58 protein-coding genes, 1 other RNA gene and 1 pseudogene (2 of these 60 cut by a window edge) are annotated in these 56254 nt (G+C 54.7%); 28 read left to right on the forward strand and 32 right to left on the reverse strand.

Translation table 11 applies throughout. The features are described from left to right. The 9 genes from infB to mtr all read left to right on the forward strand — a co-directional run. Positions 1-1710 carry the 3' portion of a translation initiation factor IF-2 gene (gene infB / locus ABLU88_RS15070; protein WP_025108147.1) on the forward strand. Its footprint begins 981 nt before the window's first position, so 1710 of the gene's 2691 nt are visible here — the last part of the coding sequence; the start codon falls outside the window, past its left edge; it ends in the stop codon at positions 1708-1710. A gap of 91 nt (positions 1711-1801) precedes the next feature. Next, complete coding sequence (gene rbfA, locus ABLU88_RS15075; RefSeq protein WP_004106092.1) at positions 1802-2203, forward strand: 30S ribosome-binding factor RbfA; 402 nt, start codon at positions 1802-1804, stop codon at positions 2201-2203. Then, a complete protein-coding gene (gene truB / locus ABLU88_RS15080; protein WP_014839629.1) occupies positions 2203-3147 on the forward strand; it encodes a tRNA pseudouridine(55) synthase TruB in 945 nt (314 codons plus the stop codon). Before rbfA ends, truB begins: the two co-directional genes overlap by 1 nt. A 147-nt stretch (positions 3148-3294) precedes the next feature. After that, positions 3295-3564 carry a 30S ribosomal protein S15 gene (gene rpsO, locus ABLU88_RS15085; protein WP_002918244.1) on the forward strand — a complete coding sequence of 90 codons (270 nt, stop codon included), beginning with the start codon at positions 3295-3297 and terminating at the stop codon, positions 3562-3564. A 241-nt stretch (positions 3565-3805) separates the two neighbouring features. Further along, positions 3806-5944, forward strand: coding sequence for a polyribonucleotide nucleotidyltransferase (pnp, locus tag ABLU88_RS15090; RefSeq protein ID WP_009651902.1), 2139 nt, complete (start codon positions 3806-3808; stop codon positions 5942-5944). A gap of 107 nt (positions 5945-6051) precedes the next feature. Then, the gene (gene nlpI / locus ABLU88_RS15095) at positions 6052-6936 is read left to right on the forward strand and encodes a lipoprotein NlpI (protein ID WP_004854535.1); all 885 of its coding nucleotides are present in this window, start codon (positions 6052-6054) and stop codon (positions 6934-6936) included. Positions 6937-7036: 100 nt separating this feature from the next. Beyond that, the gene (yrbN, locus tag ABLU88_RS15100; RefSeq protein WP_085954934.1) at positions 7037-7117 is read left to right on the forward strand and encodes a protein YrbN; all 81 of its coding nucleotides are present in this window, start codon (positions 7037-7039) and stop codon (positions 7115-7117) included. Then, complete coding sequence (locus ABLU88_RS15105) at positions 7110-9071, forward strand: DEAD/DEAH family ATP-dependent RNA helicase (RefSeq protein ID WP_014839626.1); 1962 nt, start codon at positions 7110-7112, stop codon at positions 9069-9071. The genes yrbN and ABLU88_RS15105 overlap by 8 nt, the downstream gene beginning before the upstream one ends. Before the next feature lie 144 nt (positions 9072-9215). Continuing rightward, entirely contained in the window at positions 9216-10460 is a 1245-nt protein-coding gene (gene mtr, locus ABLU88_RS15110) for a tryptophan permease (protein WP_025108146.1), read from the forward strand. Positions 10461-10492: 32 nt separating this feature from the next. Here mtr and ABLU88_RS15115 read toward each other — a convergent pair whose 3' ends face one another. The 3 genes from ABLU88_RS15115 to ABLU88_RS15125 form a co-directional block, all read right to left on the reverse strand. Then, positions 10493-11500, reverse strand: coding sequence for an LLM class flavin-dependent oxidoreductase (locus ABLU88_RS15115; protein ID WP_064375033.1), 1008 nt, complete (start codon positions 11498-11500; stop codon positions 10493-10495). 143 nt (positions 11501-11643) lie between these two features. Then, entirely contained in the window at positions 11644-12522 is an 879-nt protein-coding gene (locus tag ABLU88_RS15120) for a U32 family peptidase (protein WP_070596329.1), read from the reverse strand. A gap of 8 nt (positions 12523-12530) precedes the next feature. Beyond that, a complete protein-coding gene (locus ABLU88_RS15125; protein WP_148851121.1) occupies positions 12531-13526 on the reverse strand; it encodes a peptidase U32 family protein in 996 nt (331 codons plus the stop codon). A gap of 221 nt (positions 13527-13747) precedes the next feature. Here ABLU88_RS15125 and ABLU88_RS15130 point away from each other — a divergent pair, with 221 nt between their 5' ends. Further along, a complete protein-coding gene (locus tag ABLU88_RS15130) occupies positions 13748-14272 on the forward strand; it encodes an SCP2 domain-containing protein (RefSeq protein ID WP_004854523.1) in 525 nt (174 codons plus the stop codon). Next, positions 14266-14769 carry an N-acetyltransferase gene (locus tag ABLU88_RS15135; protein WP_004125592.1) on the forward strand — a complete coding sequence of 168 codons (504 nt, stop codon included), beginning with the start codon at positions 14266-14268 and terminating at the stop codon, positions 14767-14769. The genes ABLU88_RS15130 and ABLU88_RS15135 overlap by 7 nt, the downstream gene beginning before the upstream one ends. On the opposite strand, the gene ABLU88_RS15140 is transcribed toward ABLU88_RS15135, so the two are convergent. Further along, positions 14756-15040, reverse strand: coding sequence for a GIY-YIG nuclease family protein (locus tag ABLU88_RS15140; RefSeq protein WP_025108143.1), 285 nt, complete (start codon positions 15038-15040; stop codon positions 14756-14758). The genes ABLU88_RS15135 and ABLU88_RS15140 overlap by 14 nt on opposite strands. A 55-nt stretch (positions 15041-15095) precedes the next feature. Between ABLU88_RS15140 and ABLU88_RS15145 the strand changes: the two genes are divergently transcribed. Further along, a complete protein-coding gene (locus tag ABLU88_RS15145) occupies positions 15096-15539 on the forward strand; it encodes a YhbP family protein (protein WP_032751462.1) in 444 nt (147 codons plus the stop codon). Here the strand turns inward: ABLU88_RS15145 and ABLU88_RS15150 are convergent. Then, positions 15519-16037: a type 1 glutamine amidotransferase domain-containing protein gene (locus ABLU88_RS15150; protein ID WP_004854517.1), complete on the reverse strand. Its 519-nt coding sequence runs from the start codon at positions 16035-16037 to the stop codon at positions 15519-15521. The genes ABLU88_RS15145 and ABLU88_RS15150 overlap by 21 nt on opposite strands. 128 nt (positions 16038-16165) lie before the next feature. On the opposite strand from ABLU88_RS15150, the gene ABLU88_RS15155 reads away from it, so the two are divergent. Both ABLU88_RS15155 and ABLU88_RS15160 read left to right on the forward strand, forming a co-directional pair. Further along, positions 16166-16816: an NAD(P)H-binding protein gene (locus ABLU88_RS15155; RefSeq protein WP_032751460.1), complete on the forward strand. Its 651-nt coding sequence runs from the start codon at positions 16166-16168 to the stop codon at positions 16814-16816. Positions 16817-16885: 69 nt separating this feature from the next. Continuing rightward, complete coding sequence (locus ABLU88_RS15160) at positions 16886-17926, forward strand: permease (RefSeq protein ID WP_064358307.1); 1041 nt, start codon at positions 16886-16888, stop codon at positions 17924-17926. 106 nt (positions 17927-18032) lie between these two features. Here the strand turns inward: ABLU88_RS15160 and dolP are convergent, their stop codons facing one another. From dolP to ABLU88_RS15180, 4 genes are read right to left on the reverse strand one after another with little or no spacing between them, the layout of a single operon-like run. Beyond that, positions 18033-18608 (reverse strand): division/outer membrane stress-associated lipid-binding lipoprotein, encoded by a 576-nt coding sequence (gene dolP / locus ABLU88_RS15165; RefSeq protein ID WP_004125578.1) that lies wholly within the window; start codon positions 18606-18608, stop codon positions 18033-18035. A 9-nt stretch (positions 18609-18617) separates the two neighbouring features. Beyond that, positions 18618-19208, reverse strand: a complete 591-nt coding sequence (diaA, locus tag ABLU88_RS15170; RefSeq protein WP_002918211.1) for a DnaA initiator-associating protein DiaA — start codon at positions 19206-19208, stop codon at positions 18618-18620. A gap of 22 nt (positions 19209-19230) precedes the next feature. Then, positions 19231-19617, reverse strand: coding sequence for a YraN family protein (locus ABLU88_RS15175; RefSeq protein ID WP_014226966.1), 387 nt, complete (start codon positions 19615-19617; stop codon positions 19231-19233). After that, positions 19575-21656, reverse strand: a complete 2082-nt coding sequence (locus ABLU88_RS15180) for a penicillin-binding protein activator (RefSeq protein WP_116280638.1) — start codon at positions 21654-21656, stop codon at positions 19575-19577. The genes ABLU88_RS15175 and ABLU88_RS15180 overlap by 43 nt, the downstream gene beginning before the upstream one ends. Before the next feature lie 63 nt (positions 21657-21719). On the opposite strand from ABLU88_RS15180, the gene rsmI reads away from it, so the two are divergent. After that, positions 21720-22580: a 16S rRNA (cytidine(1402)-2'-O)-methyltransferase gene (rsmI, locus tag ABLU88_RS15185; protein ID WP_064378039.1), complete on the forward strand. Its 861-nt coding sequence runs from the start codon at positions 21720-21722 to the stop codon at positions 22578-22580. Between the two features lie 34 nt (positions 22581-22614). Here rsmI and ABLU88_RS15190 read toward each other — a convergent pair whose 3' ends face one another. The 9 genes from ABLU88_RS15190 to kbaZ all read right to left on the reverse strand — a co-directional run bounded on the left by ABLU88_RS15190 (position 22615) and on the right by kbaZ (position 31975). Further along, complete coding sequence (locus ABLU88_RS15190; protein ID WP_032751456.1) at positions 22615-24504, reverse strand: enterotoxin; 1890 nt, start codon at positions 24502-24504, stop codon at positions 22615-22617. Positions 24505-24603: 99 nt separating this feature from the next. Then, positions 24604-25476 (reverse strand): tagatose-bisphosphate aldolase subunit KbaY, encoded by an 873-nt coding sequence (kbaY, locus tag ABLU88_RS15195; RefSeq protein ID WP_004125566.1) that lies wholly within the window; start codon positions 25474-25476, stop codon positions 24604-24606. A gap of 12 nt (positions 25477-25488) precedes the next feature. Then, positions 25489-26643 (reverse strand): SIS domain-containing protein, encoded by a 1155-nt coding sequence (locus tag ABLU88_RS15200; RefSeq protein ID WP_025108320.1) that lies wholly within the window; start codon positions 26641-26643, stop codon positions 25489-25491. 304 nt (positions 26644-26947) lie between these two features. Continuing rightward, positions 26948-28081, reverse strand: coding sequence for an N-acetylglucosamine-6-phosphate deacetylase (nagA, locus tag ABLU88_RS15205; protein ID WP_265801054.1), 1134 nt, complete (start codon positions 28079-28081; stop codon positions 26948-26950). Then, positions 28078-28512 carry a PTS galactosamine/N-acetylgalactosamine transporter subunit IIA gene (gene agaF, locus ABLU88_RS15210; RefSeq protein WP_004125557.1) on the reverse strand — a complete coding sequence of 145 codons (435 nt, stop codon included), beginning with the start codon at positions 28510-28512 and terminating at the stop codon, positions 28078-28080. The genes nagA and agaF overlap by 4 nt, the downstream gene beginning before the upstream one ends. A 17-nt stretch (positions 28513-28529) precedes the next feature. Then, entirely contained in the window at positions 28530-29408 is an 879-nt protein-coding gene (gene agaE, locus ABLU88_RS15215) for a PTS N-acetylgalactosamine transporter subunit IID (RefSeq protein WP_004125554.1), read from the reverse strand. Beyond that, entirely contained in the window at positions 29398-30177 is a 780-nt protein-coding gene (agaW, locus tag ABLU88_RS15220; protein WP_009651887.1) for a PTS N-acetylgalactosamine transporter subunit IIC, read from the reverse strand. The genes agaE and agaW overlap by 11 nt, the downstream gene beginning before the upstream one ends. A 10-nt stretch (positions 30178-30187) precedes the next feature. Next, complete coding sequence (gene agaV, locus ABLU88_RS15225) at positions 30188-30661, reverse strand: PTS N-acetylgalactosamine transporter subunit IIB (RefSeq protein ID WP_025108323.1); 474 nt, start codon at positions 30659-30661, stop codon at positions 30188-30190. Positions 30662-30673: 12 nt separating this feature from the next. Continuing rightward, complete coding sequence (kbaZ, locus tag ABLU88_RS15230) at positions 30674-31975, reverse strand: tagatose-bisphosphate aldolase subunit KbaZ (protein ID WP_025108324.1); 1302 nt, start codon at positions 31973-31975, stop codon at positions 30674-30676. A 250-nt stretch (positions 31976-32225) separates the two neighbouring features. Here kbaZ and ABLU88_RS15235 point away from each other — a divergent pair, with 250 nt between their 5' ends. Then, positions 32226-33035, forward strand: a complete 810-nt coding sequence (locus ABLU88_RS15235) for a DeoR family transcriptional regulator (RefSeq protein ID WP_064358301.1) — start codon at positions 32226-32228, stop codon at positions 33033-33035. Positions 33036-33095: 60 nt separating this feature from the next. Here the strand turns inward: ABLU88_RS15235 and garD are convergent, their stop codons facing one another. Continuing rightward, positions 33096-34667: a galactarate dehydratase gene (garD, locus tag ABLU88_RS15240; RefSeq protein WP_348836923.1), complete on the reverse strand. Its 1572-nt coding sequence runs from the start codon at positions 34665-34667 to the stop codon at positions 33096-33098. A 518-nt stretch (positions 34668-35185) separates the two neighbouring features. Here garD and garP point away from each other — a divergent pair. From garP to ABLU88_RS15285, 9 genes and pseudogenes are all read left to right on the forward strand, one after another. Further along, positions 35186-36520, forward strand: a complete 1335-nt coding sequence (garP, locus tag ABLU88_RS15245) for a galactarate/glucarate/glycerate transporter GarP (protein WP_046878307.1) — start codon at positions 35186-35188, stop codon at positions 36518-36520. 28 nt (positions 36521-36548) lie between these two features. Further along, positions 36549-37319 (forward strand): 2-dehydro-3-deoxyglucarate aldolase, encoded by a 771-nt coding sequence (garL, locus tag ABLU88_RS15250; RefSeq protein WP_025108328.1) that lies wholly within the window; start codon positions 36549-36551, stop codon positions 37317-37319. A gap of 28 nt (positions 37320-37347) precedes the next feature. After that, a complete protein-coding gene (gene garR / locus ABLU88_RS15255; protein ID WP_348836926.1) occupies positions 37348-38238 on the forward strand; it encodes a 2-hydroxy-3-oxopropionate reductase in 891 nt (296 codons plus the stop codon). A gap of 65 nt (positions 38239-38303) precedes the next feature. Continuing rightward, on the forward strand, positions 38304-39449 hold the full coding sequence (gene garK, locus ABLU88_RS15260) for a glycerate 2-kinase (RefSeq protein WP_025108329.1): 1146 nt from the start codon (positions 38304-38306) through the stop codon (positions 39447-39449). 32 nt (positions 39450-39481) lie between these two features. After that, positions 39482-39860, forward strand: an RNA gene (gene rnpB, locus ABLU88_RS15265) — RNase P RNA component class A. A gap of 708 nt (positions 39861-40568) precedes the next feature. Next, positions 40569-40686: pseudogene (locus ABLU88_RS15270) on the forward strand (IS3 family transposase); the annotation flags it as partial. Positions 40687-40885: 199 nt separating this feature from the next. Then, positions 40886-41371 carry a PAAR domain-containing protein gene (locus tag ABLU88_RS15275; RefSeq protein WP_348836928.1) on the forward strand — a complete coding sequence of 162 codons (486 nt, stop codon included), beginning with the start codon at positions 40886-40888 and terminating at the stop codon, positions 41369-41371. A gap of 19 nt (positions 41372-41390) precedes the next feature. After that, positions 41391-42548, forward strand: coding sequence for a PAAR domain-containing protein (locus ABLU88_RS15280; protein ID WP_285924489.1), 1158 nt, complete (start codon positions 41391-41393; stop codon positions 42546-42548). 1174 nt (positions 42549-43722) lie between these two features. Beyond that, positions 43723-44133 carry a Spy/CpxP family protein refolding chaperone gene (locus ABLU88_RS15285; protein ID WP_014226947.1) on the forward strand — a complete coding sequence of 137 codons (411 nt, stop codon included), beginning with the start codon at positions 43723-43725 and terminating at the stop codon, positions 44131-44133. A gap of 33 nt (positions 44134-44166) precedes the next feature. On the opposite strand, the gene ABLU88_RS15290 is transcribed toward ABLU88_RS15285, so the two are convergent. Together ABLU88_RS15290 and ABLU88_RS15295 are read right to left on the reverse strand one after the other, a co-directional pair. Then, a complete protein-coding gene (locus ABLU88_RS15290) occupies positions 44167-44328 on the reverse strand; it encodes a hypothetical protein (RefSeq protein ID WP_162934508.1) in 162 nt (53 codons plus the stop codon). 24 nt (positions 44329-44352) lie between these two features. After that, positions 44353-45054, reverse strand: a complete 702-nt coding sequence (locus ABLU88_RS15295) for a pirin family protein (RefSeq protein ID WP_014226945.1) — start codon at positions 45052-45054, stop codon at positions 44353-44355. A gap of 104 nt (positions 45055-45158) precedes the next feature. On the opposite strand from ABLU88_RS15295, the gene ABLU88_RS15300 reads away from it, so the two are divergent. After that, complete coding sequence (locus ABLU88_RS15300; RefSeq protein WP_014226944.1) at positions 45159-46055, forward strand: LysR family transcriptional regulator; 897 nt, start codon at positions 45159-45161, stop codon at positions 46053-46055. 36 nt (positions 46056-46091) lie between these two features. Here ABLU88_RS15300 and ABLU88_RS15305 read toward each other — a convergent pair whose 3' ends face one another. From ABLU88_RS15305 to ABLU88_RS15355, 11 genes are all read right to left on the reverse strand, one after another. Further along, a complete protein-coding gene (locus ABLU88_RS15305) occupies positions 46092-46460 on the reverse strand; it encodes a DUF805 domain-containing protein (RefSeq protein WP_004105984.1) in 369 nt (122 codons plus the stop codon). A 126-nt stretch (positions 46461-46586) separates the two neighbouring features. Next, positions 46587-47573 (reverse strand): glutathione S-transferase family protein, encoded by a 987-nt coding sequence (locus tag ABLU88_RS15310; RefSeq protein WP_032693245.1) that lies wholly within the window; start codon positions 47571-47573, stop codon positions 46587-46589. 69 nt (positions 47574-47642) lie between these two features. Beyond that, a complete protein-coding gene (locus ABLU88_RS15315) occupies positions 47643-48035 on the reverse strand; it encodes a DoxX family protein (RefSeq protein ID WP_004125512.1) in 393 nt (130 codons plus the stop codon). A gap of 344 nt (positions 48036-48379) precedes the next feature. Further along, a complete protein-coding gene (locus ABLU88_RS15320) occupies positions 48380-48679 on the reverse strand; it encodes a YqjK family protein (protein ID WP_004854457.1) in 300 nt (99 codons plus the stop codon). After that, a complete protein-coding gene (locus ABLU88_RS15325; protein WP_004854455.1) occupies positions 48676-49074 on the reverse strand; it encodes a phage holin family protein in 399 nt (132 codons plus the stop codon). The genes ABLU88_RS15320 and ABLU88_RS15325 overlap by 4 nt, the downstream gene beginning before the upstream one ends. Positions 49075-49076: 2 nt before the next feature. Continuing rightward, positions 49077-49382, reverse strand: a complete 306-nt coding sequence (locus tag ABLU88_RS15330) for a YqjD family protein (protein WP_004854453.1) — start codon at positions 49380-49382, stop codon at positions 49077-49079. A gap of 45 nt (positions 49383-49427) precedes the next feature. Continuing rightward, positions 49428-49796, reverse strand: a complete 369-nt coding sequence (locus ABLU88_RS15335; protein ID WP_014226939.1) for a DUF1090 domain-containing protein — start codon at positions 49794-49796, stop codon at positions 49428-49430. A 149-nt stretch (positions 49797-49945) separates the two neighbouring features. Next, complete coding sequence (gene mzrA, locus ABLU88_RS15340) at positions 49946-50323, reverse strand: EnvZ/OmpR regulon moderator MzrA (RefSeq protein WP_161506366.1); 378 nt, start codon at positions 50321-50323, stop codon at positions 49946-49948. 8 nt (positions 50324-50331) lie between these two features. Further along, a complete protein-coding gene (yqjA, locus tag ABLU88_RS15345) occupies positions 50332-50994 on the reverse strand; it encodes a DedA family general envelope maintenance protein YqjA (RefSeq protein WP_004125499.1) in 663 nt (220 codons plus the stop codon). 335 nt (positions 50995-51329) lie between these two features. After that, entirely contained in the window at positions 51330-52106 is a 777-nt protein-coding gene (gene exuR, locus ABLU88_RS15350; protein WP_004854448.1) for a transcriptional regulator ExuR, read from the reverse strand. Between the two features lie 127 nt (positions 52107-52233). Continuing rightward, positions 52234-53535, reverse strand: coding sequence for an MFS transporter (locus tag ABLU88_RS15355; RefSeq protein WP_004854445.1), 1302 nt, complete (start codon positions 53533-53535; stop codon positions 52234-52236). A 481-nt stretch (positions 53536-54016) separates the two neighbouring features. Between ABLU88_RS15355 and uxaC the strand changes: the two genes are divergently transcribed. Next, positions 54017-55429, forward strand: coding sequence for a glucuronate isomerase (gene uxaC, locus ABLU88_RS15360; RefSeq protein WP_348836935.1), 1413 nt, complete (start codon positions 54017-54019; stop codon positions 55427-55429). 18 nt (positions 55430-55447) lie between these two features. Next, on the forward strand, positions 55448-56254 hold the 5' portion of the coding sequence (locus tag ABLU88_RS15365; protein ID WP_014226935.1) for an altronate dehydratase family protein. It continues 681 nt past the right edge of the window; only the first 807 of its 1488 coding nucleotides appear in the window; its start codon is at positions 55448-55450; the stop codon falls past the right edge of the window.

A 56254-nucleotide genomic window follows, 5' to 3' on the forward strand; every position in this document is an offset into this window, starting at 1 on the left:
GCCAACAAGATGGCCGTCAAAGGTTCTCAGGTCATCAAAGCGATGATGAAGCTGGGCGCCATGGCGACGATTAACCAGGTCATCGACCAGGAAACCGCACAGCTGGTTGCCGAAGAGATGGGCCACAAAGTTATCCTGCGTCGTGAAAACGAGCTGGAAGAAGCGGTAATGAGCGACCGTGACACCGGCGCTGCGGCTGAACCGCGCGCACCGGTTGTGACCATCATGGGTCACGTTGACCACGGTAAAACCTCTCTGCTGGACTACATTCGTTCAACGAAAGTGGCCTCTGGCGAAGCGGGCGGCATTACCCAGCACATCGGTGCGTACCACGTCGAAACCGACAACGGTATGATCACCTTCCTGGATACCCCGGGTCACGCCGCGTTTACCTCTATGCGTGCTCGTGGTGCGCAGGCGACGGATATCGTGGTTCTGGTTGTGGCGGCAGACGACGGCGTAATGCCGCAGACTATCGAAGCTATCCAGCATGCGAAAGCGGCGCAGGTACCTCTGGTGGTTGCGGTGAACAAAATCGATAAGCCGGAAGCGGACCTGGATCGCGTTAAAAACGAGCTCTCTCAGTACGGCGTTATGCCGGAAGAGTGGGGTGGCGAAGCGCAGTTCATCCCTGTATCCGCTAAAGCCGGTACCGGTATTGACGATCTGCTGAATGCTATCCTGCTGCAGGCTGAAGTTCTGGAGCTGAAAGCGGTTCGCAACGGTATGGCGAGCGGCGCGGTTATCGAATCTTTCCTCGATAAAGGTCGTGGTCCGGTTGCCACCGTTCTGGTACGCGAAGGTACGCTGCATAAAGGCGACATCGTCCTGTGCGGTTTCGAATACGGTCGCGTTCGTGCGATGCGTAACGAACTGGGTCAGGAAGTGCTGGAAGCGGGTCCGTCCATTCCGGTGGAAATCCTTGGCCTGTCAGGTGTACCGGCTGCCGGTGACGAAGTGACCGTTGTGCGTGACGAGAAAAAAGCACGTGAAGTTGCGCTGTATCGTCAGGGTAAATTCCGTGAAGTTAAACTGGCTCGTCAGCAGAAATCTAAGCTTGAGAACATGTTCGCCAACATGACCGAAGGCGAAGTTCACGAAGTGAACATCGTCCTCAAAGCGGACGTGCAGGGCTCTGTGGAAGCGATCTCCGACTCCTTGCTGAAACTGTCTACCGACGAAGTGAAAGTGAAGATTATCGGTTCCGGCGTAGGTGGTATCACCGAAACCGACGCGACCCTGGCGGCCGCATCCAACGCGATTCTGGTTGGCTTCAACGTACGTGCTGATGCATCCGCACGTAAAGTTATCGACGCGGAAAGCCTGGATCTGCGCTACTACTCCGTCATCTACCATCTGATCGACGAAGTGAAAGCAGCGATGAGCGGCATGCTGTCTCCGGAACTGAAACAGCAGATCATTGGTCTGGCTGAAGTCCGTGATGTGTTCAAATCGCCGAAATTCGGCGCCATCGCAGGCTGTATGGTTACCGAAGGTACGATCAAGCGTCATAACCCAATCCGCGTCCTGCGCGACAACGTGGTTATCTATGAAGGCGAGCTGGAATCCCTGCGCCGCTTCAAAGATGACGTTAACGAAGTTCGTAACGGTATGGAGTGTGGTATCGGCGTTAAGAACTACAACGACGTTCGCGTTGGCGATATGATCGAAGTGTTCGAAATCATCGAGATTCAACGTACCATCGATTAATCGTTTAGTAGGCCGGGGAAGCGCAGCGCCACCCGGTTATACAAAATTAAAGGGGGCCGCGTGGCCCCCTTATTTGTCTGGAGAATTTATTATGGCGAAAGAATTTGGTCGCCCGCAGCGCGTGGCCCAGGAGATGCAAAAAGAGATCGCAATCATCCTGCAGCGCGAAATTAAAGACCCGCGTCTGGGCATGATGACGACCGTTTCAGGCGTTGAAATGTCCCGCGACCTGGCCTATGCCAAAGTGTTTGTGACCTTCCTGAACGACAAAGACGAAGCCGCCGTGAAAGCGGGGATCAAGGCCTTACAGGAAGCGTCTGGTTTTATCCGCTCGCTGCTGGGCAAAGCGATGCGCCTGCGTATCGTGCCGGAACTGACTTTCTTCTACGACAATTCATTAGTCGAAGGGATGCGCATGTCGAACCTGGTGACCAGCGTGGTAAAACATGACGATGAACGTCGTGTGAACCCGGACGACAGTAAGGAGGACTAATGAGTCGTCCTCGTCGTCGCGGCCGTGACGTGCATGGCGTACTGTTGCTGGATAAACCGCAGGGCGCATCCAGCAACGACGTGCTGCAGAAAGTTAAGCGGCTTTATAATGCTAATCGGGCAGGGCACACCGGGGCGCTGGATCCGCTGGCGACCGGTATGCTGCCGATTTGCCTCGGGGAAGCGACAAAGTTTTCCCAGTATCTGCTCGATTCTGACAAGCGCTACCGCGTGATTGCCAGGCTTGGCCAGCGCACCGATACCTCTGATGCCGATGGCCAGGTGGTGGAGGAGCGTCCGCTGACGTTTAGCCCGGAGCAGTTGGCGGCAGCGCTCGACGGCTTCCGTGGCGAAACCCAGCAGGTACCGTCGATGTATTCGGCGCTGAAATACCAGGGGAAAAAGCTGTACGAATATGCCCGACAGGGGATTGAAGTACCGCGTGAATCCCGGCCGATTACGGTGTACGAGCTGCTGTTTATTCGCCATGAGGGGACGGAGCTCGAGCTGGAGATTCACTGCTCGAAAGGCACCTATATCCGCACGATTATTGATGATTTAGGCGAGAAACTCGGGTGCGGTGCGCACGTCATTTTCCTGCGTCGCCTGGCTGTCAGTAAATATCCCGTCGAACGGATGGTGACGCTGGAGCAGCTGCAGGCGCTTGTCGAACAAGCACATGCGCAGGATATTCCCGCAGCCCAGCTGCTGGACCCGCTGCTGATGCCGATGGACAGCCCGGCTTCGGATTACCCGCTGGTGAATATTCCGGAAACCTCGGCCGTCTACTTTAAAAACGGTAACCCGGTGCGGACATCGGGCGCGCCGCTGCAGGGGCTGGTTCGCGTTACTGAAGGCGCTGAAGAGAAGTTTCTTGGTATGGGTGAGATGGATGATGAAGGCCGCGTGGCGCCTCGTCGTCTGGTGGTTGAATACCCTGTCTGAGCGCTTTCCTTGCGATAAAAGGCTGCTGCGAGTAGAATATCGCCGCTTAACACTCGCCAACGTGTTTTAACATTTGCGAGCGTTATATCAGGGGTTGCTGAATTAGAGATCGGCACCCTTTCTTTCTTTTAATTTTGGAGTTCGAAAATGTCTCTAAGCGTTGAAGCTAAAGCAAAAATCGTTTCTGAGTTCGGTCGTGGCGAAAACGACAGCGGTTCTACTGAAGTTCAGGTTGCACTGCTGACTGCACAGATCAACCACCTGCAGGGTCACTTTGCAGAGCACAAAAAAGATCACCACAGCCGTCGTGGTCTGCTGCGCATGGTTTCTCAGCGTCGTAAACTGCTCGACTACCTGAAACGTAAAGATGTTGCACGTTACTCTGCGCTGATCGAGCGTCTGGGTCTGCGTCGCTAATTCTGCGAGTTTCAGAAGAAGGGGCCTCACGGCCCCTTTTTTCGACCGGGCGGCAGCAATTCATTAAAAACTCATGTATTGTTGCTATTAATGATCTTCATGCAGAGGTTCGCGCGGCTAATGAGAGGCTTGACTCGCAGGGGCGGGTAAAGGTTGTCATTAGTCGCGAGGATGCAGAAGATCGGGTCATACGATGTCTTATCGTGGATTTGACATCATCTATAGATAAAAGGATAGAATTTTGCTTAATCCGATCGTTCGTAAATTCCAGTACGGCCAACATACCGTAACGCTGGAGACCGGCATGATGGCGCGCCAGGCAACTGCCGCCGTTATGGTTAGCATGGATGACACCGCGGTATTCGTTACCGTTGTGGGCCAGAAAAAAGCGAAGCCAGGCCAGGATTTCTTCCCGCTGACCGTTAACTATCAAGAGCGTACCTACGCTGCAGGTAAAATCCCGGGTGGTTTCTTCCGTCGTGAAGGCCGTCCGAGCGAAGGCGAAACCCTGATCGCGCGTCTGATTGACCGCCCGGTTCGCCCGCTGTTCCCGGAAGGCTTCGTTAACGAAGTTCAGGTTATCGCGACCGTGGTTTCCGTTAACCCGCAGGTTAACCCGGATATCGTCGCGATGATCGGCGCTTCCGCAGCGCTGTCCCTGTCCGGTATTCCTTTCAACGGCCCAATTGGCGCCGCTCGCGTGGGTTATATTAATGACCAGTACGTGCTGAACCCGACCCAGGAAGAGCTGAAGTCCAGCAAACTGGATCTGGTTGTCGCAGGTACCGAAGCCGCAGTACTGATGGTTGAATCCGAAGCTGAACTGCTGAGCGAAGACCAGATGCTGGGCGCGGTCGTGTTTGGTCACGACCAGCAGCAGGTGGTTATTCAGAACATCAACGATCTGGTGAAAGAAGCCGGTAAGCCGCGCTGGGACTGGCAGCCGGAAGTGGTTGATGCGGCGCTGAACGCGCGCGTTGCCGCGCTGGCTGAATCTCGCTTGAGCGATGCTTACCGTATCACCGACAAACAGGAGCGCTATGCTCAGGTTGACGTGATCAAATCTGAAACTATCGCGACCCTGGTTGCGGAAGATGAAGCTCTGGACGCTAACGAACTGGGCGAAATCCTGCACGCAATCGAGAAAAACGTGGTGCGTAGCCGCGTACTGGCCGGTGAGCCGCGTATCGATGGTCGTGAAAAAGATATGATTCGTGGTCTGGACGTTCGTACCGGCGTTCTGCCGCGTACCCACGGTTCCGCACTGTTTACCCGTGGCGAAACTCAGGCGCTGGTTACTGCGACCCTGGGCACCGCACGCGACGCGCAGAACATCGATGAACTGATGGGCGAGCGCACGGACTCCTTCCTGTTCCACTATAACTTCCCTCCGTACTCCGTAGGCGAAACGGGAATGGTCGGTTCTCCGAAGCGTCGTGAAATTGGTCACGGTCGTCTGGCTAAGCGCGGCGTACTGGCCGTGATGCCGACTATCGAAGAGTTCCCGTACACCGTTCGCGTGGTTTCTGAAATCACCGAATCTAACGGCTCCTCCTCCATGGCTTCCGTTTGTGGCGCTTCTCTGGCGCTGATGGACGCAGGCGTGCCGGTGAAAGCCGCCGTTGCGGGTATCGCAATGGGTCTGGTGAAAGAAGGCGACAACTTCGTTGTACTGTCTGACATTCTGGGCGATGAAGATCACCTGGGCGATATGGACTTCAAAGTAGCGGGTTCCCGCGAAGGTATCTCTGCTCTGCAGATGGATATCAAAATTGAAGGTATCACCAAAGAGATCATGCAGGTTGCTCTGAACCAGGCTAAAGGTGCGCGTCTGCACATCCTGGGCGTGATGGAACAGGCGATTAACGCGCCGCGCGGCGATATCTCTGAATTCGCACCGCGTATCCACACGATCAAGATCAGTCCGGACAAAATCAAAGACGTTATCGGTAAGGGCGGTTCCGTTATTCGTGCGCTGACCGAAGAAACCGGCACCACTATCGAAATCGAAGATGACGGTACCGTGAAGATCGCGGCAACCGATGGCGACAAAGCGCAGCACGCGATTCGTCGTATCGAAGAGATCACCGCTGAGATCGAAGTTGGCCGTATCTACAACGGTAAAGTGACCCGTATCGTTGACTTTGGCGCGTTTGTTGCCATTGGCGGCGGTAAAGAAGGTCTGGTTCACATCTCTCAAATCGCCGACAAGCGCGTTGAGAAAGTGACCGACTATCTGCAGATGGGTCAGGAAGTGCCGGTTAAGGTTCTGGAAGTTGACCGTCAGGGCCGTGTCCGTCTGAGCATCAAAGAAGCAACTGAACAAACTCAGCCTGCGGCTGCGCCGGAAGCTCCGGCTGCCGAACAGCAGGGCGAGTAAGGTTGCCGTTTGCCCTCCGCATTGCGGAGGGCGCATTGCGGGCAGGACGCCCTGTTTGCAGCCGGGGAACTGGACGTTCATCCAATCGTTGTCTTCGGGAGTGGGAAATGAAGCCTTTTTTGCGCTGGTGTTTCGTGGCGACAGCTCTCACGCTGGCAGGATGCAGCAACTCTGCCTGGCGTAAGGACGCAGTCCTCGCGGTGCCATTGCAACCGACTTTGCAGCAGGAAGTGATTCTGGCGCGCATGGAACAAATTCTTGCCAGTCGGGCTTTAACCGATGACGAACGCGCACAGCTTTTATATGAGCGCGGAGTGTTGTATGATAGTCTCGGTCTGAGGGCATTAGCGCGAAATGATTTTTCACAAGCGCTGGCAATCCGACCGGATATGCCTGAAGTATTCAATTACTTAGGCATTTACTTAACGCAGGCAGGCAATTTTGATGCTGCCTATGAAGCGTTTGATTCTGTACTTGAGCTTGATCCAACTTACAACTACGCGCACTTAAATCGCGGTATCGCCCTGTATTACGGCGGTCGCGCTAAGTTAGCGCAAGATGATCTGCTGGCGTTTTATCAAGACGATCCCAATGATCCTTTCCGAAGCCTGTGGCTTTATCTCGCCGAGCGTCAGCTCGATGAGAAGCAGGCGCTTGAAGCACTGAGACAGCGCTTAAACAAGTCGGATAAAGAACAATGGGGATGGAACATTGTCGGGTTCTACCTTGGCGACATTAGCGAAAAAGAGCTAATGGACCGTCTGAAGGCAGACGCAACGGATAACACCTCGCTCGCTGAGCATCTCAGTGAAACCAACTTCTATTTAGGTAAGTACTACCTAAGTCTGGGGGACAAGGACAGCGCTACGGCACTGTTCAAACTGGCGGTCGCAAACAACGTTCATAACTACGTTGAGCACCGATACGCATTGTTGGAATTATCGCTCTTGGGCCAGGAGCAAGATGACCTGGCAGAATCGGACCAGCAATAGCTGACGAACACATCAGCCCTTTTTTGATTGCCATCACCTTTGCGGGTGAGGGCGTTGTTGTTCGTTAATACACCTACTTTGAGCCGGTTCACACTTTTCAATGAAAATTACCGAAAATTTTCACGATGAGTTATGTAGACTGGCCGCCATTAATTTTGAGGCACACGTACTACATGGCTGAATTCGAAACCACTTTTGCAGATCTGGGCCTGAAGGCTCCCATCCTTGAAGCGCTTAACGATCTGGGTTACGAAAAACCATCTCCGATCCAGGCTGAGTGCATTCCGCATCTGCTGGGCGGCCGCGACGTTCTGGGTATGGCCCAGACGGGTAGCGGTAAAACCGCAGCGTTCTCTTTACCGCTGCTGAACAACATCGATCCTGAGCTGAGAGCACCGCAGATTCTGGTGCTGGCGCCGACCCGCGAACTGGCGGTACAGGTTGCTGAAGCAATGACGGAATTCTCTAAACATATGCGCGGCGTAAACGTGGTTGCCCTGTACGGCGGCCAGCGTTATGACGTGCAGCTGCGGGCGCTGCGTCAGGGGCCGCAAATCGTTGTCGGTACCCCGGGTCGTCTGCTGGACCACCTGAAACGCGGTACGCTGGATCTCTCTAAGCTGAGCGGTCTGGTTCTGGATGAAGCTGACGAAATGCTGCGCATGGGCTTCATCGAAGACGTAGAAACCATTATGGCGCAGATCCCGGAGGGTCATCAGACCGCTCTGTTCTCTGCCACCATGCCGGAAGCCATTCGCCGTATTACCCGCCGCTTTATGAAAGAGCCGCAGGAAGTGCGCATCCAGTCGAGCGTAACAACTCGCCCGGACATCAGCCAGAGCTACTGGACTGCTTACGGTATGCGTAAAAACGAAGCGCTGGTGCGTTTCCTGGAAGCGGAAGATTTTGATGCGGCGATTATCTTCGTTCGTACCAAAAACGCGACCCTGGAAGTGGCCGAAGCGCTGGAGCGTAGCGGTTATAGCAGCGCTGCGCTGAACGGCGACATGAACCAGTCCCTGCGTGAGCAGACTCTGGAGCGTCTGAAAGACGGTCGTCTGGATATCCTGATTGCAACCGACGTTGCGGCCCGTGGCCTGGACGTTGAGCGTATCAGCCTGGTGGTTAACTACGATATCCCGATGGATTCCGAGTCTTACGTTCACCGTATCGGCCGTACCGGTCGTGCGGGTCGTGCTGGCCGCGCGCTGCTGTTCGTTGAGAACCGCGAGCGTCGTCTGCTGCGCAATATCGAACGTACGATGAAGCTGACCATTCCGGAAGTTGAACTGCCGAACGCAGAACTGCTGGGCAAACGCCGTCTGGAAAAATTCGCGGCGAAAGTTCAGCAGCAGCTGGAAAGCAGCGATCTGGATCAGTACCGTGCACTGCTGGCGAAAATCCAGCCGTCTGCCGAAGGCGAAGAGCTGGACGTGGAAACGCTGGCCGCCGCGCTGCTGAAAATGGCTCAGGGCGAACGTCCGCTGATCCTGCCGCCGGATGCGCCTATGCGTCCTAAGCGCGAGTTCCGCGACCGTGACGATCGTTTCGAACGTCGCGGCGACCGTAACGACCGTGGCCCGCGCGGCGACCGTCCGGAACGCAGCGGCGAAGATCGTCCGAAGCGTGAGCGTCGTGACGTTGGCGATATGGAACTGTACCGTATTGAAGTGGGCCGTGATGACGGCGTTGAAGTTCGTCACATCGTTGGCGCAATTGCCAACGAAGGCGACATCAGCAGCCGTTACATCGGTAACATCAAGCTGTTTGGTTCTCACTCCACCATCGAACTGCCGAAAGGCATGCCGGGCGAAGTGCTGCAGCACTTTACGCGTACCCGCATCCTGAACAAGCCGATGAACATGCAGCTGCTGGGCGATGCTCAGCCGCGTCCTGAACGCAGCGGCGAACGTCGTGGCGGCGGTGAGCGTCGTGAAGGCGGTCGTAGCTTCGGCGGCGGTGAACGTCGTGAAGGCCGTGGTTTCGGCGGTGAGCGTCGCGAAGGCGGCCGTGGTGAAGGTCGTCGTTTCAGCGGCGAACGTCGTGAAGGTGGCCGCGCGCCGCGCCGCGATGATGCTTCAGCTCCGCGTCGCGATGACTCCGCAGGTCGTCGTCGTTTCGGTGGCGATGCATAATTAGCGCTTTCCGCTAACGTAAAGTAAACGATACAGCCCCGATCTTTATGATTGGGGCTTTTTTTATTCCCTTTGTACTCGTGTACTGGTACAGTGCGTCACGTTGATAAAAAGAAAAGTATTTTCGACTGGAGATTTCGGCAAATGGCGACACTTACCACTACGGCAACCCGACCGTCCTTGTTTGGCGGCGTAGTGATTATTGGCGGGACGATTATTGGGGCGGGCATGTTCTCACTGCCGGTTGTGATGTCCGGCGCGTGGTTCTTCTGGTCTCTGGCGGCGCTGGTTTTTACCTGGTTTTGTATGCTTCACTCCGGGTTAATGATCCTCGAAGCGAACCTGAATTACCGGATTGGCTCGAGCTTCGATACCATTACTAAAGATCTGCTCGGCAAAGGCTGGAATCTGGTTAACGGCGTGTCGATCGCCTTTGTTCTTTATATTCTGACTTACGCCTATATCTCCGCCAGCGGCTCGATTCTGCACCATACGTTTAGCGAAATGTCGCTGAACGTACCGGCAAGGGCGGCAGGTTTCGGTTTTGCGCTGCTGGTGGCGTTTATCGTCTGGTTGAGCACCAAAGCGGTGAGCCGCATGACGGCCATTGTGCTGGGAGCTAAGGTCATTACCTTCTTTTTGACCTTTGGCAGCCTGTTGGGGCACGTCCAGCCGACCACCCTGTTTAACGTGGCTGAACAAAATGCCTCGTATATGCCCTATCTGCTGATGACGCTGCCGTTCTGCCTCGCGTCCTTCGGCTATCACGGCAACGTGCCGAGCCTGATGAAGTACTACGGCAAAGATCCGCGCACAATCGTTAAGTGTCTGGTTTACGGTACGCTGCTGGCGCTGGGCCTGTACGTGGTGTGGCTGCTGGTGACGATGGGTAATATCCCACGCCCTGAGTTTATCGGTATTGCGCAGAAGGGGGGCAACATAGATGTCCTGGTCCAGGCGCTCAGTGGGGTACTGAACAGCCGGAGTCTGGATCTGCTGTTAGTCATTTTTTCGAACTTTGCCGTTGCCAGTTCATTCCTTGGCGTGACGCTCGGTCTGTTTGATTATCTGGCGGATCTGTTCGGGTTCGATGACTCCGCGCTGGGACGCTTTAAAACCGCGCTTCTCACCTTTGTTCCGCCGATGGCGGGTGGCCTGCTGTGGCCGAACGGATTCCTCTACGCGATCGGCTATGCGGGGCTGGCGGCGACGATCTGGGCGGCAATTGTACCGGCGCTGCTGGCTCGCGCATCGCGCAAACGCTTTGGTAGCCCATTGTTTCGCGTTTGGGGCGGAAAGCCGATGATTGCTTTGGTTCTGCTGTTCGGGCTGGGTAACGTTATCGTGCATTTCCTGTCGAGCTTTAACGTATTACCCACCTATCACTAATTGAAAATGCGGCAAAAATGCCGCATTTTTCACTATCCGAGAAGTTCTTCTTTCACCTGCATCGCCAAATCAAATGAATGCAGGCGCGCCTGATGATCGAAGATTTGGCCGTTGACCATGATTTCATCGGCCTGGGTTTCCTGCAGGATCGACTCCAGCCCGTGACGGATTTTCGCTTTATCGCCGACCAGCGACATGCTCAGCGCTTTTTCGACGCCGTACTGCTCTGAAGCGGACCACAGCTGATGCATATTTTGCACCGGCGGCGGCAGCTGTCCGGTCTCGCCGCGGCGCAGTTTGACGAACGCCTGCTGCATGGACGTAAACAGAAATTCCGCATCTCTGTTGCTGTCGGCGGCAATAATGTTAATGCATACCATCGCGTACGGCTTCGCTAACCGCTCTGACGGCTGGAAGTGGGTGCGGTAGAGGTGCAGGGCCTGAAAGAGCATATCCGGGGCGAAGTGCGAGGCAAAGGCAAACGGCAGCCCAAGCTGCGCCGCCAACTGGGCGCTGTACAGGCTTGAGCCGAGCAGCCAGACCGGGATCTTCTCGCCATACCCGGGAACCGGGCGCACGTGCGGATTAGGATCGCGGGCGTCGAACCAGTCCACCAGCTCCGAGACATCGCGCGGGAAGTTATCGACATCGCCGCTCATATGGCGACGCAGCGCGCGCATGGTTGGCTGATCGCTGCCCGGCGCGCGGCCAAGGCCGAGATCGATGCGTCCCGGGTAGAGCGTATTGAGCGTACCGAACTGCTCGGCAATCACCAGCGGCGAATGGTTCGGCAGCATCACGCCGCCGGAGCCCAGATGCAGAGTGGTGGTATTCGCGGCAAGGTAGCCAATCAGTACGGAAGTCGCCGCGCTGGCGATACCGACCATATTATGGTGTTCGGCCAGCCAGTAGCGGTGATAGCCGCGCTTTTCCGCCAGCTGCGCCAGGTCTAAAGAGTGGGAGAAGGCTTCCTTTGCGGAAGAACCTTGCGGGATCGGCGCCAGATCGAGCACCGAGAACGAAACAGATTTGTCAGTCATAAAGGCTCACTTTGCTACAGCATCGTCATCAGATTGAAGGTCTTCTTCCAGCCTGGCGTATCCAGGATACGCCAGCCAGAAAAGCTGCATCTTTAATAGTGCATTAAAAAGCAGCGATAGCCATTAACAAAGTGAGCGGTTAATCAGCTCTGCAATTCCAGCCCGGCCAGTCGTCGCCAGTAGCCGTTGCAGTCGCTGTTCGCCGTCAGCGGCAGCGGCGCCGCGCCGTTTTCATTCGCCCGGAAGGCGTCCAGCATAGCGAAGGTCTCGCTACCCAGCGGCGACAGGCGAACCATATCCACCAGCCCGGTCATGGTGCTTAGCTCATTCCCGAGGTTGTAGACGTAGCCGCTCATGGTCTGAATGCCGTTGAGGACGAACACCTGCTGGTTCTCCTGCGAAAGCACGTCGCGCCCGTTAGGGTATTTTATGCAGCAGGTTTCACACTCGTCTTTCGGCCGGTCTTCCGAGCGCGCGGTAAAGCAGCGGGCGGAGTAGGCCAGCGGCAGATGACCGTAGCTCAGGACCTCCACCTCAAACCGGCCGCGAATGCCCAGCTCGTCGCACTGGGTCAGCAAATTCGCCAGCCAGTCGCGGGAAAGTTCGACCGGCATACACCAGCGCACCATGCCCTGCTTGAGCAGCAGACGCAGGGTGACGGCGTTGTAGCAGTTAAGCGCGTGCCCGGCGACGAACGGCAGCTTACGTTCCGCGCACAGATTAACGACGCCGAGATCGCTGGCTTCAATCAGAAATTCGCCGTTATCGACATAGCGCTTCAGTTCGCCCAGCTCCGAGGACGCCTGCACCAGCGCGAGGGTGGAAAGCACCACCTGTTTACCGCTTCCCGCCAGCGTTTTTGCCATGTCGAGCCAGTCGCCGACTTTGATGGCGCGACGTTTGCTGCATACCGCTTCGCCGAGGTAAATTGTGTCCGCGCTGCAGCTTGCCGCCTGCTGGTAAAAATCTTCCAGCGTCTCTTTTGACCAGTAATAAAGCACCGGCCCTAATGAATATTTCATTGCTGTTCTCACTGCCATTTACGGTGATAGGCGCCAAGGGTGGTTTGCGTCCCTTCGGACATGGAACCGAGGGTCTCCATCCACGCGGACTGCGGTACGAAGTTTTGCGGATCGGCTTTGCAGCGATCGATCGCCTGACGCCAGACTTTCGCCACCTGTGTAACGTACGCCGGGCTGCGCTGGCGCCCCTCGATTTTCACCGAGGCAATATTTGCCGCCATCAGCTCCGGCAGCAGCTCCAGGGTGTTCAGGCTGGTGGGCTCTTCCAGCGCGTGGTAGCGCTCGCCGTCGACCAGATACCGCCCTTTACAGAGGGTGGGATAGCCGGCGTTTTCACCATCTCGATAGCGGTCGATCAGCACTTCGTTAAGGCGTGATTCCAGTCCCTGCGGCGTTTGCTGCCAGCGCACGAAGCGCGCCGGCGAACAGGCGCCGACGGTATTCGGCGATTCGCCGGTCAGATAAGAGGAAAGGTAGCAGCGTCCTTCCGCCATAATGCACAGGCTACCGAAGGCAAAAACCTCCAGCGGCACCGGCGTGGCGCGCGCCAGCTGTTTGACCTGGTGAATCGACAGCACGCGCGGCAGCACCACGCGGGCGACGTCAAAATTGCGATGATAAAACTTTACCGCCTCTTCGTTGGTGGCCGAGGCCTGGACGGAAACGTGGCGCTCAATATGCGGATAATGCTCGGCGGCGTATTCCAGCATCGCGATATCGGCGAGGATCAGCGCGTCGGCGCCCAGCTGCGCCGCCATGTCGACCGCGCGCTGCCAGCGGGCATAACCATCAGGATGCGCGAAGGTGTTAATGGCAATATGCAGTTTGCGACGATGCTGGTGCACAAAGCTGACGGCTTCCTGCAGTTTCTTTTCGGTGAAATTAAGGCCGGCAAAGTGGCGGGCGTTGGTGTCATCTTTCAGCCCGATATAGACGGCATCGGCGCCGTTTTCGATGGCCGCCTTAAGCGCCGGAAGGTTACCGGCTGGGCAGAGCAGCTCCATAATTTTTCCTGAAAAACGCGGCCCGTCAGGGACGCTGGATGGTTAATGAGCTGGGATTTTAGTTAACCTTTTGGTGATAATTTTTGATTTGAGGCAGTTAAAAGCGTATTGGCGGGATCAATACCTGCGGCCCGGCATCGTGATTTTGTTGATTTACGCCGCTATGTCGTTTATTTGATATGGCACAATAGAGGAACTATTGCATTCATGGAGTAAAGCTTGTGTTGGATAAACTGCGTTCCAAACTGGTTCACTTTGGCCCGTCGATGATGAGCGTGCCGGTTAAGCTGGCGCCATTTGCCCTCAAGCGCCAGGTGCTGGAACAGGTATTAAGCTGGCAATTTCGTCAGGCGCTGGCGGATGGGGAACTGGAGTTTCTCGAGGGGCGCTGGTTAAGTATTCATGTGCGCGACATCGGCCTGCTGTGGTATACCTCGGTGGTGGACGGTCGTCTGGTGGTCAGCCCTGCGGCTGAAGCGGACGTCAGCTTCAGCGCCGACGCCAGCGACCTGCTGATGATCGCGGCGCGTAAGCAGGATCCGGATACGCTGTTCTTCCAGCGTCGCCTGGTTATCGAAGGCGATACCGAGCTGGGACTGTATGTAAAAAACCTGATGGATGCCATTGAGCTGGAGCAGATGCCAAAGGCGCTGCGTATTATGCTGCTGCAGCTGGCGGACTTTGTTGAAGCTGGCCTGAAAGGCCCGCAGAAACCTGAACAGACATCGGTAGGTGAGGCATGCTGATTCGAGTAGAGATTGGGATTGATGCGCCGGGTATCGATGCTCTATTGCGTCGTACCTTCGGCGGCGACGCGGAAGCGCAGCTGGTGCACAGTCTTCGTGAAGATGGCCTGATCACGCTGGGCGTGGTGGCGACGGATGACGAAGGTCAGGTCGTAGGCTACGTGGCCTTTAGCCCGGTCGCCGTCGAAGGCGAAGAGCTGCAGTGGGTTGGACTGGCTCCGCTGGCGGTCGATGAAAGCTACCGCGGTCAGGGCATCGGGCGTCAACTGGTCTATGAAGGGCTCGATTCCCTGAACGAGTTTGGCTATGCCGCCGTCGTGACGCTTGGCGATCCGGCGCTGTATGGCCGTCTGGGCTTTGAACCCGCGGCGCGTTTCGATCTGCGCTGCCGCTGGCCCGATAGCGCCGAGGCTTTCCAGGTGCATCGTCTGGCCGATGACGCGCTGAACGGCGTGAGCGGGCTGGTCGAATATAGCGACCACTTTAATCGCTTCTGAGGCTTTCCAGCAGCGCCTCAAATGAACCGTCCCCGGCAACGAGGCGCTCTTTCTGGCGCTTCGTTAGCTGCTTAATACGATACTCAAGCCGCAACGCTAGTGAGCGTTCACCAACTTCCTGACTGAAGGCCAGCTGAAGCTCGCCTTTTCCACGCAGCGCTTTCGCGCCCTTACCAGTCTGATGCTGGCAAAAGCGGCGTGAAACATCGGTGGTAATCCCGGTATAAAGGCGATTATCGGCGGTACGAATCAGATAGAGAAACCAGCACACGGTACAGAGGTCGCTATGTTAAGGTGTGAGCACCATAACATACTGGAGAGTAAAGATGGATACGCTCGCCGCGATCGGCCGCTGGCTGGGTAAGCAGCACGTCGTGACCTGGTGCGTCGCCCGCGATGATGAGCTGTGGTGCGCCAATGCTTTTTACGTTTATGACCCGGAGAAGGTCGCATTTTATCTGCTCAGCGATGAAAAAACGCGCCACGGCCAAATGACCGGGGAAAGCGCCAACGTGGCCGGGACGGTCAACGGCCAGCCAAAGAGCGTGGCGCTGATCCGCGGCGTACAGTTCAAAGGTAAAATTCGCCGCCTCGCCGGGGAAGAAGAGGCGGCGATGCGCAAGCGCTACGTCAGCCGTTTTCCGGTGGCCCGCATGCTATCGGCGCCAGTCTGGGAGATTCGTCCCGATGAGATCAAGTTCACCGATAACACGCTGGGCTTTGGGAAAAAGCTGCACTGGCTGCGCGAATCAGGCGCCGAGCAGGCGTAAGGCTTCACGATTAAAGGCCGGCAGGTCGTCCGGGGTTCTGCTGGTCACCAGCTGTTCGTTGTCGATCACCACTTCCTGGTCATAGAATTCGCCACCGGCGTTTTTCACGTCGACTACGATAGGCTTCACGGCCGTCAGTTTACGCCCGCGAATCACATCAGCGCTAATCAACAGCTGCGGGCCATGGCAGATGGCGAAGACCGGTTTGCCGCTATTGACAAAATCGCGGGTGAAGGTGACAAAGCGTTCGTCGCCGCGCAGCGAGTCCGGTGAATATCCGCCCGGCAGCAGCAGGGCGTCGAAGTCGGCAGGGCTGACGTCATCAATAGCTTTATCGATAACGACTTCAGCTTCCCCTTTTTTTCCTTTTACCTTCTTCCCCGCCTGTTTTTCAATGGTCACCACCTTGTGTCCGGCCAGACGGTAGGCGTCCGCGGGTGAGGTGAACTCCGAGTCTTCAAAGTCGTCGGTAATTAAAACGGCTATCTTCTTACTCATTCTTCCTCCAGTGTTTCGGTGTGGAATGAGGCATTTCCCTGATGATGATGGATAATTACCTCGTAGAGTATTAAGTCTGGAACATGAGGCTGGGATCGCAACATAGAAAAATCTGCAAAGGAGTTTCGATGAGTCAGGTACTGTTAACGGGGGCAACCGGGTTAGTTGGTGGTCACTTACTGCGAATGCTACTCAACGCACCGGATATTAAGTCCATTGCTGCGCCCACGCGTCGGCCGCTGAGCGATATCTCCGGCGTATTTAACCCGCACGATCCGCAGCTCACGGATGCGCTGGCGCAGGTGGTCGATCCGGTCGATATTGTTTTCTGCTGCCTGGGGACCACCCGCCGGGAAGCGGGAAGCAAAGAGGCGTTTGTGCATGCCGATTATACGCTGGTCATTGATACCGCGCTGGTGGGGAAAAAGCTGGGCGCGCAGCATATGCTGGTGGTCAGCGCGATGGGGGCGAACGCGCATTCCCCCTTTTTCTATAATCGGGTAAAAGGCGAGATGGAAGAGGCGCTGATTGCGCAGCAGTGGCCGAGGTTGACGATTGCCCGTCCATCAATGCTGGTAGGCGAGCGCGAAAAAAAACGCGCCGGCGAGACGCTCCTTGCGCCGCTTTTTAGCCTGCTGCCGGGAAACCTGAAATCGATAGACGCGCGGGACGTGGCAAGCGCGCTACTCGCGGAGGCGCTCTCGCCCGCGCAGGAAGGCGTCCGCATTCTCTCCTCGTCGCAGCTGCGCGAGAGGGCCGCGCGCGCGGGGGATTACTGATTTCCAAAGTTTCCCCGGAGGCGTAGTATTCATGTCCTCAATTTATCATGACACTCCCTGGGGAATGCTATGGCTGGTCAGTCTTCATCTCAGGCGGCAGCACCGTTTCAATGGTGGAAGCCCGCGCTGTTTTTTCTCGTCGTTATCGTTGGTCTGTGGTTCGTTAAATGGCAGCCCTATTACGGCAAAGCCTTTACCGCCGCTGAGACGCACAGTATCGGCAAATCCATTCTTGCAAATAGCGATGCGAATCCTTTCGCTGCGGCCTGGGATTACGCGCTGGTCTATTTCCTGGCGGTATGGAAAGCGGCGGTATTAGGCGTGCTGCTGGGATCGCTCATTCAGGTGCTGATCCCGCGTGACTGGCTGCGGCGCACGTTAGGGCAATCGCGTTTTCGCGGTACGCTGCTGGGGACCGCATTCTCTCTACCGGGGATGATGTGCACTTGCTGCGCCGCGCCGGTGGCTGCGGGAATGCGTAAACAGCAGGTATCCATGGGCGGCGCGCTGGCATTCTGGCTGGGCAATCCGCTGCTCAACCCGGCGACGCTGGTGTTTATGGGCTTCGTGCTGGGCTGGCAGTTTGCGCTGATTCGCCTGCTGGCGGGACTGGCGACCGTACTGGTGGTCGCCACGCTGGTTCAGAAATGGGTGAAAGAAGCGGCGACGCAGCCGGTTCCCGTGCCTGAAATGTCGGTCACAACGGGGCAGGACGGCTTCTTCAGCCGCTGGCTGCGCGCGCTGTGGACGCTGTTCTGGAATACCATCCCGGTTTATATTCTGGCGGTTCTGGTGCTGGGCGCCGCGCGGGTGTGGCTATTCCCTCACGCCGATGGCGTGGTGGAGAATACGCTGTTCTGGGTGATTGCCATGGCGATTGTCGGCTGCCTGTTTGTGATACCGACGGCGGCGGAGATCCCGATTGTGCAGACCATGATGCTGGCAGGAATGGGCACGGCGCCCGCGCTGGCGCTGCTGATTACGCTGCCTGCTGTTAGCGTACCGTCACTGATTATGCTGCGTAAAGCGTTCCCGGCGAAGGCGCTGTGGCTGACCGGTGGGCTGGTGGCGCTGTGCGGCGCGGTGGTTGGGGGCGTCGCTTTACTCTGATGATCTTCCCGGAGGCGGCGCTGCGCGCCTGTCCGGGCTACCGGCCCACAGCCAACGGTGAACCCGTAGCCCGGCTCAGCGTAGCGCAAGCCGGGGGCAGAGACGCTTACTTGATATAGGTAAAGGCGGTGGTGACGCGAGACACGCCGCTCACCCGGCTGGCGATATCCGCCGCCGCGCGTCCTTCACGGTCGGTGACCAGACCCATCAGGAACACTTCACCGTTTTCGGTTGTCACCTTCACGTTGGAGGATTTCACCTGGTCGGTACCCAGCAGCTGGGAGCGGACTTTGGTGGTGATCCAGGTATCCGAAGACGCGGTTCCTAAGCCGATCGGCTGGCCCTGACGCACTTCGTTAAACACCTCCGTCGTACCTTCTACGCCCATAGCGATTTGCTTCGCGCGCGCGGAGAGATCGGACGTTGGGGACTGCCCGGTCAGCAGAACTTTGCCCTGGTAGGCGGTCACGTTGATGCGGGCCTGTTTCTTAATTTGTTCATCTTTCGACAGCGCGCTGTTAACGCGCAGCTCCAGCGTGCTGTCGTCCACCTGAGTACCTACCGTACGCGGGTCCGTCGCGGCTTTAGTGCCGACTGCTGCCGTTCCGACTACCGCAGCAGCAACGCATCCCTGAAGCAGTAGCGCAGACAGCAGAATGGCGAGGGGCGAGAGAGCCTTCATGTGTTCTCCTTAATCGTCCTGGTGTGGAAAAAGCGTGTTATCGATCAAATCGCACAGACAGTTGACGGTGAGCATGTGCATTTCCTGAATTCGCGCGCTGCGATGCGACGGAATGCGGATTTCGACGTCCTGCTGCCCTAACAGGCCAGCCAGTTCACCGCCGTCATAACCGGTTAACGCCACGATAGTCATATCGCGGGTGACCGCCGCTTCCACGGCTTTCACGATGTCCCGGCTGTTGCCGCGCGTAGAAATCGCCAGCAGCACGTCGCCGGCGTGTCCCAACGCTCGCACCTGCTTAGCATAGATTTCGTCATGCAGGCGATCGTTGGCAATTGCGGTTAAGACCACATTATCGGTATTTAGTGCAATGGCGGGTAAACCAGGACGCTCTGTTTCAAAACGGTTAATCATACTGGCAGCAAAATGCTGTGCGTTGGCGGCGGAAGTGCCATTACCACAACAGAGGATTTTGTTGCCGTTCAGCAGCGACTGAACGAGCGTCATCGCCGCACGGGAGATGGCGTCCGGGAGTGCTTCCGCTGCTGCAATTTGGGTTTGAATGCTTTCGGTGAAGCAGGCTTTGATTCTGTCGAGCACGGGATCCCTTAATTCGTTTACGCTATTCGCCAAAGGCGTTTTTTAGCCATTGGATGTCGTTTCCGGTGAAGGCTACCACATCGAAACGGCAATCCACAGTCTCAAAGCTCCCATTCTGTCGGCAGAGCCACAGACGCGCGGCTTTGAGCAGTCTTTGTTGCTTTTGCGGCGTCACGCTGGAGGCGGCATCGCCGTAGTTTGCGCTGCGACGATAGCGTACTTCGACAAAGACGGTGACGCTGCCGTCGCGCATGATGAGGTCTATCTCGCCGCCGCGCTCGCGGACGTTGGCGGCGATAAAACGCAGACCCTGGCTCTCCAGCCAGCGGCGCGCCTGGGTTTCCCAGGCATCGCCGGTCTGTTTACTTAGTTGGCCGCGACGATTTGCCCACCCTGGTATTTGAGCCATGACAGTTTCCTGTTGATCACGCAATCCTGAGTGGCCGTGAGATCGCCGGTATTGCCGTTCAGCTCAAAGCCGGGAACCTGGCGCATCTGCGAGAAATGGTTGGCAAGGGACCAGGCGTCGGCGCCCATGGCGTACAGGCGCGCCAGCGAGTAGTCGTTACGAACGGCGGCCAGCGCCTGCTGCTGCAGGGCAGGGTTACTTCCCGCCAGCATCGGGATCTCGCTATATTGCAGACCTTCCATCTCCAGACGGAAGTCCGGTCCGGAAGTCCCCTGGGCGCTGCGGGAGCTGGCGTAGAGCGTCACGCCGCTCTGGCTGCCGTTACGCAGGGCGATCATCGGTTTGATGTAAGCGATTTGTTCCGGCGTGGCCAGGATATACGCGGCGTCGACGCCGCCGGTGCTGCTGACCGGCACATCGCTCGGGCTACCCAGGGCGCTGTCCTGCGCTGACGGCAGGGTTGAGACCGGCGTACCGCTTAGCGAAATACCGCTGTTGACGCTGCCGCGCAGCTCGGCGGTGGAGCCCAGGCGCTGTTGCAGGACGGTACCGCCCCCCAGCTTCAGCCACTCGTTGGCGAAGGCGGTAACCACCCGATCGCCCAGGGCGCCGCGAGGCACCAGCAGCAGCGGAGTCTGTTTGCCCTGATCGTGAATGTGATGCGCCGCGTCGCGGGCTTCATCTTCCGGCGAGAGGGCGAAATAGCAGATATTGGCCCGGCTTTCGACTTTTTCCGGCTGATTGAGCGCCAGCACGTTCAGCGAGGTATTGCTCTTGATGACATCTTCGACATTATCTTTCAGCAGCGGACCGACGACGATGGTCGCGCCATCCTGCTGCACCTGGGCCAGCAGCTGGCTCATTGGCTGAGTGGTGGTGTCGTAGATTTTCAGTTCTGCGGAAGGGTTGGCTGGCGTTGCGGCGACGGCCTGAGCCTGCGGCGCTTCCGCCGGCTGGCTGGTGGCCTCCGGCGACGGGACTTGTACTGCCGCCGGCGCGGTGACCGGCGCCGCGGTTTGCGCCTGGTCGGCCGCTGGCGCCTGTACCGGAGTCTGAGCGTTATTGGTGGTCGTCAGATCGGTGACCTCCGCCTGCGATGGGCTGACTACGGCGCTTTCGGCAACGTTCGCCGCCTGGGCGACCTGGGCGGGTACTGCGCTTCCTGCAACGGCAGGCGCGCCGTTCTTCGCCGCTTCAAAGCCCTGCTGGATCGTGCGGCCAAAAATCGCCGCCTGGCCGTTTAACGGCAGCAGCAGGGCGATTTTATTGGTCGATGCGGCCTGGTAGTTCTGCATATTCACTAACTGCGTCGGCAGCATTTTCGCCCCCGGGTTTTGCGGGTAGCGAGTCTGCCAGTCTTTCACTCCCGCCTTGAGCATCGTCGGATCGCTGCGGTTATCAAACCACATGCGCTGCAGATCCAGCCAGCCCTGCAGGACGTTCTCATCGGCGTTAATGACCAGCGCGTTGGCCTGATCTTTGGTCATGGCGGTGAGCGCTTTCCAGGTCGCGTCGATGTTTTTCTGCTTTTGCGCAGGCAGGCTTAACAGCGACTGTTGGGCAATCAGGGCCCGCAGCAGGTTCAGCGAAGGTTGACCCTGGCTGGCGTCAATTTGCGCCTGCCAGTAGCGGGGCAGCTGGTTCTCCTCAAGGCTTGCCGGGTCGAGCTTGCTGAGCAGCGTCTGCGCGCCCTGGAAATCGTTCTGCGCCAGCTTCACTTCCACCGCCAGCAGCGACCTTTCGCGGCTTTGCGCACCATTGAGATTAGACGGTAGCTGGTTGAACAGGTCGATCGCCTGCGGTTTCTTACCTTCCTTCAGCAGTGCACGAATGGCGAGTAATTGCCAGTTGGTCTTGCTATCATTCGTGCTTTGCTGCATCTGTTGCAGATAGTAACTGGAGTCTGCCTGGGCCGTACCCTGCAAATACGCCGTACTTTGATCCGGAGTATGGGTACCGCAGCCGGCAAAGATCAGCGCGGCCAGCAGTACGGGCAGACAACGCACGGGTTTAGAACGAAGAAATGTTGACGGTACCATATGTGTCCAGTGATATTTTTTTGGCTCAATGCTCAATATTAATTCGGCAATACGGACGAGACAATGAAACAACACGAATCAGCAGATAATTCTCAGGGACAGCTCTATATTGTGCCCACTCCGATAGGGAATCTGTCTGATATCACGCAACGCGCGCTGGAAGTGTTGCAAGCCGTTGATTTAGTTGCAGCGGAAGATACCCGCCATACCGGTTTGCTGCTGCAGCATTTTGCGATCAACGCCCGTTTATTCGCGCTTCATGACCACAACGAGCAGCAAAAGGCGGAAACGCTGGTCGCGAAGCTTAAAGCGGGGCAAAACATCGCGCTGGTTTCCGACGCCGGAACGCCGCTGATTAACGATCCCGGCTATCATCTGGTGCGCACCTGCCGTGAAGCTAATATTCGCGTGGTGCCTCTGCCCGGCCCCTGTGCGGCGATTGCGGCGCTGAGCGCGGCGGGTCTGCCTTCGGATCGCTTCTGCTATGAAGGCTTTCTGCCTGCCAAATCCAAAGGGCGTCGTGACACGCTGAAGGCGCTGGAAGAAGAGCCGCGGACGATTATTTTTTATGAGTCTACCCACCGCCTGCTGGAAAGCCTGGAGGATATCTGCGCTGTGCTGGGGGAGTCCCGCTACGTGGTGCTGGCACGTGAGCTGACCAAAACCTGGGAATCGATTCACGGAGCGCCGATCGGCGAGCTGCTGGCATGGGTGAAAGAGGACGAAAATCGCCGTAAAGGCGAGATGGTGCTGATCGTAGAAGGTTTTAAAGCGCAGGAAGAGGCGCTGCCGGCGGTAGCGCTGCGTACGCTGGCCCTGCTGCAGGCTGAGCTGCCGCTGAAAAAAGCCGCCGCGCTGGCTGCGGAAATCCACAGCGTGAAGAAAAACGCCCTGTATAAGTATGCCCTGGAGCAGCAGGGGTAAGCAGAATGCCCGGGCGATTGCCCGGGCCAATACCTTATTTAGCGGGGGTTGCTTCGAATACAAGCATCTGTAATGGCTGCAACGTGACGACAATTGGGGCCTGGTATTTATCAGGGAATGTCGAATTGCTCCCGTAGATGCTTCTTAACGTGAAGTTTGAGGTTGCCCCATGCGGAAGCTCAAATGCTTTCGTCAGGTCGAGATAGTATTGCTGCGGTTTATCCGATGGGTTACGTATCCCCAGGATAGCTTTTTCTTTGCTCCAGGATGCCCAACCATACACTTCCAGCGCAGTCGGATCGCCGCCCACCCAGTGGGTATCGACTAATATATCGGCGTTAGCGCGGGACCATTTTGCCGCCTGCGCCAGGACATCCCATTTCGCTTTATTGAGCATGGACGGTGTGATGTAAAGCTCTTGTAGCTGGGTGCCGGTAGCGAAATAGCTCCATACTTGATCGGCAAAGTCGCTATCCGTTTGTACCTTCTCAAGCCCGTAATAGGCGTTTTCAGCGCTAACTATGCCGTGGTACATCAGTGAGTTAAGTGGAAATAGTGGACCTTTTCGTACGATAGAGCGCCAGGTTTCTGCATCCCGATAAGTCATCCATTGCTGTACTGGCGTGCCGGGACCGTAGAGATTAATGTCATCACCCTGACGCCAGATAGCGTCAGCATAGAACAGCCATGAGGGGCTGGCGTTGGTCCCGGTGGTTAAATTAATAAACTGATTTGGGTTGGCGCTACGCATATTATGAAGTAGGGCAATTGACGCATCGAAGTCAGATGCGAACTCACTACCTTTAATATGTGAATTTGCGTTCCCCATACCATCCAGTTTAAATGAAGTGATATGCTCTTCTTTAATTAAATTAATAATCTGTGCATTAAAGTTTTTAAAATAGTTAGGGCCGGAGAGCGCAAATTTTCCATCGACGGTTTCGAAGCCATATTCTTTAGCATGGGATACGCGAATATCCCGCGGCTTGTTATATCCGCCCCAGGGAGAAAGCCAGAGTCCGATTGAACTATGCAAGCTATCGGCTTTTTCTCTTACCTTACTGAATCCGTTGCTAAAAGCCGGACCAAATAACCATCTTCCGGTCCGATCATCCCAGCCATCATCTAACAGGAAGGCATCCAGCATTACACCGCGTCCGGTAATGAATTCCTTATTCCATTCATCCATACGCTGTAGAACTTCGGGTTCGGTATAGGTGGTAAAGAATCCAATATCCATCCAGCTGTTGTAGTGCAGATAGGGCTTATAGGGCCGCGGGCGAACCGCATTGATAAACTGGTTGACGCTTCGGCGTAGCTGGTTGATTTCCGGGAATGTACCGAACCAGGTGGTATAGCTAACGGCGGTGCCTGGCTGTAAAGGTGTTTTTAGTTCAACATTAAGATTGGTGGTTGCTTCATAAGCCCAGGTGTTCACTACGGGTTTATTCGGCAATATAAAAAATGAATCAGCAATAATCGGCGAGCTATTTATTGAGCCTTCTACCCACGGGGCTTGTGACTGTTTTCTGGTGGGGAAAAACGTGATTTTAGAGACCTCTTGCGCCTTCCCGAGGGCGGTAATCGTATAATCAATGCTGGCGTATTTATCTTTAACCAGATTCAGTTTTACCTCGACGTTAAAATCCGGATGAGCATAATCAATGATAATGGTGTTATCTTTCTTATCTACATGCTTTATTTTAAAGTCAGCGGCGTGAATGACCGTTTCATCCGGAAGAGTAAGAAAGAAAAGCTCTTCGGGTGAAAGCTGATGCTGTGATTTAACGTCTTTAAGCGCCATCACAGAATTCGCATCGTTAAATGAAACGGCAAGGTATTTGCTGTCCAGTGCATATTGGGCGGCGAAAGCCCCGTTGGAAATAAGCAGAGCCAGTAACGAAACATTGAGCGTTTTTTTCATGAGAAAAGTCCTTGTTTTCGTTTTTTTCAGAGGTAAGCAGCGTTAGCCTCCATTGGGTTAACGCTTTGGTAAGGGGGAGGTGCTGGGGGCTGGCTACACTCAGGCTTCGGCGATTTGTAAAAGGCGGTTGGCCGACCCGCATACGGCGATCTTACTGCGTACCACCTCTTTCATCGCGTTCATGCCAACGCGCATGTAATAACGCGGATCGTTACCTTGCGGATTTTCGGCAAACCATTTTTTCACCGCAGCAGCAAAGGCGATTTTCAGTTCAGTAGCGACATTGACTTTGCACACACCCAGTTCGATGGTGCGGCGAACATACTCATCAGGCACATCGCTTGCGCCATGGAGTACCAGCGGAATATCCACCACTTCACGGATTTCCGCCAGACGCTGGAAGTCGATTTTGGGTTTTTTGGTGTAAAGGCCATGAGCCGTACCAATCGCTACGGCCAGGCTATCTACGCCCGTTAGCTCAATAAAACGTTTGGCTTCCTGCGGATCGGTCAAAAACGCGCTTTCCGCATCCACACTCATGTCGTCTTCTACTCCACCCAGGCGTCCGAGTTCAGCTTCTACGCTACAGTCGCGGGCATGGCAAAAATCCACCACCGATTTTACCAGTTTCACATTCTCTTCAAACGGGAAGTGGCTGCCGTCGATCATGGCGCTGCGTACGCCTGCGTCCACTTTCCGGCGAATATCTTCCAGCGATTCATGGTGATCGAGATGCAGAGCCAGCGGAATGCCGAAACTGGTGGAGTAGGCGCGGCATAGCGCGTAGATCTCCTCCAGCGCAATATGCTTAAAAGTACCCGGGGTTCCGGCGAGGATCACGGGTGATTGCATTTCGCTGCACACTTCCAGAATCGCCTGGATCGTTTCGGCGTTATGGATGTTGAACGCGGGTACCGCGTAGCCTTTTGCCTGGGCATCCTGCAGGAGATACTTGGTAGAAATAATGCTCATGATCGGATCCTCTTAAGCCAGCCATGGATGAATAACGACGCCCTGCACTACGCGGTTAACCGTGCCGCTGGCGGAGGGGGTATCCGGCGTATTTCCTACGGCGATCGACTGCGTAAGGGCGAATACCTGGGCGTACATCAGGAAGCAGAAGGCCAGTTCTACATCAACGAAGTGACGCGCTGGCGGCAGAAGGATATGTGGGCCAGCTTCAATAACGGCATCGCTCTCCGCGGCGATGGCCACCACACGCATGGCCTGCCGATCGCGCCGTAGTTCTGCCAGCAGGTCGAGATCGTATTGGCGGGTGTAGGGGTGGCTAGATATATACACCACAACCAGCGTTTCGTTATCGACCAGTGATTTTGGTCCATGGCGGAAACCGGTCGGTGAGTCATAGAACGCTGCCAGCTTACCCGCCGTTAGCTCCAGGACCTTTAACGCCGATTCACGCGCAGCGCCCTGTAACCCACCGCTGCCGAGATAAACGATCCGCTTCCAGGGCTCGCTGCCAAATACGCCGTGGCTGAAATCGCCGAGTGAGGTCAGTATTGCGTGGCAGCGATCGGCCACATCGCGGAATGTCTGGCTGTTAATAACTTCTGGCGCAAAGGCCGCCAGGCAGCTGGCCATCATTGTGGTAATACTGCTGGTCATCGCAAAGCCGCGATCGTGCGTTTCTGCTGGCATCAATAGCGCAAAGGCGTTCCCGTTCTCAAGAGCGTTTTGATAAAGGCTACCCGCTTCGTTGCAGGTAATTGAAAGGTGATAGCACTCCGGGACGAACTGGTTTGCCAGCTCAACGGCGGCTACGCTCTCCGGGCTGTTGCCGGAACGGGCGAAGGAGACCAGCAGTAGCGGATGCGCCGGGTTCAGGTAATCCATCGGATTGGTAACCAGATCGGTAGTTGGTACCGCGCTAATGTTTTTTGCGCTGTGATTAGCAAGCCATGGAGCGATGATTTCGCCGATAAATGCCGAAGTGCCAGCTCCGGTCAGGATGATCCGCAGATCGTTTTTATGCAGCAGTGGCGTGAGAAAGTTGTCGATCGCCGGACGAATATTGTCGATGTTTTTCAGTGAGTGCATCCAACAGACAGGCTGCTGACGGATCTCTTCTTCTGTCCAGGTTCCGGTCGCCGCGGCAGCAGGGGTATAAATTTCTGACATAACGTAAGTCCTTATCTTGTGAACTCCACATCAGACGCTGGCAAATTGTCGCTATCTTTCGTTTTGTTTCACTTGTTCATGTGATCGATTGATTAAAATTTATAGGAAAGAAATCGAAAGTTCAATGATGCAAAATGAAATAAAACGAAATTTGTGATCGAGGGAGCGGGGGTTTTATATATGTAATTGATAAATGGATAATAAATCCCATGAAAGCAACGTGAGAGTTTTGTTTTACGAAAGGAAAAGAAAGTAAAGGCCTTGCGATCGTAAGTCGAAGGCCACTATGACGTTTAATGAAGGGCTATAGAGGGAAAACCTGGCCCTGAATCCATATCCCTTGTAAATGCAGTCCACCGTTGAGGGCGATGGCGCTGGCGCGTTTACCGGCCTTTAGCGAACCTAACTGATGGTCGATTCCCAGCAGACGGGCTGGATGTAGTGAAGCCATATGGATAGCATTCTCAGGGGAAATACCGGTGAGTTCGACCATATTACGAACCGCCGCATCTACCGAAAGCGTACTGCCCGCCAGACTACCGGAAGCGGTCCGCACAATACCACCACGCATCTCTACCTTTTGGCCGCATAAGGTATAGCTCCCGTCAGGCATTCCCGCGGCCTGCATCGCATCGGTAATTAGTACTATCCGGTCTTGCGCGCAGCTGCAGCATAGCTTCATGGCAGTGGGGTGAACGTGGTGTCCGTCGGCGATAAGTTCCAGCCATGCACGTGCGTCGGTTAACCCTGCGCCAACCATGCCCGGTTCCCTATGGTGTAATCCCGTCATACCGTTATAGCAATGCACCAGCCCGCCCGCACCGGCATCAAAAGCGCTCCGGGTTTGCTCGCAGGTCGCCGCGCTATGCCCCAACATTACCCGCAGACCTCGATGCTTCAGATGGTTAATCGCCTGAAGTGCTCCGGTTTTTTCCGGTGCCAGCGCAACCACGCGCAGGGTATCGCGAGAAATGGCTATCATTTCATCCAGTTCTGCGAGATCCAGTTCGCGGAACCATTCCGCAGGATGAGCGCCTTTGTTCTGCGGCGTAAAATAAGGACCTTCCAGATAGCTTCCCAGCACCTGCGCTCCGGGACCTCCGGAATAGCAGCGTTGCGCTATACGCGCCAGCACTCGGTGTATCGTCTCTAACGGAGCCGTAACGGTGGTGGGGAGCCAGCCGGCAACCCCTTCACGTGCTTTGTGCATGGCTAGTTTATCAAGTACATCCGGAGCATCGTCCATCACATCGACCCCGGCGCCACCGTGGACGTGAGTATCGATGTAAGCGGGAGCGAGTAGCTCAGCATCACGGAGCATGGTTCCCATGGAGATAGGCTCTATTGCCGTAATGACACCCTCTTCAATACGCAGTTGATGATCGTCCAGCCAGCCTTGTTCCGTCAGCAGACGTCTGGCGCGCAGAATTTGTGTCATATCCCTTCCTCGGCGGTGCTCTCTTCGCGACAGCGTCCTAGCTCGTCCACCAGACTGGTCAAGCCACGGTGCCCGCACTCCAGGGCCTGTATGCGAAACGCCTCGCCGCTGAGTTCATCGCGATCCAGCACCATTTCCAGCAGTAGCTGCAGGTTGGTGCCGGTAATCACTTCACGGCCGGTTTTTTGCATCGCCAGTGTTGATGCAACGCGGAATGGCGTCCCGCCGAGCAGGTCGGTCAGGAATATGAGGCCTTCCTCGCCGTCCAGTTCTCCAACAGCCTGCTCAAGCTGCGAGGTAAGCAGCGCGGTGGTGGAAGTCTCAGGAAAATCGATAGCGATAAAGTGAGACTGCTCGCCGAGGATCTGTTTCATCGCTTTTTCCATGCCGCTGGCAAATCCGCCATGCCCCGTCAAAATGATACCTAACATCTCTGACCTCTTTTGCTTTACAGGAAGTGACAGAATTTACCGACGACGCCCAGAACCACGGTGATGCCAATAAGGCGCAGCGGACTCCAGCCTCTGCGTACCAGCCAGTACATGGTCAGGGTATAGACCAGCGGCAAAAATGCGGGCATCAATTTATCAATAACGTCGGCCTGCAGTTTAACCACCGCATCGCCGGCCTTGATTTCGAGCGTCGTATTCAGGCGAACATAGGTTGCTACCAGCGCCCCAATGACCGTCATCCCAACGATTGACGCCGCATGACCCACTTTCTTTGTGTTCGCTTTGATAAGCGGAATTGCTGCGACGCCCATTCGATATGCATAGTGCGCCAGACCAAAGCGTAGACCGAGATGGACGACGTTAAACAACACGATAAAGACTATGGCGCCAAGGATAGAGCCTTGCAGCGCCAGGCTGGCTCCTATCCCGCCGCAGATCGGCAAGAGCGTCAACCAGAACATGGCATCGCCAATCCCACCGAGCGGTGCGCCAACGGCGATTTTGGTGCTTTGGATGCTGTTGACATCCTGCTTGGAGCGTTCCATTGCCAGAATGATGCCAATAACAAACGTCACCAGGAAAGGATGGGTATTAAAGAATCCCATATGGCCTTTCATGGCTCGGGCCAAATCGCGTTTGTTGGTATGGATCTTTTTCAACGCGGGTAGCAGACCGTATAGCCAACCAGATGCCTGCATACGCTCATAGTTAAAAGAAGCCTGCAGCAGCATGGAACGCCAGGCCACGCGGTTAATGTCTTTTTTAGTGAGATCGGCGCCAATATTCTGATCTTCATAGACGTTTTCATTCACCCCGGTGAGCAGCGTTTCTTCATTTTCAGTCGTATTCGACAAGGTATGTTGGTTAGATGCCATCTTCGAATTCCTCTTTCTGTGCCGCTGGTTTAGTCGGTTCGGGAGATTTACGCAGCAGATCGATCAGCGCCATTGCCAGCGCGGCCGCGGCGATAGCCAGGACCGGAAGCTTGAGCCAGGCCGCGGCAACGAAACCTATGATGAAATAAGGGATATAGACGTTTTTCAGCATGATTTTTAGCAGTACGGCAAAGCCGATAGCGGGCATGATGCCGCCTGCAACGCCCAGGCCGTCAATCAGACGTTCGGGCAGCACATCAATGGCGGTTTTCGCGTGTTCTGCTCCGAAGTAAATTGGCAGGAAAGCGCAAAGGAAGTAGAAAATGCCTAGCGCCAGCAGCGCCAGATAGTTAACCCGTTCAATACCTGCTGTATCGGCATTTGCGGCCATGCGATCGCAGCGGGACATCACGCCGGACATGACGGAGAACAGGAAGGTAATGCCCATTTGTACTGCGACGGCAAACGGTACGGCGACCCCTACAGCCACGTCAGGTTTCACGCCGGTGGTTATGGCAAAAGTTGTTCCCACGATAGTGCCAATAATGACGTTAGGCGGCTGAGCGCCAGCCAGCGGCGCCAGACCCATCCACACCAGTTCCAGCGTGCCGCCGGTTAAAATACCGGTATGCAGATCGCCCAGAATCAGACCAACCAGCGGCCCAAGTACCACTGGACGGTGCATGTGTGTTAAACCGTTGAACATATCGAGGCCGGCAATAAAGGCGAGAATACCTAATGCAAAAGCCTGCAACAGACTAATTTCCATTGTGAATCCCTCAAAGTAGTTTAAAGAGATCCAAAGCAGGTTCTGTCGGGACACCCTGAACGAAGCATTCCACTCCGGCCGCTTTCAGACCGTTAAAGGCGCTGATATCGTTCGCGTCGACAGAAACCGTTTTGGCAATTTGTTTTTTACCTTCGGCGTAATGCATGTTTCCCACATTGATGCGTGTGACGGGCACACCGCCTTCGACCAGCTTGAGAAAATCAGTCGGTGTTCTGCATACCAGTAAAATTTTCTGCCGGTCGGCGGCACGGTGAATGTTATCGATCGTTTTTTGCAGCGACCAGAAACGTACGGCAATCCCTTCGGCCAAAACCATTTCCATCAGATTCTGCTGCACGGTGTCTTCAGCGACTTCATCATTAGCGACCAGTACCAGATTTGCCCCCGCAAATCCGACCCACTGTACGCCTACCTGGCCATGGATGAGTCTTTCGTCAATACGACTCAGTACGATATTTGGCATAGCGTTTTCCTCTTAGTTGTTATCCGTTATGGAAGTAACGCCCTGACAGGCGGCATGGTACTGCTGCAGTATGTCCTGAATGTGGCTCATGATGAGTTCCCGCGGCGTGGCACTGAGATCTCCCTCGCGTACTTTTGCGTACTGCAAAGGTAAATACTGGCTGATAAGCGGTAGCGGGATTGGCTCACCCGCCAGATTGCGAACCAATCTTTCGAATGCGTCATCAATCTGGCTGTCCGGCCAGTAATAACGAACGCGATCGGAATAGCTGTAGCCGCGGGCCAGACGACGTGCGTTGCCATCGCCGTGATAGTGGCTTTGCCAGTATTCCGGGCGATCTAGCATTACGCTCTCAAGTACGTGACGCAGGCCAGAGCAGGCTTTGGCCGGCAACAGCTCCTCCTCAATGGCTGCTAGCGAGAACAGCGCTTCGCGCAGGGCGAAAGTCAACGCCGGACCAACTTTCAGAATGGCGAAGTGATCTTTCACTAGCTGGCGCAAAGATTGCGGCGTCTGGTAATCCGTGGAGTGTGCTTCGAATACCAACGTGTCGTAAGCTTCAACCATTTTGCTCAGAGCGACGGCTTTTTGCGGTTGGTAATCTATGATGTGCGTATGATCGAACTCGACGCCGGGTTGCACAACCAGGGCAATGATGCGGGACCAGATGGTATCCAGACCCAGTTTTTCAAACGCATGGCGATGGGCTTTCAGCGTGGCGCGTGCCGCATCGGGTGTAGTGACCTCTAGCTCGGCTAATGTTTCGTGGGCACCGCCTGGTACAGGCACTTCGGTGCCAATGACGTAGACGAGATCCGATTCGCCGAACTGCTCCACGCAGGTTTCCTCGGCAATCTTTGCCAGACGTGCAGCACGTTCAGCGACGATAGCATCGGTTAGCGGAACCGGATCGCCCTGACAGGACATGCTGCAATCAAGATGGATTTTTTTAAATCCAGAAGCCACGTAGCTTTTGATCAAACCGTCAGCATTGGCCATCGCCTGCTCTGCTGGCAGATGCTGCCAACGATTTGGGCCGAGATGGTCGCCGCCCAGAATTAACTGCTCTTCGGGGAAATCAAGCGAGTTGGCCAGTTGGCAGACAAAGTGGCGAAAATCAGCTGGGGTCATTCCCGTATAACCGCCAAACTGATCAACCTGATTGGAGGTTGCCTCGATCAGCAGAGGAGTTCGGTTAGCATGTGCGTAGCGTATTGCAGACTCCAGAACTAGTGGATGCGCCGAACAAACGGCATATATACCGTTTGCTTTCCCCCGTTTATGCTGTTCCACCATAGTCGTCAGATGTTTCACTTTCCTCTCCAGGTTGGATGGTTATGATAATTATCTTTCGTTTTGTTTCATTTTATACTGCATCATGGTGTTATAAAAATAAAACGAAAGATAATAGTTTTCCGATCTGTTTCACAAAAGAAACATAATGAAAGTGTTTTGCGGCGAGTTTATGGGCTGAGATACCTATCGCGGGGCTTGCATTCGGGTAAAAGAAAGGCGTTAATAAGGAAAACGAAATAAAACGAAAGAATTAGTTAAAGGATTTCTTATGAGCAACACAGACCATTCTGCAGATAAGCGGGTACCCGGTACCAGCGAAAGACGGGAGCAGATCATCCAGCGGTTGCGGCAGCATGGAAGCGTGCAGGTGAACGATCTTTCTGAATTGTTCGGCGTTTCTACGGTGACGATCCGTAACGATCTTGCGTTTCTAGAAAAGCAGGGGATCGCCGTTCGGGCTTATGGTGGTGCACTGATTTGCGACAGTAATATCCCCGGCGGAGAGCCTTCTGTTGAGGATAAAAGCTCGCTGAATACGGCGATAAAACGGCGTATCGCCGGAGCTGCTATTGCGCTGATCGGGCCGGGGCATCGCGTTATTCTCGATTCCGGTACCACGACATATGAGATCGCCCGTCTGCTGCGCGAGCATACTGACGTTATTGCTATGACCAACGGTATGAATGTTGCTAATGCATTACTTGAAGCGGATGGTGTTGAGCTGTTGATGACCGGTGGGCACTTGCGCCGTCAATCGCTTTCGTTCTATGGCGACCAGGCAGAACAGTCGTTGCAAAATTACCACTTCGATATGCTGTTTCTCGGTGTTGATGCGATCGATCTGGAGCGGGGCGTCAGCACCCATAATGAAGACGAGGCCAGACTAAATCGTCGGATGTGTGAGGTTGCGGAGCGCATTATCGTGGTCACCGACTCGACAAAATTCAACCGTTCCAGCTTGCATAAGATCGTCGACACTCAGCGGATCGATACCATCATCGTTGATGATGGTATCCCGCCAGAAAGCCTGGAGGGGCTGCGTAAGAGCGGCGTTGAAGTCATTCTGGTGAATGCGTAAATATTGATACGCCGGGGGCGATGCTCATTCACCGCCGCCCGGCTTTTCTGCTAAGGATTATCACGTCACCGGCGCCGGGTTAAACACCGCCAGCTGATTGTGCAATCCCCACTGATCCGAGAAGGTCTTCTTGCGGCCGCTGGCGACATCAAGAATAAATTCAAACAACTTCAGCCCTACCTCTTCGATGGTTTCTTCTCCGGTGGCGATGGTTCCCGCGTTGATATCCATTAAGTCATACCAGCGGTTTGCCAGCTCGGTACGCGTCGCCATTTTTATGACCGGCACGGCGACCAGGCCGTACGGCGTACCGCGACCGGTAGTAAAGACCTGCACCGTGATCCCGGAAGCCACCTGCTGAGTACCGCAGACAAAGTCGCTCGCCGGCGTCGCGGCGTAAATCAGCCCGCGTTTGGTCGGGCGCTGCCCCGGAGAGAGCACTTCGGCAATCGCGCTCTTCCCGGATTTAGCGATAGAGCCCAGCGCTTTCTCGACGACGTTCGCCAGGCCGCCTTTCTTGTTGCCCGGGGAGGGGTTGGCGCTGCGGTCGGTTTTGCCCATATCGAGATAGTTATCGTACCAGGCCATCTCCTCCAGCAGGCGTTTTCCGACTTCTTCGTTGATGGCGCGCGGCGTCAGCAAATGGATCGCATCGCGCACTTCGGTGACTTCCGAGAACATAACGGTCGCCCCGCAGCGCACCAGCAGATCGGACGCGTAGCCCACCGCCGGGTTGGCGGTGACGCCAGAAAACGCATCGCTGCCGCCGCACTGCATACCGACAACCAGCTCGGAGGCCGGGCAGGTTTCACGCTGGCGCTGGTTCAGCTTCTCCAGGTGGCGCTCGGCGACCTGCAGAATGTCATCTACCATTGATTTAAAACCGACGTGCTTCTCATCCTGCAGGCTGACGATGCTGGCGCTATCCACGGGGATACTTTTCACATCGTCGGTGCCTTCCAGCAGGCGCTCCGGCTGCAGTTTTTCGCAGCCAAGGCCAATCACCATCACTTCGCCGCCGAAGTTTGGATTGAGCGCCAGGTTATGAATGGTGCGGATCGGGACGACCGCCGCCGGAGCGTTAATCGCCACGCCGCAGCCATACAGGTGGTTGAGACCCACAACGCCATCGACGTTGGGATACTTCGGCAGCAGATCGCGTTCGATAATTTTCACCACATAATCGACGACGCCCGCCACGCAGTGCACGCTGGTGCTAATGCCGAGCAGGTTTTTAGTGCCCACGCTACCGTCGGTGTTGCGATAGCCTTCGAAGGTATAGCCTTCCAGCGGCGGCAGCGGCGCCGGGACTTTGGTCGCCAGCGGTAGGGTATGCAGCGGCGGCGCTTTCGGTAGTTCGACCAGCGATTCGTCAATCCAGCAGCCCTGCGGAATATCGCGTACCGCATAGCCAATCACTTCGCCATAGCGGATGATTTCACCGTGGACGGGAATATCGACCAGCGCGACTTTATGGCCTTGCGGGATATGTTCAACGAGCGTGAGCCCGTCAGGGAAACGCGTTCCGGCCTTTAAACCGCGATCGTTAACAATAATCGCCACGTTATCCGTTTCGTGTACTTTTATATAAAACGCCGTTGGCGATTCTTGTCTAATTTCAATATCAGCCATTGTCCAGTATTCTCCAGCAAGGTGCGAATAATAAAATAAAACGTTTATACCCATCATATTTCAAGCTGCATGTGCGTTGGCTTTCCTCGCTCACCCCAGTCACTTACTTTAGTAAGCTCCTGGGGATTCCCTGCGCTGCCGCCTTCATGCAACTCGAAATATTTAGGGTATATTCAATTTCTGATGTGCAGATTTGTGAAATAGAGAATGTCAGGTGTTTGAATCTGAAAATGTGATCTAAATCACCCATTGCTGCGCGGGCGAATACGTTAAAGAGGGAAATCGCTGGAACTGTGGAACAGCGCCCACTGATTATTGCATTTGCACAACAATAACGATAATTAAACGCCATTTACAGGTTATATGCACAGTGTTTAACGCTCGCAAGCTGATTATACTGAGTCATGCTTGCAATGCGCCGGATAAGTAAATCGATACCTCCTGATATTGATTTCTGAATAATTAAGAATCACGCCAAAATAAATAATGGAAGGTGTGTTGTACCTGAGGAATATTAGATGAGTCTGGATGCAACGATAGAACAGAAAAAGGAAGTGCCAACTCGATATTTAATTCTGTTGATCATTTTCATTGTTACCGCCGTTAACTATGCCGACCGGGCGACGCTCTCGATCGCCGGTACAGAGGTGGCGAAAGAGCTGCAGCTGAGCGCGGTCTCGATGGGCTATATTTTCTCCGCTTTCGGCTGGGCCTACCTGCTGATGCAGATCCCCGGCGGCTGGCTGCTCGATAAATTTGGCTCGAAGAAAGTCTACTCTTACAGCCTGTTCTTCTGGTCGCTGTTTACCTTCCTGCAAGGCTTTGTGGATATGTTTCCACTGGCGTGGGCGGGTATCTCAATGTTTTTTATGCGCTTTATGCTGGGTTTCTCTGAAGCGCCATCTTTCCCGGCAAACGCCCGTATCGTCGCGGCGTGGTTTCCGACGAAAGAGCGCGGGACCGCATCTGCGATCTTTAACTCCGCGCAGTATTTCTCCCTGGCGCTGTTCTCGCCGCTGCTGGGCTGGCTGACCTTTGCCTGGGGTTGGGAGCACGTCTTCACCGTCATGGGCGTGATTGGCTTTGTGCTGACCGGCCTGTGGGTAAAACTGATCCACAACCCCACCGACCACCCGCGCATGACGCAGGAGGAGCTTAAATTTATCTCCGAGAACGGCGCCGTCGTTGATATGGACCATAAAAAGCCCGGCAGCGCGGCGGCCAGCGGACCTAAACTGCACTATATCAAGCAGCTGTTGACCAACCGCATGATGCTGGGCGTGTTCTTCGGCCAATATTTTATCAATACCATCACCTGGTTCTTCCTCACCTGGTTCCCGATTTATCTGGTGCAGGAAAAGGGCATGTCGATTCTGAAAGTGGGTCTGGTCGCATCGATTCCGGCGCTGTGCGGTTTTGCCGGCGGCGTGCTGGGCGGGGTGTTCTCCGACTATCTGATTAAACGCGGTTTTTCCATCACCGTGGCGCGTAAGCTGCCGATCGTCCTCGGAATGCTGCTGGCTTCCACCATCATTCTGTGTAACTACACCGATAACACCGCGCTGGTGGTGACCCTGATGGCGCTGGCTTTCTTCGGTAAAGGGTTCGGCGCGCTGGGCTGGCCGGTGATTTCCGATACCGCGCCGAAAGAGATTGTCGGCCTGTGCGGCGGCGTCTTTAACGTATTTGGTAACGTAGCTTCCATCGTAACCCCGCTGGTTATCGGTTACCTGGTGAGCGAGCTGCACTCATTCAACGCAGCGCTGGTCTTCGTCGGATGCTCGGCCCTGATGGCGATGGTTTGCTATCTGTTTGTGGTTGGCGACATCAAACGCATGGAACTGCAGAAATAATTAACGGTTAAGTGACAAGGTATAAACGATGAACAACGATATCTTCCCGAACAAATTTAAGGCGGCCCTGGCGGCGCATCAGGTTCAGATCGGCTGCTGGTCCGCGCTGGCGAGCCCGATTAGCACCGAAGTTTTAGGTCTGGCAGGTTTCGACTGGCTGGTACTGGACGGCGAACATGCGCCGAACGACATCTCAACCTTTATCCCGCAGCTGATGGCGCTGAAAGGCAGCGCCAGCGCGCCGGTCGTTCGCGTACCGACCAATGAGCCGGTGATTATTAAGCGTCTGCTGGATATCGGTTTTTATAACTTCCTGATTCCGTTTGTCGAAACGGAAGAGCAGGCGGTTAACGCCGTCGCCTCAACCCGCTATCCGCCAGAAGGCATTCGCGGCGTATCCGTCTCGCACCGCGCCAATATGTTTGGCACCGTGCCGGATTACTTCGCGCAGTCGAATAACAACATCACCATTCTCGTGCAAATCGAGAGCCAGCAGGGCGTGGATAACGTTGATGCGATAGCCGCCACGCCGGGCGTTGACGGTATTTTTGTCGGCCCAAGCGATCTGGCCGCTGCGCTGGGCCATCTGGGCAATGCTTCCCATCCGGAAGTGCAGAAAGCTATTCAGCACATTTTTGCCAGCGCGAAAAAGCACGGTAAGCCGAGCGGCATTCTGGCGCCGGTTGAAGCCGACGCGCGCCGCTATCTGGAATGGGGCGCGACCTTTGTCGCCGTCGGCAGCGACCTGGGTGTTTTCCGTTCTGCCACGCAGAAGCTGGCTGACTCCTTTAAGAAATAACCACCACCGAAACTAGAGAGATAAAGACATGACAATGAAAGTTGGTTTTATTGGCCTCGGTATCATGGGTAAACCAATGAGTAAAAACCTCCTCAAGGCAGGTTACTCGTTGGTGGTTGCTGACCGTAACCCGGAAGCGATTGCCGAAGTGATTGCCGCAGGTGCAGAAACCGCCGCGTCAGCGAAAGCGATTGCCGAGCAGTGCGATGTGATCATCACCATGCTGCCGAACTCCCCGCACGTGAAAGAGGTGGCGTTGGGGGAAGGCGGCATTATTGAAGGCGCGAAGCCGGGCACCGTGCTGATCGATATGAGCTCCATCGCGCCGCTGGCGAGCCGCGAAATCAGCGAAGCGCTGAAAGCGAAAGGCGTCGATATGCTGGATGCGCCGGTCAGCGGCGGCGAACCGAAGGCCATCGACGGTACGCTGTCGGTGATGGTGGGCGGTGATAAAACGATTTTCGACAAATATTACGATCTGCTGAAAGCGATGGCGGGTTCGGTGGTGCATACCGGCGAGATCGGCGCGGGCAACGTGACCAAGCTGGCCAACCAGGTGATCGTGGCGCTGAACATTGCGGCGATGTCCGAAGCGCTGACGTTGGCGACCAAAGCGGGCGTGAACCCGGATCTGGTATATCAGGCCATCCGCGGCGGGCTGGCCGGAAGCACCGTACTGGATGCCAAAGCGCCAATGGTGATGGACCGCAACTTCAAGCCGGGTTTCCGTATCGATCTGCATATCAAAGATCTGGCGAATGCGCTGGACACTTCTCACGGCGTGGGCGCCCAGCTGCCGCTGACCGCCGCGGTGATGGAGATGATGCAGGCGCTGCGCGCCGACGGTCTGGGTACCGCCGACCACAGCGCGCTTGCATGCTACTACGAAAAACTGGCGAAAGTGGAAGTCACTCGCTAACAAGAAGGGCGCGGATGCGCGCCCTGTAATTCTTGCCTTGCGCGGCACTGTCAGGCTACATAACTATGAAAATCGTAATCGCCCCAGACTCTTATAAAGAAAGCCTCTCGGCCACCGAGGTTGCTCAGGCTATAGAAAAAGGTTTTCGGGAAATTTTCCCCGATGCGCTCTACGTGAAGGTTCCTCTCGCCGATGGCGGAGAAGGTACCGTTGAGGCGATGATTGCCGCGACGCAGGGAACCGAAATGAGCGCCTGCGTGACGGGGCCGCTGGGTGTTCCGGTTAATGCCTGCTGGGGGCTTTCCGGTGACGGCAAAACCGCGTTTATCGAAATGGCTGCGGCCAGCGGGCTGGGGCTGGTTCCGCCCGCTCAGCGTAACCCGCTATTGACGACGTCGCGCGGTACCGGCGAGCTGATTTTGCAGGCGCTGGATCATGGGGCGAAAAATATCATCATTGGCATTGGCGGCAGCGCCACCAATGACGGCGGCGCAGGGATGGTTCAGGCGCTGGGCGCGCGTCTCTGCGATGCCAACGGCGCGGAGATTGGCAACGGCGGCGGTAGTCTGTGTAGCCTCAATTCGATAGATCTCTCCGGTCTTGATGCGCGACTGCATGATTGCGCTATTCGGGTCGCCTGCGATGTCACCAATCCGCTGACTGGTGATACTGGCGCATCAAGGATATTTGGTCCGCAGAAAGGGGCTACCGAAGCGATGATCCGCGAGCTGGACAGCAACCTGGCGCACTATGCGGACGTTATTAAGGCCGATCTGCATGTCGATGTGAAGCAGGTTGCCGGCGCGGGCGCGGCGGGCGGTATGGGCGCAGCGCTGATGGCGTTCCTGAACGCTGAATTACGCAGCGGGATTGAAATCGTGACCCAGGCGCTGAATCTGGAAGAGCATATCCTCGATTGTTCGCTGGTGGTGACCGGTGAAGGCCGGCTGGATAGCCAGAGTATTAACGGTAAAGTGCCGGTTGGCGTGGCGAACGTGGCGAAAAAGTATCATAAGCCGGTAATTGGCATTGCCGGTAGTCTGACCCGGGACGTCGGCGTGGTTCACCAGTATGGGATTGATGCGGTGTTTAGCGTGCTGACCAGCGTAACGACGCTCGAAGAGGCGTTTCGCGGCGCGGCGGACAATATTTATCATGCGTCGCGTAATATTGCGGCGACATTGCAGGTTGGGATGGCGACAGAAGGATGACAACCGTCGGTAAACCCTCTATACTTCGCGCCGAAGCTGACCAGACAGTCGCCGCTTCGTCGTCGTCCTCTTCGGGGGAGACGGGCGGAGGGGAGGAAAGTCCGGGCTCCATAGGGCAGGGTGCCAGGTAACGCCTGGGGGGCGCAAGCCCACGACCAGTGCAACAGAGAGCAAACCGCCGATGGCCCACGTAAGTGGGATCAGGTAAGGGTGAAAGGGTGCGGTAAGAGCGCACCGCGCGTCTGGTAACAGTTCGCGGCACGGTAAACTCCACCCGGAGCAAGGCCAAATAGGGGTTCATAAGGTACGGCCCGTACTGAACCCGGGTAGGCTGCTTGAGCCAGTGAGCGATTGCTGGCCTAGATGAATGACTGTCCACGACAGAACCCGGCTTAACGGTCAGCTTCCTCATTCAAAGAAAACCCTCGTCAGAAATGGCGGGGGTTTTTGTTTTCGGCTAAAGGTTGAAACAGAGGGCAGATGAATGACTGTCCACGACGCTATACCCCACAAGAAAGCGGCTTAACGGTCAGCTTCAACTTTTTACAAAACTCCTGCCAGCGATGGCGGGGGTTTTTGCTTCATACGGCAGGTTGAAATACAGGACAGATGAATGCCTGTCCACGACGCTATACCCAAAAGAAAGCTGCTTAACGGTCAGCTTCCTCATTCAAAGAAAACCCTCGTCAGAAATGGCGAGGGTTTTTGCTTCATACGGCAGTTTAAAACACAGGACAGATGAATGACTGTCCACGACGCTATACCTAAAAGAAAGCGGCTTAACGGTCAGCTTCAACTACTTCTAAAGCAATACGTTGGCATGTCTCAGACCTTTAAAGGTGAAAATGCGACGCAAACTGTGATACAGACGAGGCATACCAACGGCTGTTCCATCCCTAATACCCTCAAGTGCGACAACCGCTATTGCCTTTATTTCAGACTCCCGTCAGGCGTTTTTTTCGTGTGTCTCTGGGCTGCGATTCAGCGAGTAGAGCAAGATTTATATCTTCCCACTCTTTATGATCATTTCTTTTATAAAAGCGTCCAGGATGGAGCCAGCCCAACTTTTGGACATAGTGCAGAAAATGAAGAAATTAGAACAAAAAGACATTGATGATTATTTACCGCCTTTATCATCTCAGCGGCCTGGGTGTTAAACGTAGACGAGGTCGATGATTTCACGAAGGAGTGTCTGACAGTCACTCCTTCCTTCGGTATATCCGGCAACGTAACCCGGAACAGACAAACACGGCGAACGGGCAGGCACAGCAAAAGCTTTGATACTTCACAAAGCGAATGAAAAAACAGGAGGTATTCATTATATGAATTTTTTTAAAACATAGTTTCACTTTAAGGGGGGAACAACTTTCTGCTTGTGGTTGTTATTTGTACAATGAGTGTTGGACAAGATAAATTCACAGTAAGTAGAGGGATTTATGAAGCAATACACCAACGAACTCACGCCATCAGTACTCGCATCATTCAATCATCCATTCAGCGCAGAGCAACTGGCAAACGCAGACGAAGAGCAACGCCAGATTTTCAAATCCCATATTGAAGAAATGAAAGATCGTTCTTTAATGGCAATTTGGCGTTTTGCTACGACTGGAGCGCTCACCCGAAACGGTGGAAAGATTGAGAAAGCCAGCGCCAACGACACTTTTATTCTTGAGGATGGGAGCGAGGTTACTCGGGCAATGGTTGGGGATGACGTTGTTTATCCTGACGGAACACGCGCGAAAATCATCAACGGATCGGGGTCAGTCAATACCAACGGCAACGGCGTTTCTTATGCTCTCGTAGGAAGCCAGCTTGATAACGGTGATGTGATTGTTAGCACCCCACAAGATTATGCCCTCCTCTGCCTGTTAGACAACAGCCCAGCAATGCCAGCCGATTTTCTCGCTCCAGCGGCGCTCTAAAAAATAAGGAGTCCAGAAAATGTCTACAGGCTTTTGGGTTGTGAAAGGCGATAAAACAACATGCGGGGGATCGGTACTGACCGGACACCCGAAAGGGAAGCAGATTGGCCCGAATCTAAATAGACAGGCAACAGTGGGCTGCCAGGTATCCTGCGGTAAACACCCAGGTATTTACAGCGTGGCAGGTGGATATCCTGGAGAGTATATTCATGGTCAGTTAGCCGCCAGTACGCTCTACAGCCGCTCTACCTGTCCGTGTAAGTCATTTTTCATCGCCACACATACTTTTATGCGACACGGCCCTTATCAGGCACCAGTGCGGGCAACATCCACACCAGCAGCAGCGAAAGCCACACCTGATTCAGTACAAGAACCAGATCAGCACGCCCAAGTAGCGAAGAAGCAAAACAGTTTTGCTGACACCTGCAAGCCAGAAGATAATCAACTACTGAACGGCGTTTACATCTGGACTGAAACCACCGACGCAGGACATGCTTATGTTTCTGTACACGAGAATAATTCGATCTATGTTTACACATACGGGCGCTTTGGTCGGAAAGGCCCGGCCACATTAACAGGTGATGGGATTCTTAACTTCCTGACTGGCGATGATGCACGCCTTTACTATCGTGAAGAACTGTACAAATACCAAGCGAGAGTTTTTCAGATCGACGATGTTACTACGGAGGAAACCCGCAGAATTTTTGAATCTCTATGGAACTCCGGTAAAACACCCGTTTTCACGGAGGCGATGGGAGACCGTACTAAGCGGCGCGGAAAGGTGATAGACGTTTACGATTTAACCGGCAGCAACTGCACAACTCACACGGTACAAGTGATCAGAGAAGCAGGGACTAAAATCTTTGACACCAGTTACACATCGACAACAACGCAGCTTCGTATCGACAATGAAGAAGATTTCACTATCCCTGTATCTTTACAGCGTTACCTGACGGAAAAGAGCGGCGATCTGTCTTCAATGAACGTTATGGAAGTCACCAGCTCATTCAGAGAACAGTATCCGAACATCGAACAATTCAAGCCTAACTCTGAAAGCCTCACAGGACGAGTGGAGGAAGGGCTTACTAACAGTGCGTCAACGGTTGGATCATCTTCGGGCTATTCTGGTGGCACGATTGGCGGCGTTTTAGGTGGTTCGTATGACATTGACGAATAGAGCAAAGGCTATCCTTCGATGGGGAGGCATTGCTTTAGTATTCGCAATTTACTCTATCGCCTTGATGATACCTGTGCTTGATTTTGGACTAACCCGGAAATACAACGGCCCCCCTTCAACAGGTCAGATGGAAGCCCGTTTATGTGAAGCGATCATAGATGACTTAGCGCGTTCAGTGGATAGCCTCTTAATCACTGCATTTGTCGGTAGCGCCATTTGTCTTGTTTTAGTCTTGCTTATCTTCAAGAAAGTGAGATGACCGTCAAAGGCTGGAGAGATCCAGCCTTTCCCCTTTTCCCTGTTTTTAGACAATACAAGCCTAATACGCGTTGGTGGTAAGACAACGCACTGGAGTGCCCCCGAGCCAGTGTCATTGCCTCACTTCTGAACAGAAAGAGATTTAAGGAGATCTGCCAGCTATACAAAGAGAAGTTCGGCAGCCTTCTAGATGCCGTATTATTGTTCGAGAACGTTAACTCACTTTACTTCAAGGGCGCATACGGCATAAAAACGCAGTTCATATTTATGCCGCTATTGTGGAATAAAAGCTCAATACTGACCAAAAATGATGATAAAGATTTCATCCGGGGATTACCGAAACGGATTATCAGGCCATTTTATGTAGAGGCACTTCTTGGTCTGGTTAATATAGTATTTTTTGTAATTGCAGGGATTTTGATGCTGGCGATAAAACACGGTTGGGTGTGAAAGACACGTACCTGGCGGGCTTTACCCTGCCATACAAAGTGAGATACGGTCTGCGACACAATCCCCAGCGCCGCAGATACCTGACGTATGGTTGAACGAAGCCGGCTGAGCGGTCCGTTTCAACTTATTAGACAACCCCTGCCAGCAATAGCGGGGCTTTTGCTTTGGGTTGTAGCAACGGCGCGGGTGTAGTCGATGAGGAAAGGCGTCAGCCGCCACCTGACAAGAAAGCGGCACAATGGGGGAAACAGATCTGCCATCAACCGCATTATGACTCATACGGTTATGCGTCCTTCTCGCTTAATCAATATATTTAAAATAAATGAATTCAATTATGACATTCATGTTTATTATGTATCTCCTGATTTAACTACATTTATGCGAACTATTTTTTACATTTCGTCATCGGCTTATGAAAAATAATAGCCAGCCACATCGGTGATAATTAATCAGGATAAAACAAAAAATGAAATTAATGACTCGCATTGCAGTGACAACCGTCCTCGCTACGGGCTTCTCAATGGCGGCACAGGCTGCGGATGTTAACGCTGCGCCAGCCCCGGCGCAGGATCCGATTGTCCAACACTTAAAACTGACCCAGGATCAGGTAACGAAAATTAAAAGCCTGCACCAGCAGCTGGAAAAAAACGTTCAGCAGATCTCCCAGAAAGATATTAAAGACGGCGTATTATTTGATGTGATTGATTCCGGAAAATGGAATGAAAAAGCGGTCAAAGATCAGCTGGCGGCGTTTAGTAAAGTCGAACAGCAGGTCCGCTATTATCGCGTGAAGTACTATTTTGATGTGAATCAGGTCCTGACGCCAGAACAGCGTAAGCAGGTCCAAAAAGATTTAGCTCAGGCGCTGAGTGAGTAAATTTATCGGCCCCGGCCGGGGCCGATATTGATGTCAGGCGACGCTTTCTTCTTCCTGGAGCCGTATCTCCGCTTCTGCGACGATCGCCTCCAGTTCGCTCAACATCTCTTCATAACCAAAGCTAACCGTTGTTATGGTTTCTGGCTGCGGCTGCGACGCTGCCAGCACCGCTTTTTTTGTTTTCTTCTTGCCCACTGACACACTCCCTTACTGCCGTTGTTACACAGGTAAATCTATCAGCAAAGCGCGCAGCGGCGTATCGGCAACGAGGGTAATGTTAGCTTCGTCACGAATAAACGCGCCATCACCGCAGGTCAAAGCCTGTTTCTCTTCTTCCTGCACTCGCGCATGTACCGTGCCGTGAATCGACTGCAGGTAGGCGCGTGGGCCGTGGAGCTGCACGTTAAGCTGCTCGCCTTTCGCCAGATTGATATGGTGGATCCATACCTGCTGGCGCAGCTGGAGACTGTTCTGGCTGCCGTCCGGCGAAGCCAGCAGCTGCTGCGCTCCCTCGGCGATAGCGATTTTTTGCACCAGCGGGTTTTCATGCTGCGGGCAGGCGTCCAGCCACAGCTGGATTCGCGTCAGCGAGCTCTCTTTGCTCAGGTTGTGCTCGCTGTAGCTCACGCCGGGCTGGGTGGATATCAGCAGCGCTTCGCCAGCTTTAGCCTGGATATGGTTGCCATCGCTGTCGCGGTATTCCGCTTCACCTTCCAGTATCAGGTTCAGAATGTCGACTTTCGGATAGGTACGCGGCTGGAACGACGCGCCGGGCGCCAGGACTTCCTGGTTGAGCACGCGCAGCGACGCGTAACCTAGCAATTTCGGGTCGAAGTAGTGGCCAAAGGAAAAGGTGTAGCGGGCCTGCAGCCAGCCGAAGTCGGCTTGACCGCACTGTTTGGCTGTTCGGGTTGTAATCATCTTCTTGACCTCTCTTTACACTAAATCAATGGTAAAGGTATGGACGCTGTATTGTTAGCCAGATATTCTGCCCGGTATGTTCAAATTTCCTGAATGAGAGAACGATGGCTAAAGAGAGAGCATTAACGCTGGAAGCGTTACGCGTTATGGATGCGATTGACCGGCGCGGAAGCTTTGCGGCGGCGGCTGATGAGCTTGGTCGAGTGCCTTCAGCGCTCAGCTATACCATGCAAAAGCTGGAAGAAGAGCTGGATGTCGTTCTGTTTGACCGTTCAGGTCATCGAACAAAATTCACCAACGTTGGCCGAATGCTGCTCGAGCGCGGGCGCGTTCTGCTGGAAGCGGCGGATAAGCTGACAACCGATGCTGAAGCGCTATCGCGCGGCTGGGAAACGCACCTGACCATCGTCACCGAGGCGCTGGTACCCACCACCGACCTGTTTCCGCTAATTGAAAAGCTCGCGACCAAATCGAACACCCAGCTGTCGATTATTACCGAAGTGCTGGCCGGGGCATGGGAGCGCCTTGAGCAGGGGCGGGCGGATATTGTCGTTGCGCCGGATATGCATTTTCGTTCCTCCTCGGAAATTAACTCCCGTAAGCTCTACTCGGTTATGAGCGTCTACGTTGCCGCCCCCGACCATCCCATTCACCTCGAGCCTGAGCCGCTTTCTGAAGTCACGCGCGTGAAGTATCGCGGCGTGGCGGTGGCGGACACCGCCCGCGAACGTCCGGTGCTGACGGTGCAGCTGCTTGATAAACAGCCGCGATTAACCGTGAGCTCGATCGAAGATAAACGCCAGGCGCTGCTGGCAGGGTTGGGCGTCGCCACGATGCCCTATCCGCTGGTTGAGCGGGATATTGCCGAAGGGCGCCTGCGGGTGGTCAGCCCGGAGTACAGCAACGAGATCGACATTATTATGGCCTGGCGCCGGGACAGCATGGGTGAGGCAAAATCATGGTGTCTGCGGGAAATCCCGAAGCTATTTATGGCAAGATAAAACAAAATGCGCCCCTTTTTGACGAGGGGCGCATGGTCAGTAAGAGGTCGGTTTCGGGTCCGGCCCGAAGCGGTTATTGCCGGGAGTGCCGTTCTGGCAATTGAAGACCAGGATCACCAGCCAGCCGATCACGGGGATCAGCAGTAATAACAGCCACCATGCCGAGCGGTCGGTGTCGTGCAATCGACGAAACTGCACCGCCCACCACGGTAAGAATATCAGCACGCCATAGATGGTCGTCAGAATGCCTTCCCCTCCGGCGCGCTGCCATCCGAGCATTTTATCAATAATGCTGAGTACGCCGGTCAGGATGATGTTGACCAGAATAAACATCCAGTACTCTTTGCGCCGGGCGCGGCCGCCAAATCCAATGTAGTTTTTTAATACTTTAAGATACCAGTCCATTTTTACGCCTCGATTAACCGTCAATCACTTGTTTTTAAAGCGATCGAAATAAGAATAGACGTGAATGAAATGCTGGTAAATATTTGTTTTGTGAATTGTTGGGCGCAGTAAAGGGCGCCCAACGGATTAGCGGAAGCGAAGATCGCGGCCGTGCGGTTCGTTAAGATCCTGCTGCGGGCCGACGGAGATAATCCCGGTTGGGTTGATCGTCTTATGGCTACGGTAGTAATGGTTGCGAATATGGGCAAAATCCACCGTTTCCGCGATGCCCGGCATCTGGTAGATATCGCGCAGGAAGCCATAAAGATTGAGATAATCGCTGATGCGGCGTTTGTCGCATTTAAAGTGGGTCACATACACCGGGTCGAAACGAACCAGGGTGGTCCACAGACGAATATCGGCCTCCGTCAGCTGGTTACCGGTCAGGAAGCGGTGTTGACCAAGGATTTGTTCCAGACGCTCCAGAGACGTAAATACCCCATCGACTGCTTCGTCATAGGCCTGCTGGCTGGTGGCGAATCCGGCTTTATAGACTCCATTGTTGACGTTGTCATAGATCCAGCCGTTCAGCTCATCAATTTGCGCGCGCAGCTCAGGCGGGTAGTAATCTCCAGCGCGGGCACCCAGTCCGTCAAACGCGGTATTCAACATGCGGATGATTTCCGCCGACTCATTGCTGACGATGGTTTGCTGCTTTTTGTCCCACAATACGGGCACCGTGACGCGCCCGCTGTAGTGGGGATCGGCATGCAGATAAAGCTGATAAAGAAATTCGTGCTGGTAGAGGGTATCGCCCGTCGCTGCCGGGAAGCTATCGTCGAAAGTCCAGCCGTTCTCGAACATCAGGGGGTTGACCACGGAGACGGAGATAAACGGCTCCAGTCCTTTCAGGCTGCGCAGGATCAGGGTGCGATGCGCCCATGGGCAGGCCAGAGAAACGTACAGATGGTAACGGTCTTTTTCCGCAGCGAACCCGGCTTCGCCGCTTGGGCCCGGCGCGCCGTCGGCGGTTAGCCAGTTGCGAAAGGCGGACACAGAACGCTTAAATCGCCCTCCGGTGGATTTGGTGTCATACCAGGTATCGTGCCAGACGCCGTCAACTAATTGTCCCATTATTTCCTCCTTCAGATAGCAAAAGCGAGGAGAAGTCCCCTCGCTTTTTTATTTACTAGTATAGTGCGCTTACCACTTTTTATTCAGGACGCGGTCAATACTAAAGGCGCCTGGACCGGTGATAGCCAGCAGCAGGAAGCCGCCTGCGATGCTCAGGTTTTTCATGAACATCAGCGAGTTCACGCCCTCAGCAAAGTTGCTGTGGAACAGAAACGCGGTCAGCACGGTGAAGCCTGCGGTGAACAGCGCGGTGGTGCGGGTCAGGAAACCGAACAGAATCGCCAGACCGCCGCCGAATTCAAGCAGGATAACCAGCGGCAGCATAAACCCAGGGACGCCCATGGCTTCCATATATTGTTGAGTACCCGCATAACCGGTGATTTTTCCCCAACCTGCGGTGATAAACAGAATGGGCATCAGAATGCGCGCTACCAGTACACCAACATCTTCTAATTTTTTCATTTCTTACTCCAGAAAACCCAAAGGGCGGCGATTTTGTTTTTTGGTGCAATCCTGCGTAGTTACGCGGGCTTGCTGTCGATGGAGAGGATATTAGCGAGGATGAGATGTGATTGTTAGCAAGGAAAACTGTAGATCTTTTTCAAAGTTTCTGAGTAATTATTGATAAAGGACATGAATGTAAGAGGGGATGTAACGGGTCGTACAGGCGGTGCTGCGCAAAATGATGGCAGACGCTGAAAGGCGAAAGCGTTCTGCTGGTGAGCAAGAAGAGGGGCAAACCTGACGGGGACAGTGGGGCGAGAGGGATGCCGGGCGGCGGCTGGCGCCGGACCCGGTCATTAGCCTTAGCGCGAGGTGGACTGACGCAGCAGATTGCGTGCCATCCGCCAGGTGCTCCAGATACCGAGGCTGCGCTTTGCCCAGCGCATCAAAAAGCGCGGATGGCGAACGGACCATATTGCCACGATGCCGCTGCCGACCATTGCCCATGAACGCAGATTGAGGAAGGTGTTCCAGCCGCGATCAATGGGCGCGGTCGCTTCAATCCAGTGGCGGTGGCTGGCGCTAAGGTCCAGCCGCTGCTGTTGGATCAGGCGCAGCAAAAGCGCTTTTTGTCGTTCGCGTTCCTGCTGTTCGCGGCTCATGGCTTATCGTCCTCCAGCAATGCGCGGTCGTTAGCCAGCTCCTGACGCGTGAAGCGCAGGAACGTTGAACGCCGGGCTTTGCGTAAGGTCCAGATACCACCAATGAGCGCTGCCAGCAGCAGGATAGCGGTGGTGGCGATCATCACGTTGAGCCGATACTGCGCATCGACGGCCCAGATGATGAGCACCAGCATGCTCATCAGCCCGAACGCGGCAAACAGCAGCGTCAGCCCGAGCATCAGGAACAGCTGGAAGAGATTGGCTTTCTCCTCTTCCAGCTCCACGACGACCAGGCGCAGGCGCGTTTCCACCATCTCGACCAGCAAAGTGACTATTCGCTGTCCGATGCCGAAAACGCTTTGCCCAGGCCCTTGCGTGCTTTTAGAGTTCGCCATAATTAACGACGCGTCAGCAGGACACCCAGTACCAGCCCGACGGCAGCACCAATTCCCACGCCGGTCCAGGGGTTTTCACGGACGTATTCATCTGCACGCGCAGCGGTTTCTCGCGTTTGCTTCAGGAGAGCATCGCTGGTTTCACCCAGGCGAACACGGCTTTCCTTCAGCGCGCTTTCGGCTTTACTGCGCAGCTTACCAATCTCTTCTTTCGACTTATCCGTGGAGGAGTTCAGCACTTCTTCCAGGGTATCAGCCAGCGTCTTCAGTTCCGCACGCAGGTCTTCTGCAACGTTATCTTTAGCCATGTTTATCTCCTGTTAAAGTGGTCCATATTGGTCTTGCTTAATCGATTAGTACTCGCGAGACTGCAGCTCTTTCAGTTCCTGCTGCGCTTCATCAAGTTTACGTTGACGCTTGCTGATTTTGTCAGCATCGCCTTTCTGTTCGGCTTCGCGCAGGTCGTTCCGACGTTCGGTAATTTCTTCCTGCTGTTTGGCGATTTTTTTCTGGTGATCGGCTTTGAGCTGGCTGTCGCTGCAGTGCGCTTTTACTTCGCTCAGCGCCTTTTTCAGACCGTCAATACGGTGCTGGTTATGATGCTTTTCTGCGTAGCTGATCTCCCGCTGGATATCCTGCTCTTTTTCCTGGCAAGGGGAGATGGCAAAGGCGCTGGCGCTCAGTGATGACAGAACCAGGATCAAAGCGATGCGGTGTTTCATGGATACGACCTTCCATTGTGTGGGGGAATATCTCAGGATATCCCCTATCCAGTTGAGTAACGTGAGTCTGGTGACGCCCGCAAACTTAATGATAGTAAGTAAACCGGGAAATCACCAAACAGGGTGAATATATTCGGAATTTTCGTGGATTACCCGAATCTGTGCGGCGTATCGCGCAGGCGCGAAATCCAGGCGGTAGGCGAATCATCGTCTTCCACTAAAGCGATAATATAACCATGCGGTAGAGCGCGGCCCAAAACTTCTTTTGCCGCGGCGCCCTGAGCGCTGGAGTCAAACTTGATAAGCAAACCGTCATTCTGCGGCGTAATGCTTTTAAAACGGATACCGTTAGCATCGAGATGGTGCCAGACGGAAAAACCGTCCGGCATGCTGATACCCTGACTAACGGGACGAATAGCCAGCGTGGATTCCTGCTGTTGCACGGTGAGCCAGAGCCAGAACAGGCCGCACAGGAGTAGCGAACCGCCCAGCACCCAGCTTATCTGACGCAGAGAGGAGCGTGTCATCTCCATCGTTAGCCCCGGCTTCTGTATTTTTTCTTCCACAGGACAATCAGCGAACCTATCAGGCCAAACACCAGCAGCGCGACGGGCAGCAGCATCAGGCAGGACATCAGCTGATCTTCATACTTCAGGAATACCGGCGTTTTCCCCAGCAGGTATCCCAGCGAGGTCAGGATCAGAACCCACAGCAGCCCGCTCATCCAGTTAAAAAACTGGAAGCGTGCGCTGCTCAGGCCTGATAGCCCGGCGATGGTCGGCAGCAGCGTACGAACGAAAGCGATAAAGCGGCCAATCAGCAGTGCGGAAAGCCCGTGCTTATGGAACAGGTGATGCGCGCGCTGATGATAGTGCGAAGGGAGGTGCGATAGCCAGTTTTGTACGATTCGCGTATTGCCAAGCCATCGGCCCTGAATATAGCTCAGCCAGCAGCCGAGACTTGCCGCCGCGGTGAGCAGCAGCAGCGTTTCCGGAAAGCCCATCGCGCCTTTGGCTATCAGGACGCCGACCAGCACAAGCAGGCTATCGCCGGGCAAAAAGGCGGCGGGTAGCAAACCGTTCTCAAGGAACAAAATCATAAATAAGACAAAGTACAGCATGCCAATCATGGAGGGATTAGCGAGAGTTTCGTAATCCTGAGCCCACAAGGCGTTCAATAATTGGGTTAATAGTTCCATTCACGATTCCTGGTACATCGGTTAACGGCACGTCTGAACGCGGTATATGCACGGCGACATAGCTTTTATTAGATTATGGTCGCTACTGCGCTCTGAACGGTTCCCTGTTTAAAAGTGAAGTAAGCCAAAGCTAACTCTCAGAACGACAAAATGCATCTAATTGTAACAAACCCGCTGACTTTACGTCATAGAAATTGCAGTTTGTTGCATTCTGATTTTGCTGATTGCGAAGGAGGGTGGCGAGTGTATTTACACAGGCTGACACTATATATGCTTTGCTTACCCTGAGGCTTTGCGGGCAGCTGAGGAATCGCTGCCCTGCAGAAGGAGAACGTCTATTTTACGCCGTTGGCGGCCGTATCGAGATGAACCACGGGATTATCGGCAAACAGGTAGCGATCGGCATTGAATTCAAAGTCGTCGCTGGTTTCGTTGAACAACATCAGCTTGGTATTTTCCAGATGCTGCCACATCGCCAGCTTAGCCGCATGCGGATCTTTGCGAATCAGCGCTTTAAGAATTTGGTCATGATCGTCGCACCAGTTATCGACGGTACGTGAGTCGATATGGTCGTGCAGTTTTTTCCAGTACGGGTTATGCACGCGCTGGGTCCACATTTTTTCTACGATAGCGGCTAACGCCGTATTTTGCGTCGCCAGCGCGACCTGGACATGGAACTGAAGATCCCATTCGGAATCGCGGAAGCACTTCTCTTTACGCGCTTTTTCCTGGATTTCCATCAGCTTCATGATGTCCTGCTTGGTCACCTGAGTCGCCGCGAATTCGGCAATATTGCTTTCTATCAGCTGACGGGCCTGCAACAGCTCAAAAGGACCATAATTGGCAAATTCCAGCGATTCGTCGGCAATTTGCTGATGTTTTGGATGATTAGAGATGACGTGGATGCCGGAGCCTTTGCGGACCTCAACGTAGCCTTCAACTTCCAGCATAATGATGGCTTCGCGAACCACGGTACGACTTACGCTTTTTTCATCAGCGATAAACCGCTCTGCGGGTAGCTTATCGCCCACAAGGTAGACACCTTGTTCAATGCGCGTTTTAAGCTCAGCAGCAAGCTGCTGATACAGACGACGCGATTCAGTGATTTCCATATTCGCTCCCGGGAGATGGCGACAATATTGGATTTGTTATACCACTTTTACGCGCTTCTCACCATAAGAAGAGACGAAAAAGCCGCCTTAATCAAGGCGGCTTTCGGAGGGGATAACTCGCGTGCCTCTAGCTTTGCGTGGCGGGTTTACTCGTTTCCAGCGGTGTCGTGTCGTCATCCGCCGATTTATTTTTCAGCACGGTCCAGATAACCACGGCGCCCAGCACATCGAAAACCGCCAGCACGGCGAACAGCGGGCTAAAGCCGATAGTGTCCGCCAGCGCGCCAACCACCAGGGCAAACATCGTGCTCGCCAGCCAGGCGGCCATACCGGTCATGCCGTTCGCCGTCGCTACTTCGTTACGCCCAAACACGTCGGAAGAGAGGGTAATTAACGCACCGGACAGCGCCTGGTGAGCAAAGCCGCCGACGCACAGCAGGGCGATAGCGACAAACGGGCTGGTGAACAGACCGATCATCCCCGGGCCAATCATCAGCACCGCGCCCAGGGTGACGACCATTTTGCGCGAAACGATGAGGTTAACGCCAAACCAGCGCTGGAACAGCGGCGGCAGATAGCCCCCAACGATACAGCCAAGATCGGCAAACAGCATCGGCATCCACGCAAACATCGCGATCTCTTTCAGGTTAAAGCCGTAGACTTTAAACATGAACAGCGGGATCCAGGCGTTGAAGGTCCCCCACGCCGGCTCGGCGAGGAAACGCGGCAGGGCGATACCCCAGAACTGACGGTTGCGCAGAATCTGCCACGGCGACATTTTCTTGCCGTTGTTGGTCTGATGCTGAGATTCCTGGCCGCCGATAATGTAGTCGCGTTCTTCTTCAGTTAATTTTTTCTGATCGCGCGGGTGTTTGTAGAAAATCAGCCACGCCATCGCCCAGGCAAAGCTCAGAACGCCGGAGATAATAAACGCCATCTGCCAGCTGTGCATCACGATGGCCCAAACCACCAGCGGTGGGGCAATCATGGCGCCGATCGAGGAGCCGACGTTGAAGTAGCCAACGGCGATAGAACGCTCTTTTGCCGGGAACCATTCGGAGCTGGCTTTCAGGCCCGCAGGGATCATTGCCGCTTCGGCGGCACCCACCGCGCCGCGCGCCAGTGCCAGACCGCCCCAGCTTCCCGCCAGCGCCGTAGAGCCGCAGAACACCGCCCATGCGATAGCAAAGAAGGCATAGCCGATTTTAGTGCCTAAAACATCCAGCACGTAGCCGGCAACGGGTTGCATAACGGTATAGGCAGCGGAATAGGCCGCGATGATATAGGAATACTGTTGGGTGGAGATGTGTAACTCTTCCATCAGAGTCGGCGCAGCTGCCGCCACAGTGTTACGCGTCAGGTACCCCAGCACGGTACCTAACGTCACCAGTGCGATCATGTACCAACGTAACCCTTTAATTTTACGCATGTAAACCTCATCGTTTGTTATATATCCGCAGCGGGTGCGGCTATCTTCCAGCCCTGTAACTGAGGCGAAGAAGGTGAAACGGAGGGTTCAGGAGAGGAAACCTCGTATGGCCCGAACCTTGCCATTAACTGTTGTGTCTAATTCGGTGTCCATACCGGTAAATCCGACGTGATAGTTCGTCGGTAATGCATTCCGTCGGTTTATATGTTTCGACGGCAGCAAGATAACTTGTCATACAACTTCAAAAGTTGAGTGACGTCACAAAAGTGGGAAAGTTTGTGTGGGCATTCGTTCATGCGAAAAAGGCCAGAGCTGGCGCGCTCTGGCGGGGCGTTTACTCCTTTGATGGTACTTTTTTTGTCATCGTTTATTGATCTAACTCACGAAAAATACTTCGGCCTGTGGAAATTGGTGTGATAACTTTGTCAGCATTATAGTCAATCATCTGATGGGCTCCCCAGGGGGCGAAGAGGACACGAAAATGACACCGTTTATGACCGAAGATTTTCTGCTTGATACCGAGTTTTCCCGCCGCCTGTACCACGATTACGCGAAAGACCAGCCGATTTTTGACTATCACTGCCACCTGCCGCCGCAGCAGATCGCGGAGAATTATCGTTTCAAAAATCTGTATGACATCTGGCTGAAAGGCGATCACTATAAATGGCGCGCGATGCGTACTAACGGCGTAGCCGAGCGTTTGTGCACCGGCGATGCTTCCGATCGCGAGAAATTTGACGCCTGGGCGGCCACCGTACCGCATACCATCGGTAACCCGTTATACCACTGGACGCATCTTGAGCTGCGCCGTCCTTTTGGTATTACAGGTAAGGTTCTCTCTCCGGCGACGGCGGATGAAATCTGGAATCAGTGCAACGATCTGCTGGCGCAGGATAGCTTTTCCGCTCGCGGCATCATGCAGCAGATGAACGTGAAAATGGTCGGCACCACCGACGATCCGGTCGATTCGCTGGAACATCACGCCGCCGTCGCTAAAGACAGTTCATTCTCCGTGAAAGTACTGCCGAGCTGGCGCCCGGACAAAGCCTTCAACATCGAACAGGCCACCTTCAACGACTACATGGCGAAGCTGGGCGAAGTGTCTGACACCGACATTCGCCGCTTTGCCGACCTCCAGTCCGCGCTGACCAAACGTCTGGATCACTTCGCCGCTCACGGTTGTAAAGTTTCTGACCACGCGCTCGACGTGGTGCTGTTCGCCGAGGCCAACGAAAGCGAACTGGATAGCATTCTGGCGCGTCGTCTGGCGGGTGAAGCCCTCTGCGAGCATGAAGTCGCGCAGTTCAAAACGGCGGTACTGGTCTTCCTCGGCGCGGAATACGCCCGCCGCGGCTGGGTGCAGCAGTACCACATCGGCGCGCTGCGCAACAACAACCTGCGCCAGTTCAAACTGTTAGGGCCGGATGTAGGGTTTGACTCCATTAACGACCGCCCGATGGCGGAAGAGCTGTCCAAACTGCTCAGCAAACAGAACGAAGAAAACCTGCTGCCGAAAACGATCCTCTACTGCCTGAACCCGCGCGACAACGAAGTGCTGGGTACCATGATCGGCAACTTCCAGGGCGAAGGCATGCCGGGCAAGATGCAGTTCGGTTCCGGCTGGTGGTTCAACGATCAGAAAGACGGTATGGAACGTCAGATGACCCAGCTGGCGCAGCTTGGCCTGCTGAGCCGCTTTGTCGGGATGCTGACCGATAGCCGCAGCTTCCTCTCCTACACCCGTCATGAATACTTCCGCCGCATCCTGTGCCAGATGATTGGCCGCTGGGTTGAAGCGGGAGAAGCGCCGGCGGACATGCAGCTGCTGGGCGAGATGGTGAAAAATATTTGCTTTAACAATGCGCGTGACTACTTCGCCATTGAACTGAACTAAGACCAGAGGTCGGTTGATATGCAATACATTAAAATCCATTCGCACGATAACGTCGCGGTAGCGTTGGCGGATATGGCGGCAGGCACGGTAGTCACCATTGACGGCGATACGGTCACGTTGGCGCAGGATATTGCGCGCGGGCATAAGTTTACGCTGCGCGGCATTGCGAAGGGAGACAACGTCATTAAGTATGGTCTGCCGATAGGGCATGCGCTGGCGGATATTGCGCCGGGGGAACATATCCACTCCCATAATACGCGTACTAACTTAAGCGATCTCGACGCGTACAGCTATCAACCGGATCTGATCGAACCCGCCGCGCAGCCGGCGGATCGCGACATCCAGATTTATCGTCGCGCCAATGGTGAAGTCGGGGTGCGCAACGAGCTGTGGATCCTGCCGACCGTCGGCTGCGTTAACGCCATGGCGCGCCAGATGCAGAACCGTTTTCTGAAGGAAACCAACGACGCGGAAGGTATCGACGGCGTTCATCTCTTCAGCCATACCTACGGCTGCTCACAGCTCGGTGACGATCACATCAACACCCGTACCATGCTGCAAAATATGGTGCGCCACCCGAACGCCGGGGCGGTACTGGTGGTCGGCCTGGGCTGCGAAAACAATCAGGTTGATGCCTTCCGCGAAACGCTGGGCGAGTTCGACCCTGACCGCGTCCACTTTATGATCTGCCAGCACCAGGATGACGAAGTGGAAGCCGGGCTGGAGCATCTGCGCCAGCTATATGAAGTGATGCGCCACGACAAGCGCGAGCCGGGTAAGCTGAGCGAACTGAAGTTTGGTCTTGAGTGCGGCGGCTCTGACGGT

The organism is Klebsiella sp. GW_Kp182, assembly GCF_040062275.1.
In the GTDB taxonomy this organism is placed as follows: Bacteria; Pseudomonadota; Gammaproteobacteria; order Enterobacterales; family Enterobacteriaceae; genus Klebsiella; species Klebsiella michiganensis.

Coding starts and splice junctions, on each gene's coding strand:
- exuR (WP_004854448.1), bottom strand. CDS start 52,106: ATGGAAATCACTGAATCGCGTCGTCTGTATCAGCAGCTTGCTGCTGAG.
- kbaY (WP_004125566.1), bottom strand. CDS start 25,476: ATGAGCATTATTTCTACCAAGTATCTCCTGCAGGATGCCCAGGCAAAA.
- nagA (WP_265801054.1), bottom strand. CDS start 28,081: ATGACACAAATTCTGCGCGCCAGACGTCTGCTGACGGAACAAGGCTGG.
- mtr (WP_025108146.1), top strand. CDS start 9,216: ATGGCGACACTTACCACTACGGCAACCCGACCGTCCTTGTTTGGCGGC.
- garK (WP_025108329.1), top strand. CDS start 38,304: ATGAAAATCGTAATCGCCCCAGACTCTTATAAAGAAAGCCTCTCGGCC.
- ABLU88_RS15180 (WP_116280638.1), bottom strand. CDS start 21,656: ATGGTACCGTCAACATTTCTTCGTTCTAAACCCGTGCGTTGTCTGCCC.
- ABLU88_RS15310 (WP_032693245.1), bottom strand. CDS start 47,573: ATGGGACAATTAGTTGACGGCGTCTGGCACGATACCTGGTATGACACC.
- ABLU88_RS15145 (WP_032751462.1), top strand. CDS start 15,096: ATGGATACGCTCGCCGCGATCGGCCGCTGGCTGGGTAAGCAGCACGTC.
- ABLU88_RS15315 (WP_004125512.1), bottom strand. CDS start 48,035: ATGAAAAAATTAGAAGATGTTGGTGTACTGGTAGCGCGCATTCTGATG.
- ABLU88_RS15115 (WP_064375033.1), bottom strand. CDS start 11,500: ATGACTGACAAATCTGTTTCGTTCTCGGTGCTCGATCTGGCGCCGATC.
- mzrA (WP_161506366.1), bottom strand. CDS start 50,323: ATGACACGCTCCTCTCTGCGTCAGATAAGCTGGGTGCTGGGCGGTTCG.
- ABLU88_RS15120 (WP_070596329.1), bottom strand. CDS start 12,522: ATGAAATATTCATTAGGGCCGGTGCTTTATTACTGGTCAAAAGAGACG.
- ABLU88_RS15125 (WP_148851121.1), bottom strand. CDS start 13,526: ATGGAGCTGCTCTGCCCAGCCGGTAACCTTCCGGCGCTTAAGGCGGCC.
- garP (WP_046878307.1), top strand. CDS start 35,186: ATGAGTCTGGATGCAACGATAGAACAGAAAAAGGAAGTGCCAACTCGA.
- ABLU88_RS15330 (WP_004854453.1), bottom strand. CDS start 49,382: ATGGCTAAAGATAACGTTGCAGAAGACCTGCGTGCGGAACTGAAGACG.
- ABLU88_RS15200 (WP_025108320.1), bottom strand. CDS start 26,643: ATGTCAGAAATTTATACCCCTGCTGCCGCGGCGACCGGAACCTGGACA.
- agaF (WP_004125557.1), bottom strand. CDS start 28,512: ATGTTAGGTATCATTTTGACGGGGCATGGCGGATTTGCCAGCGGCATG.
- ABLU88_RS15190 (WP_032751456.1), bottom strand. CDS start 24,504: ATGAAAAAAACGCTCAATGTTTCGTTACTGGCTCTGCTTATTTCCAAC.
- ABLU88_RS15275 (WP_348836928.1), top strand. CDS start 40,886: ATGAAGCAATACACCAACGAACTCACGCCATCAGTACTCGCATCATTC.
- garR (WP_348836926.1), top strand. CDS start 37,348: ATGACAATGAAAGTTGGTTTTATTGGCCTCGGTATCATGGGTAAACCA.
- garD (WP_348836923.1), bottom strand. CDS start 34,667: ATGGCTGATATTGAAATTAGACAAGAATCGCCAACGGCGTTTTATATA.
- yqjA (WP_004125499.1), bottom strand. CDS start 50,994: ATGGAACTATTAACCCAATTATTGAACGCCTTGTGGGCTCAGGATTAC.
- truB (WP_014839629.1), top strand. CDS start 2,203: ATGAGTCGTCCTCGTCGTCGCGGCCGTGACGTGCATGGCGTACTGTTG.
- agaE (WP_004125554.1), bottom strand. CDS start 29,408: ATGGCATCTAACCAACATACCTTGTCGAATACGACTGAAAATGAAGAA.
- agaW (WP_009651887.1), bottom strand. CDS start 30,177: ATGGAAATTAGTCTGTTGCAGGCTTTTGCATTAGGTATTCTCGCCTTT.
- agaV (WP_025108323.1), bottom strand. CDS start 30,661: ATGCCAAATATCGTACTGAGTCGTATTGACGAAAGACTCATCCATGGC.
- ABLU88_RS15155 (WP_032751460.1), top strand. CDS start 16,166: ATGAGTCAGGTACTGTTAACGGGGGCAACCGGGTTAGTTGGTGGTCAC.
- ABLU88_RS15235 (WP_064358301.1), top strand. CDS start 32,226: ATGAGCAACACAGACCATTCTGCAGATAAGCGGGTACCCGGTACCAGC.
- rpsO (WP_002918244.1), top strand. CDS start 3,295: ATGTCTCTAAGCGTTGAAGCTAAAGCAAAAATCGTTTCTGAGTTCGGT.
- ABLU88_RS15305 (WP_004105984.1), bottom strand. CDS start 46,460: ATGGACTGGTATCTTAAAGTATTAAAAAACTACATTGGATTTGGCGGC.
- garL (WP_025108328.1), top strand. CDS start 36,549: ATGAACAACGATATCTTCCCGAACAAATTTAAGGCGGCCCTGGCGGCG.
- yrbN (WP_085954934.1), top strand. CDS start 7,037: ATGAAAATTACCGAAAATTTTCACGATGAGTTATGTAGACTGGCCGCC.
- uxaC (WP_348836935.1), top strand. CDS start 54,017: ATGACACCGTTTATGACCGAAGATTTTCTGCTTGATACCGAGTTTTCC.
- ABLU88_RS15295 (WP_014226945.1), bottom strand. CDS start 45,054: ATGATTACAACCCGAACAGCCAAACAGTGCGGTCAAGCCGACTTCGGC.
- nlpI (WP_004854535.1), top strand. CDS start 6,052: ATGAAGCCTTTTTTGCGCTGGTGTTTCGTGGCGACAGCTCTCACGCTG.
- ABLU88_RS15160 (WP_064358307.1), top strand. CDS start 16,886: ATGGCTGGTCAGTCTTCATCTCAGGCGGCAGCACCGTTTCAATGGTGG.
- ABLU88_RS15105 (WP_014839626.1), top strand. CDS start 7,110: ATGGCTGAATTCGAAACCACTTTTGCAGATCTGGGCCTGAAGGCTCCC.
- ABLU88_RS15320 (WP_004854457.1), bottom strand. CDS start 48,679: ATGAGCCGCGAACAGCAGGAACGCGAACGACAAAAAGCGCTTTTGCTG.
- ABLU88_RS15135 (WP_004125592.1), top strand. CDS start 14,266: ATGCTGATTCGAGTAGAGATTGGGATTGATGCGCCGGGTATCGATGCT.
- ABLU88_RS15335 (WP_014226939.1), bottom strand. CDS start 49,796: ATGAAACACCGCATCGCTTTGATCCTGGTTCTGTCATCACTGAGCGCC.
- ABLU88_RS15175 (WP_014226966.1), bottom strand. CDS start 19,617: ATGGCTCAAATACCAGGGTGGGCAAATCGTCGCGGCCAACTAAGTAAA.
- rsmI (WP_064378039.1), top strand. CDS start 21,720: ATGAAACAACACGAATCAGCAGATAATTCTCAGGGACAGCTCTATATT.
- ABLU88_RS15280 (WP_285924489.1), top strand. CDS start 41,391: ATGTCTACAGGCTTTTGGGTTGTGAAAGGCGATAAAACAACATGCGGG.
- ABLU88_RS15325 (WP_004854455.1), bottom strand. CDS start 49,074: ATGGCGAACTCTAAAAGCACGCAAGGGCCTGGGCAAAGCGTTTTCGGC.
- ABLU88_RS15285 (WP_014226947.1), top strand. CDS start 43,723: ATGAAATTAATGACTCGCATTGCAGTGACAACCGTCCTCGCTACGGGC.
- ABLU88_RS15300 (WP_014226944.1), top strand. CDS start 45,159: ATGGCTAAAGAGAGAGCATTAACGCTGGAAGCGTTACGCGTTATGGAT.
- rbfA (WP_004106092.1), top strand. CDS start 1,802: ATGGCGAAAGAATTTGGTCGCCCGCAGCGCGTGGCCCAGGAGATGCAA.
- dolP (WP_004125578.1), bottom strand. CDS start 18,608: ATGAAGGCTCTCTCGCCCCTCGCCATTCTGCTGTCTGCGCTACTGCTT.
- ABLU88_RS15150 (WP_004854517.1), bottom strand. CDS start 16,037: ATGAGTAAGAAGATAGCCGTTTTAATTACCGACGACTTTGAAGACTCG.
- ABLU88_RS15355 (WP_004854445.1), bottom strand. CDS start 53,535: ATGCGTAAAATTAAAGGGTTACGTTGGTACATGATCGCACTGGTGACG.